The following is a 55,351-nucleotide window of genomic DNA, read 5'->3' as shown; positions in this document are numbered from 1 at the left end:
GGCTGCCGGGAATCAGCTCCATGTTGCCCATGCCGGGCACGGTCTGATCGGTGAGCAGATACGACACGCGGAGCTGAAGCAGGGGAACCGGGAATCCCAGGTCCTTGAAGTCGAAGGCGGACGATCCGTCCTGGTGCCAACGGCCGTTCCCCGCGTGCGCCGGCTGCATGGTGTTCCAGCCGGCCTGCAGCACGAATCGGTCGCCGAGCAGACCCTGCACCTTCGGAAGGACGTCAGGATGATCTATGAGCCGCTCGAGAACCGGCTCGCTCTCGTAGGTCCGGCCGATCTGCCCGAACTCGCGGTCGCGTGTCTGGTGCAGACGCCGCGAAACGTCGTACGCCTCCGCGGCCTCCTCCTTGGTCAAGACGTTGGGAATCATGAAGTAGCCCCACGACTCGAAGATGAAGCGGTCAGTCTCGGTCAGCTGACCTTTGTCGACGACGGGATCGAGCATCACTGTGTCCTCTTCTTCATGTTGTTGGAACGGCTTCTCGGATCTGGCATCGCAGCGACCAGGGAGCTGGACGGATCACCAAATCGGGTGGTGGTCAGCGCAGCAGCCACCATCTCCAGGCAACCCACGGATGGTGGCTGTCAGTGTTCACTGAGGTGCTCAGATCCTCAGGGCACGCGACCATCGCCGGAAACGGGGCAAGGCGATGGGGTCCTGAGGTTCCGCCTGAACCTCGTGCAGGTGCGAGCGGAGCTCATGGCAGTCCGCCGGCATGCGGCTCGCCAGGCCGTGCACGAGGTGGATGGTTGCGGTCACGATCCAATTCTGACGCCAGTCGTATACCGATAAACATCCAACTCACTCAGATTGGCACCAACTCAGAACTCGTTGACGAAACCGCGCCGGACTTTGCGGATCACGACCTGTCCGCGGATCTGGGGCGCGATCCGCGTCAGCTCCAGAGTCCGGCGCGTTCACAAGGCGACGCTAGCCCTTTGCCGGGAAGGAGGGTAGCCAGGCCACCCAGCTAGCAGGGATGCGGACCCCCTCTTGGCCAGCACTCCGAATTGCCGCTGGCGGCGATGCCGGCGGCCCACCCGAAGGCCAATCCTGGTCACCGTGGACAAGCGGACCGAAACTTCGCGCCGGGTTGGCCTTCAGCTCGGCACTTCATCAGATTGCCGTCGCCCGAGGGGCGGTCAGGGATGACGTCTGAGGCAACGACACGGCCGGTCTGGCTGAAGATCTGGCAGTCCGAGCGCCAGAGGTCCGTGATGCCGTCCGCCATAGCGATCCACCGGTCGGTCGAGATGCACGTGGCGTCCAAGGCGGGCGTCGCGCTGACCATCCAGCAACTCCGCCGGGCCGCGGTCTACACAGTGCGGTACGACGAGGAGAGCGACCGCCTGCTGCACGAGGTGTTCGCGCCGTACGGCATCCCCTATCGGCAGCCGACCGCATGAGGGCCGTGGACGCGATGGCCGCATAGCCGCCGACCGGCCATCCGCTGCGCTGGCGGACGTTGGCGGTCACTCAACTCGCCGCGTTCATGGCACTGCTCTTCGCGGCTGTGGTCACACCGGACGTCGTCCCCCGTCCGAGGTGATCGTGGGGATCACCGCCGAATAGTCGAGGTCGGCCGCGCCGGCCACGGCCGCCTCCTCGAGCCAGTCACGGGACGCCGCCGCCACCTCCAGCCGCCGGCCGTTCTGCTCGGCGATCTCGACGACCAGGTTGAGATCCTTGAGAGCCAGGCTGAGCTTGAAGTTGGCAGGGTAGGTGCCGGATTCGACGTTGGCGCGTTTGGCCACGACGGTGCCCGCGATCGGGGTGTCACTCAGTACGTCGAGTACGACGGAACGCTCCAGCCCGAAGTCGTCGCCGAGGGCAAGGGCTTCGCCGAAGGCGGCGATGGCCGCGCCGAGCGTGGAGTTCACGACGACCTTGGTGGCCGCGCCCGCTCCGAGCCCGCCGACGTGGTGCAGCGTGCCGAGTGGCGTGAGGATCGGCTCCACGCGCTGGAATTCGGAGGGATCCGCGCCGACGTAGATGGCCAGCCGACCGGTAGTGGCCTGGGGAACGCTGCCCCGCACGGGCGCGTCGACCATGGCGACGCCGGCTGGCAGGCGGGATGCGACCGAGCGCACCGCGTCCGGACCCACCGTCGACATGTCGATGAGCAACTGCCCTGGTGCCAGCGCCGCGGCCAGTCCGTTCTCGCCGAACACGACCTGCTCGAGCGCGTCCGCGTTGGTCACCATGGTGATCGCGGCATCGGCACCCGCGATCGCCTCCATCGGCGTCGATGCGGCCGTAGCGCCGTGGTCGGTCAGCGGTTTGGTCTTCGCAGCGGTCCTGTTCCATACGGTCACGTCATGACCGGCCTCGAGCAACCGAGTGGCCATGGGTGTGCCCATCAGGCCGAGACCGATGAATGCCAGCTTCGCCATTGTGTACTCCTCTCACATGGCTTCCGGGTTCTGTCGGGTACTGCCTCGGATCACGCTGCGGGAGTGATCACCGAGTAGACGTGGTGGAAGCCGATCAAGTCGAGCTTGCCATCGAGGAAGCTCTGCGCGCTGATCCGGTCCACCGTCGCGTAACCGGGCTGCCACGGAGAGCAGGAGCGTCGACACCACCATCGGCCCTTTCGACCATTGCCGGCGAGCCTTCCCTTCCGCCCGTCCCACGACGCCGCTGGAGCGACCGGATGTCGTCACGGTCAGCGGCCATTCGCCGTACCGGCTGGCGGCAAATCACGGTGTTCAACGGACCCGGTGCCTCTTTCGGATGCGGAGAAGGACGAAGACGGCGGCGGCCACAGCGATCAGCACGAGGGGCACAGAGGTGAGAGCGTGGTTCAGCGTCGTCAGCGAGGCGGAGAATACGTAGCCGAGCAGCACGCAGCCCGCACCCCAGACGACGGCGCCGGCCACATTCCACGGCAGGAACGTACGCAGGTACGGCATCCCTGCCATGCCGGCCATGCCCGGTGTCAGTGCTCGCAGGCCGGCGGTGAATCGGCCGAGCAGCACGGCCCGTCCGCCGTGCCGCCGAAGGAAGTCATCGGTTCGCCGCCATCGATCGTCGCCGACCCGGCGACCCAACCGGGACGATCGCAGCGTCGGTCCGAGGCGACGCCCGACCTCATAGCCCACGCTGTCGCCGAGGGCCGCCGAGCCGATCGCGACCGCCACCATCGGCCACAAGGAGATCCAGCCCTGGTGGGCGGCGAATCCGGCCACCACCAAGGCCGTCTCGCCGGGAAGAACCAGCCCGAGCATGACCGCGGCCTCGGCACAGGCGAGACCGCCGGCGATGACGTAGAACCACGCCCCGAGCTGTCCACCGAGCTGCTGCAGGTATCCGAGCATCGTCAGGTGGTCCTGAGCCGACGCCGGCTGATCGAGTGCCGCACACCAACCACGGTGCCAGCCCGTCCCGCCGTTCTCCTTACCGCCAGCGCGAAGACCGGGGTCATGACAGCAGGAACCCCGGCGCTACTGGTGGGTTCAGCTAGCCGGATTGTCCGTGAACCGGTCGGTTGGCATGCTGAACCCATGGAGTTGCGCTGCTTGATCGTTGATGACAGCCGTCATTTCCTGGCGGCTGCACGCGGTCTGCTGGAGCGCGAGGGCATGGTGGTCGCGGCCGTGGCGTCGAACGGGGACGACGCGGTACGGCGCGCCACGGAACTCGGACCGGACGTCACCTTGGTCGACATCGACCTCGGCGGGGAGAGCGGCTTCGACGTCGTACGGCGGCTGACCCGCGAGACCGACTTGGCGCCGGCGACGGTGATCCTGGTCTCCACCCACGCCGAGGAGGACTACGCGGAGCTGATCTCGGCCAGCCCGGTCGCCGGGTTCTTGCCCAAGACGAGGCTGTCCGCTCCCGCCATCCGCGATCTGCTCGGGCTGCCGGCTTGACTGTGGCCGGCCTGGTCAGCGGGATTCGAGGAAGGTGACCACCGCGAGCACCCGGCGGTGGTCGTCGTCGGCCTCCGGCAGGCTCAGCTTGGCCAGGATGTGCCGGACGTGCTTCTCCACGGTCCCCTCCGTCACCCACAACCGTCGCGCGATGCCGGCGTTCGAACGTCCCTCGGCCATCAGCGCGAGTACCTCGTGCTCCCGCTGGCTCAGCCCGGCCAGTGGGTCGTTACGCCGCCGCGCTCCTACCAGCTCCTGCACCAGCGCGGGATCCATCACCGAACCACCCCTGATGATCCGCTCCAGCGTCTCGACGAACTCGTCCACATCCGTCACCCGGCTCTTGAGCAGGTAGCCGATCCGCTGACCGGTGGCCAGCAACTCCATCGCATGCTCGACCTCGGCGTGGGCCGAGAGCAGCAGGATGCCGATCTCCGGGAGCTGCTTGCGGATCTCCCGCGCGGCGTCCAGTCCCTCGGTGGTGTTGGTCGGCGGCATCCGGATGTCCATCACGACCAGATCGGGCTTCAGGTCGCGCACGAGCGGAAGGATCCACGCGCTGTCGCCGGTCTGCCCGACCACGTCGAACCCCGACCGCTCCAGCAGGCCGGCCAGGCCGGCACGGAGGAGGACATCGTCCTCAGCCAGCAGCACGCGCGACACAGCTCTACCTTCGTCGCTCTGTGTGCGCTGGTCGGACGGCTCAGTCGGCATGTCAACGAGTATCCCCGGGGCCTGGCCGCTCCCGCTACCTGCCAGCCGGAGCCCTTGTGCGTCCTGACGAGAGGAAGCATCGCCCACGACCGCCGGCCTTACAGCGTACGAGTCCACGGCGCGACCCGCCGCCACGCAGCGTGGTCAATTCGATCACTCAGCGCTGACCTGCAGGTGTGCGAGTACGCGTGCCGCCATGAGCTCGATCTCCGCCAGCTCGGCGTGCAGCTTGCGAACCTCGTCGTCTCCCCAGATCTGCGAGGCGAACCGGTGATGCGTGATCGCCGTGATCATCAGAAATCGAGCCTGGGTGGGATCGAACGCACCGCCCAGCCAGTTTGCGCGCTCCATTGCCGGATCGTTGCCTCCAGCATCATCTCCACCACGCGGCTGGCACCGCCTCCGGTGCGCCTCATCGGGCAGGACGCGGTCGTTGTGAGCCCGCGCCGTCGGCTCGCCGCAACTCCTTGGCCCTGACAATGCCCGGATCCCGAGGATCGAGCGGCAGCGCGTCGGAATCCCGAGGGTTTGCTGCCGGGTACCGCCACTCCCGGCACGCCGGGACAGCGGCAGGGCGCGGCGCTCGTTCTCGACTGCCGCGGTCAGGGTACGACAACCACGACAGGTGCGTCCTTTCGGCAGATCAGGCGATGGCTGAGGGACCCGGCGACCTGGTGCCACCTCTTCGCGGACCGGCCGACCACGACGAGTTTGGCGTTGACGCTGCGCGCGACGTCAGCCAGGGTTTCGGTGGCGTTGCCGTACGCGCTGACAAAGCTGACCGAGATGCCGAGGTCGTGGACAAGGCGCTTTGCTTCGTCTTCGAGCTCGCCGGCGATCGCTTGTCTGGTGTTCTCGAGGCCGGCGTAGTCGTACGGCACAGCGAGAGCGGCCGCGGGTTCGGTGAAAGGCATGACGTAGACGACGATGAGTCTGCCGTTGGAGCGCAGCGCTTCCCCGGCTGCCCAGGAGAATGCGTCCCAACTGGTCGGCGAACCGTCGACTCCTGCGACGATGACTGGTGCCGCAGGATCTGCCTGGTACACCGGACTCTGCGTCCGCGCAACGGCGGGGTCATCGGTCATTGTGATCACCTCATCGGCAACGGATGTCAGTCTGTGCGGCTGTTCTGATTCTCGGCAGCAAGTTCGGCCAGGCGGAGAAGCGCCGGCAGTGCCGCCGTGAGCGCGCCGGTGTCCTGTTCGTCGAGCTCGTCGATCAACCCCGTGAGCATCGCCGCGCCGGCCCGGCGCAGACCGCGAAGGTGTTGTCGCCCCGCCCGGGTGATCGCGACCAGGACCACTCGGGCGTCGGCAGGATCACGGCGGCGTTCGGCGAGGCCGAGCTTTTCCAGTTGGGTCACCAGAGCGGTCATCGACGGCTGGGTCACATCCTCGTTCACGGCAAGGTCCGTCAATCGCCGCGCACCGGTGCGCTCCAGGGTGACCAACGTCGAGGCGGCGGTCAGCCCCAGCGTCCGGTCGCGGCGCCGGATCGCGATGCCGGCCAGCGCGAAAAGCGTCTCGACGAGCACTGGGCGAAGTCGATGGCTGTTCCGAAAATATAGCATCTGTCGGATGATTCTCATTATGGCATAAAATCGATTTATTCGATATGATCGGTTCTTCCGGCAACATCGTGTCTGCGATCTGTGATGGAGGTTCTATGCGCACGGCGAACCTGGACGGCCGCCTTGTCCTGATGACCGACTCGGGTGCCGTCGACGTGAGCGTCACATCGTCCGGCCGATTCGGTTCGGACCCCCAATCGGCACTGGAGCAGTGGGACGAGCTGCGGGAGTGGGCGGCGACTGTCGACCTGCCAGGCGAGCCCGTCAAGGAATCGCTGCTCGGCCCGCCAGTACCCCGGCCGCGCCAGGTCTTCGGTATCGGCATGAACTATGCGAGTCACGCGGCCGAGTCCGGTATGGAAATTCCGCTTCACCCTGCGACGTTCACCAAGTTTCCTACCTGCATCACCGGCCCCAACGCCACTGTCGTCCTGCCCAGCGAGAAGGTCGACTGGGAGGTCGAGCTGGTCGCCGTGATCGGGCGCCGTGCGTGGGCCGTCGACGAAGCAGATGCGATGGACCACATCGCCGGGTTCACCGTGGGGCAGGATCTGTCCGAGCGCGGCGTCCAGTGGCGCAAACCGCACCCACAGTTCTCGCTCGGCAAGTCGTTCCCCGGATTCGGCCCGATCGGGCCATCCCTCGTGACCATCGACGAGCTCTCCGACCCCCACGATCTCGCGATCACCGCGACGCTCAACGGGGAGACGATCCAGACCGGCAGGACCAGTGACCTGATCTTCTCCGTACCACGCCTGGTCGCCGAGTTGTCGTCGATCGTCGCGCTACTTCCCGGAGATCTGATCTTCACCGGTACACCGTCGGGAGTGGGCGCGACGCGCTCGCCTCAGCGGTTTCTCCAGCCAGGGGACGAACTGATCTCGACGATCGAGGGAATCGGTTCCATCCTGACGACGTTCGGCCGTGGGCAGCACCGCAGGGATACCCGGATGCCTCCGACTTCCCGCACAGTCGACCTTCCTGCCGAACCTGCCAACTCAGGAGCAGCCTGATGTCCAACCGTGCCCTCGTGGCCGATCCCGACCACCCGGTGACGATGCGTCCGGCCGAGGTGGCCGACCCATCACCTTCGGACGCACAAGTCGTCATCGAGGTGCGCCACGCGTCACTCAATCATGGCGATCTCAACGACGCGGTTTCCGGACGCCTGGCGCCGGGTGACGTGCTCGGATCGGACATCGCCGGAATCGTGGTGCAAGCCGCAGCCGACGGCAGCGGGCCCGCGCTCGGTGCCCGGGTCGTAGCGCTCGCCGTCGGAGGGTTCGCACAGCGGGTCGCAGTGGACTCGGACTCGGTGGCCGTCGTACCGGATGATCTCGACCTCGTCCTGGCGGCTGGGCTCCCGGTGGCGGGCCTTGCCGCGCTGAGGACACTTCGAGCCGGCGGGTCGTCGTTGGGCAAGAGGGTGCTGGTCACCGGGGCCTCCGGCGGGGTCGGGACCTTCGCCGTGCAGCTCGCGGCGGCCTCAGGTGCCCACGTCATCGCCGCCGTCGGTAGTCCGGAGAGAGGGCAAGGGCTGAGCGAACTCGGTGCCGACGAAGTGGTTGTCGGACTCGATGGCCTCGACCCGGTCGACCTCGTGATCGAAAGCGTCGGTGGGCCGCTGATGACACAGGCGTGGACCCTGCTGGCGCCTGGCGGGAGTCTGCAGAGTGTCGGCTGGACCTCAGGAGAACCTGCCGTACTACCTCCGTACGCAACGGTGGGACCGGTCAAGTCGCTGTCGTCGTACCTCACGCTCGGGCCGGTCGGGAAGGATCTGGCCGATCTGGTCGGGCTCGCGGTGGCGGGCCGGCTGACTGTCCGTGTCGGGTGGCGCGGGGACTGGGCCCGGATCGAGGAAGCGACCAAGGCATTGCGCGACCGTAAGGTGCACGGCAAGGCGATCCTCGACCTGACCGACCAGCTCACATGACTGCCCGAGACGAGGGTGCGTTCGTTCGAGGCAGGCTGGGTTGATGAAGCTCTTCGAGCCGATGACCGTCGGGGCCTGGCAACTGCCGAACCGCATCGTCATGGCTGCGATGACTCGGGCCAGAGCCACCTCGCGCGGGATTCCGACCCAGCTCACCGTGGAGTACTACGCTCAACGCGCGACGGCCGGCCTCATCGTCACCGAAGGAATCCAGCCCAGTTCCACCGGGCAGGGCTACCTGAACACGCCCGGCCTCTACACGACCGACCAGGTTCGTGGATGGCGTCGAGTGACGGACGCCGTCCATGACCGTGACGGGCGAATCATCGCCCAGTTGATGCATGCCGGGCGCGTAGGGCATCCCAGTAATCGCGAGGGCCAGCAGTCGATCGCTCCCTCCGCACTCTGTGCACCCGGGACGGTCCGGACCTCCGAAGGACTGCTTCCACATGCACTTCCGCATGCCCTCGGCACGGAGGAAGTCAGCCGAGTAGCGGACGAGTTCGCCCTGGCCGCCCGATTCGCGATCGCGGCCGGCTTCGACGGCGTCGAAATCCATGCAGCGAACGGCTATCTCGTCCACCAGTTCCTCTCACCGGCGTCGAACGTCAGAACCGACCGGTACGGCGGGAGCCCCCAGTTCCGCGCACGGTTCGCGATCGAGGTCGCATCGAAGGTCGCCGGTGCTATCGGCGGGAATCGCGTCGGAATGCGATTGTCCCCGGGCAACCAGGCCAAAGGGGTCCTCGAGTGCGACTCGGCGGCGACCGCGGCCACCTACACGCACCTGGTGGGTGCGCTGCGAGGGCTGAAGCTCGCCTATCTGAGCGTGATCGGCGATCCGGCCGCAGCACTGATTCAACGTCTGCGCACACAGTTCGGTGGACCGGTCATGATCAACAGCGGATCCGACTGGGCCACCGACCGAGACCGAGCGACCTGGCTCGTGTCGCAGAACCGGGCTGACATGGTCGCCGTGGGGCGCGCATTCATCGCAAATCCGGACTTGGTCGAGCGCTGGAGGACCAGCGCCGATGTCAACGAGCATGACCCTGAGACCTTCTACGGCGGCGGATCCAGCGGATACACCGACTACTCCACCCTGTAGGCAGATCATCCTTGAGGAGTACCTGTGTTCGAGATGTCCGAGAAGGCCAGGGACTACCAGGATCGGCTACACGCTTTCATGGATGAGCGGATCTATCCCGCCGAGTCCGTGTACGCGTCGCAGATGGAGCAGTCGGGCGATCCGCACTTCCATCCGCCGGTCCTGGAGGAGTTGAAGGCCGAGGCGCGCAGGCGCGGACTGTGGAATCTGTTCCACCCGCACGCCGAGTGGGGCCCGGGCCTCACCAACCTGGAGTACGCGCCGCTCGCCGAGATCATGGGTCGCAGTGCCCAGTTGGCGCCGGAGGCAACCAATTGCAACGCCCCCGACACGGGCAACATGGAAGTACTGACGTTGTTCGGTACCGACGAGCACAAGGAGCGGTGGCTGATGCCACTGCTCGCCGGTGAGATCGCGTCGGCGTTCGCGATGACCGAGCCGGCGGTGGCGAGCTCGGATGCGACGAACGTGCAGTTGCGCATCGAGCGCGATGGCGACGAGTACGTGCTCGATGGACGCAAGTGGTGGACGTCGAACGCGCTGCACAAGAACTGCCGGGTGCTGATCGTGATGGGTAAGACCGATGTCGCCGCTCCGCCGCATCGACAGCAGAGCATGCTGGTCGTGCCGATGGACACGCCAGGTGTCACGGTCGTGCGGAATCTGCCGGTGTTCGGCTACCAGGATCGCGAAGGGCACGGCGAGGTGCACTTCGACGCGGTTCGCGTACCCAGAGCAGCACTACTCGCCGGCGAAGGCGATGGGTTCATGATCAGCCAGGCGAGACTCGGCCCGGGCAGGATCCACCATTGCATGCGCTCGATCGGGATGGCCGAGCGTGCCCTGGACCTGATGATCGACAGAGCTCAGCAGCGCACGACCTTCGGTGAGCCGCTGGCGAATCGGTCCAACATCCAGGACTGGATCGCCGAGGCCCGGATCGAGATCGACATGGCACGGCTCCTGACGTTGAACGCCGCGTACCTGATGGACACGGTCGGCAACCAGGTCGCGCGGACCGAGATCGCCGCTATCAAGGTCGCGGCTCCGCAGATCGCGCTGAAGGTCATCGACCGGGCGATCCAGGTCCACGGCGGCGGCGGGCTTTCCGATGACTTTCCGCTGGCCAACATGTATGCACATCAACGGGCACTGCGGCTCGTCGACGGTCCGGACGAGGTCCACAAGCGGACCATCGCCAGGATGGAACTGCGGCGACGGGACCCGAACTGGGGCAAGCGGCCATGACGGGCAGGCAGACTGAAGCCGGTGCCCTGCCAGGCGTCGACCTCGAAGTCGTCGTTGGGTGGCTCGGCGATGCCGGCCTGGAGGTCAGCGCTCCACTGACCGGCCAACGGGTTGGTGTCGGCCAGTCCAATCTGACCTATCTGCTGATGGATGCGGCTGGGCGGCAGTGGATCCTGCGGCGGCCACCGCTCGGCTCTCTCTTGCAGTCGGCGCACGATGTCGCCCGAGAGCATCGGATCATGGCCGCACTGAACCGGTCTGCGGTACCGGTTCCCAAGGTGATCGGCCTCTGGCACGACCAGACCGACCAGCTCCTGATGGATTATGTCGATGGACTCGTCATCGACCGGATGGAGGTTGCAGCCGGTCAGTCGGAGCTTGTCCGGGCAGCGGCCGGACGGTCCATCGCCCGAACGCTCGCCGAGATCCACGCGGTTGATCTCGAGCGGGCAGGTCTGCTCGATCTCGCGAGCCACCGCCCCTATGCCGAGCGACAGCTCAAGCGCTGGGAACGGCAACTGGAAGCAAGCAAGACCCGCGAACGTCCGGACTTGGATCGGCTCACGGCGCGTCTTCGGGCAAGCGTTCCCGCACAACGGGAACTGGTACTCGTCCATGGGGACCTGCACATTCGGAACGTCATCTGCGCGGCGGGAACCGGGGAGGTGCTGGCTGCTCTCGACTGGGAACTGTCGACGCTCGGCGACCCCATCGCCGATCTCGGCACTCTCCTCGCGTACTGGCCGGAGAAGGCGGACAGCTCGGACTGGCGTTTCGCCGCCTCGACGCTGCCAGGTTTCCCGAGTCAGCCCGAACTGGTCGACGAGTACGTGCTTGCCACCGGGCGAGACATCGCTGCTCTGGGTTTCTGGCACGTGCTGGGAGTGTGGAAGGTCGCCATCATCGCCGAAGGAATTCGGCAACGCTTCCAAGGCGATGCGCGCAATGCGCCGACGGGCGGACCGCCATCTCCGGCGTCGATCGACTATCTGGTCGACGAAGCCTGGGAGCTCGTCGATCGCTACAGAATCTGAGGTGTTCACCCGAGGTTGATGTGGGCGAACGGTCGAGGTGACAAGGAGGTGCGATGAAGGCGTGGCAGGTCCAGGAACTGGGCGAGCCCCGCGATGTGCTGCGGATGGTTGACCTATCGATTCCCGAGCCGGCGGCTGGTCAGGTCGTGGTACGAGTGCTCGCAGCGGCGGCAAACTTCCCAGATGTTCTGATGAGCCGCGGTTTGTACCAGAACCGCCCACCGTTACCGTTCACGCCGGGGGTGGAGCTCTGCGGAGTAGTCGTCACCGTTGGTGCCGGAGTAGAGGGTCTAGCGACAGGCGACAGGGTGCTCGGCCTGAGCGTGTTGCCCAGTGGGGGGTTCGCGGAGTTCGCCGTCATGGACAGCGACGTGACCTTCCATGCCCCAGCCGGTCTCGATGACGCGGAAGCCGCGTCCTTGCTGATGGCTTACCAGACCGGATGGTTCGGACTGCACCGGCGTGCATCGATCGGGCTAGATGACGTGCTACTGGTCCACGCTGCAGCCGGCGGAGTAGGCAGTGCCGCTGTGCAGTTGGGGAAGGCGGCCGGCGCACTGGTGATCGGTGTCGTGGGCAGTGCCGAGAAGGTGGTGCACGCGTCAAGGCTGGGTGCTGATCTCGTCATCAACCGATCCGAGCGGGACTTCGTGGACGTGGTCAACGCCGAGACCGGCGGCCGCGGTGCCGATGTGATCTACGACCCGATCGGCGGCGATGTCTACCACCGCTCGACAAAGTGCATCGCGTTCGAGGGCAGGCTCGTCACGGTCGGATTCGCCGGCGGACAGATCCAGACAGCGGCGCTCAATCACCCACTGGTCAAGAACTACTCCATCGTCGGCCTCCACTGGGGCCTCTACCTGACCCGGGATCCGGCTGGGGTTGCTGATTGTCAGCGCGCGCTGGAGGACCTTGTCCGTACTGGCGCAATACTGCCACTGATCAGCAAACGCCTGGCGCTTGACGAGCTTCCGAACGGCCTGCAGCAACTGGCTGAAGGTGCCACGATCGGCCGCATCGTTTGTGAAGTGTCCAACAGCGGGTAGCGCGGACGGCGCCGGGACGTGCCCCTATTCTCCGCGGCCTGCGAGGAGAAGGTCGGTTGTGTGCTGGATGTGGTCGCTCATGAGACGGACGCCGGTGTCGGCGTCGTGGCCGATGGCGGCGCTCATGAGAGCTCGGTGCTCTCTGCGGATGTTGCGTTTGCGTTTGGTCTTCGCGAGGCTCACAGACCAGTAGCGGTACAGTTCGCCGGCGTCGAAGAGCTGCTGGCGTAGGCGCTTCAGAAGTGGGCTGGTAGAGGCCGAGGCCAGGGCCGCGTGGAACTCGGAGTGGGCTTTCATCCAGGCGTAGTTCGGTTCGTCGGCGGGCGCGTCGGGTGGCCGGACGGCGCCTTCGAGTCGATGGTGGGCGGCGACGACTTCGGCTTCCCAGGCCACATCGCCGGTCTGGATCGATTCCCGCAAGGTCATGGTCTCGATCTCGATGCGTACCCGGGTGAGATCGAGCAGGTCGGGCACCGACAGGGGACGAACAACAAAGCCTTGTTGTGGTCGCGCCTCGACCAGGCCTTCGGAGGCCAACCGGGTCACCGCTTCTCGGACCACGGACAAGCTCACGCCGTGGTCCTTGCCGATCTCCGCCAGACGGACCTTCTCGCCGGGCTGCATCCTGCCCATGCAGATGTCGTTCTTGACCTCGTAATAGACGGTGGTCACCAGTGTCGCCATCATTCGCCACCTTAACAGATCAACGACAAATGCCCAAGAAATCGGTTTCGCGTCCAGTATCGGGTACTGAGCACTGAATCGATAATGGGCAACTTGTCAGAGGCCGGCAAGAAACCCGACGAGAGCATCGCTGACAGCACCTGGCACCTCCTGCTGAATCCAGTGGCCGGCCTGCGGAATCGTGATGATCCCGCGCAGGTCGTCGCAGAGTTCTTCGAGCGCCGCGCCGGACATGACCGAGCCGACGATGTCTTCGGATCCGGTCAGGAACAAGCTCGGCTGGTGGATCCTGGCGCCGTCGAAGGCCGCGGTCAGACGCCAGTTCCGGTCGATGTTCCGGTAGTAGTTGAGCCCCGGGGTGAAGGTCGACCGCCGGAACGACTCGACGTACACGTCAAGGTCGGACTCCGACAGCCAGGGCGGCCGCACCGGCCGGCCGGGATTCGCAGCCCAGTCGGCAGTGAGCTGACCAGTAGCCGTGAGAGTCCGCTCGATGTCGACCATGAGAGCACGATCGGCAGGCCCCACGAGCTGGAACCACGACAGGTAGTAGTCCTCGCCCATCCGGCGCCGGATGATCTCCAGCGGCGCCACCGGAGCCCGGCGCATGAGCGGGACGCTCAGGCCGGCCACCGCCCGGACGGATCCAGGATGAGCCAGCGCGGTGTGCCATACGACGGATGCTCCCCAGTCATGGCCGACGAGCACAGCCTTCTGCTCGCCCAGCGCCCGCACGAGCCCGACGATGTCCTCCCCGAGCGTCACGATGTCGTACGCGTCGACCGCAGCAGGCCGAGAGCTCCCGCCGTACCCGCGCATGTCGGGAACCGCCACCCGGTATCCCGCCTCGACGAGCGGCCCGAGCTGATGACGCCACGAATAGGCCAGCTCCGGGAAACCATGACAGAGAACGACCAGCGGGCCATCGCCGATGACCCAGGTGTTGAGGGTGATGCCATTGGTCTCGATGGATCGCGCTTCAGTCTCCGGCCAAGCGGTCATGGCGTTCCAGCGTCGGCGACTCCGACGTAGTGCGCGAACAGGTCGGCCCCGAGCAGATCCTGCGCCGTACCGGAGAATGCGATCTCGCCTTTACGCATGATGTACGCCGACGTGGCCAGCGCGAGCACCTGCTCGGCGAACTGGTCGACGAGGAGGATCGAAGCACCTTCGGCAGCCCGCGCACGGAGGAATTCGAAGATTTCGTCGACGATGATCGGCGCCAGCCCCAAGGAAGGTTCGTCGACCAGGATCAGTGACGGCTCCCGGACGTACGCCGCGGCGAGCGCGAGCATCTGCTGCTGACCGCCACTCATCGTGCCGGCGCGCTGCTTGCGGCGTTGTCCCAGAATGGGGAAGGCGGCAACAGCCTTCTCCAGGGCGTCACCCTCTGACCCGAGACTCGCCTGGATGCGGAGATTCTCCTCGACGGTCAGACCGCGGAAGATACCGCGCCCCTCCGGGACGTGAACCAGCCCCGATGCGGCGCGAAGATTCGGCCTGGCGTCCGTGACATCGTGACCGGCCAGCCGCACGTGCCCGGCGGTCGCCTTGACGAGGCCGGAGATCGTCCTCAGCAACGTCGTTTTACCAGCACCGTTCGGTCCGAGCAGGGCGACGACCGCACCGGCGGGAACGGTCAGGGACACACCGCGGAGCACCTCGGTAGCTTCGTATCCCGCGTGAAGCCCAGTGACCTCCAGCGCGGGAGGTGGCTCGGCCGCGGACAGCGCGGGTTCCCGGTTCACGACCCACCCTCCGATACCTCTGTCAGCTGCCGCTGGTCGGCCACGAGTCCCGAAGACCCCAGGTACGCGACCCGTACGACCTCGCTGTCCGCGACAGCGGATGGCATCCCCTCGAAGATGAGCTTCCCGGAGTCCATCACGTAGATCCGGGAGCAAACTCGCATCACCAAAGACATGTCGTGCTCGATCAGCAGAATGCCCAGTCCCGTCTCACGGACGATCTCCAGCAGGATGGAGCCGAACTTCTCGGTTTCGTCCGCGTCGAGACCCGCGGAAGGTTCGTCCAGCAGCAGGAACTCGAAATCACCGGCCAGGCATCGCGCCAGCTCGACCAGACGGCGCTGACCGGTCGACAGGTCAGAGGCGTTCACCGTGGCCAGGTCGGCGAGTCCACAGAGGTGAAGTGCCCAGAGCGCGCGATCACGCGTCATCTTCGCGGTGTCCGGCTTGGCCAGCAACTGGCGGAGGGGATTGATTCCCCCGCGACCCGCTTCGTAGCCCATGGCAATGTTCTCGAGCACCGTCAGACTGTCGCAGAGCTCCGAGGTCTGGAATGTACGGCCCAACCGCCGCCGGGCGCGCGCGGCCGGCCCGTAACGGGTCACATCCTCGCCGAACAGGCGGATGCGTCCCGTGATCTTGCGGTTGAACCCGCTGCACGCATCGAATGTCGAGGTCTTGCCGGCTCCGTTGGGGCCGATCACTCCGGTGATCTTCCCGGCCGGTGCGTCCAGGCTCAGCGCCTCCACGGCGATCAGCCCGCCGAAGCGGATTCCGACGTTCACCACCTCGATGCCCGGATCACCCGGCTGAGAACGCGCCGCGCGCCGCGCGTTCGAGAACTTGCCGGTCTCCGGCGGTTTCCTGGTGAGCCTCAGCCGGTCGAACCTGGCCCGCAGCCAGGCCGGCATCGTCGGGTTGCCACCTGACATCGACACGAAGATGGCGGACAGGCCGAACACGACGTTGAGCCAGAACGTCGTGTCCGACCCCACCACGTACGCCGGGATCACGGTGGCCACCACCGCAACGATGGCGTACCAAGGCTCGGCGAACGGTGCCAGCGCAAGCATCGCCAGCAGGAGCAGAGAGTTGAACGACCCGAAGAAGGGGTCTCCGCCGGTGGCGAAATTACGCTCCACGCCGAGCAGGATTCCCGCCAGTCCGGCGAAGAACGCGGACAGACAGAACACCGTGACCCGTACGACCTGAGTCGTCAGCCCCAGGGCTTCCGCACTTCTGGGCGAGTCCGCGAGAACCCGGAGCAGGCGTCCCAGCCTGCTGCGCTGAATCGCGACGACCGAGATCGCCGTCAGCACCAGGGCACCGAGCACGACGTAGTAGTAGCTTGCCGGGTCCTCCGCGAAGCTCGGATGCGGCATCTCGCGGCCTTGCGAGAACGTCGTGAACATCCATTTCTGAGGATAGAAGAGCTGTTGAACCAGGATGCCGAAGCCAAAGGTCGCCAGGGCGAGAAACAGTCCCGACAGCCGGATGGCGGGGATCGCGACGACAGCTCCGACCGGAACTGCCACGAGACTCCCCAGCAACACCGCAACTAGCCACGGGAGCTGAAAATGGAGGGCGAACTGCGAGAACGCGACGGCGCCGACCGCTGCGAACGCCGCGTGACACAGCGAGACCTGTCCGGACATCCGGACCAGGAGACCCAACGACAACAACAGGATCCCGGTCGCCAGGCCAGTCGTGAAGAACGTCAGGTTGTCACCGGCGAAGGCGGGAAGGAGAAGGAGCGGAACGAACAGAACCAACGCCGTGCCGATCCGCACCGGCCCGGGAGCTCGATAGGGCTCCGGCAGCCTCCCTGTCGAGCGGGTGGGAGAGACCAGGCGTCGCCCTCTGACCAGCAGCACGACGAAGAGGATGAGGAACGGCACCGACGCGGGAAGGCCGGTGAGCCAGGTGTGCCCCAGCGCAAACTGGTTCGCGACCGCCGACAGGACCCCGACGACGATGCCGCCGGCCAACGTCAGCGGAATGTTGGCAAAGCCACCGATCGCGGCGCCCGCGAATGCCTGCACGACCATGAAGGTGAGCAAGATGGCATCGAGACCGACCAGCGGAGTGATGAGCACACCCGACAGGGAGGCGAACGTCGCGCCGATGATCCAGGCGATACGACGAACCTTGCGGGGGTCGACCGCCTGCATGGCGAGGAGATCCGGGTCGTCGACGACCGCCCTCATCGCCAAACCGGTTCTCGACGAGCGGAAGAACAGGTACAGAACGCCGACCGCCAGCACCGCCACCGCGGTGATGATCACCTTGTCGAGAGTGATCACGACGCCGGCCAACTGGAAGGACTTGTCCGCGCCAGGCAGGAACTGCTGCATCGGGATGGTCATCGTGCCGAACTTGAGAGCGGCCAGCCCCTGGACCAGCAGAATGAGGCCGACCGTGCCGACGATCTTCAGTGCCGTCGGACGCGGGGCGAGCTTGCGTGCGAACGCCTCCATGGCCAGCCCCAGGCCGGGACCGACCACCAGAACGCTGACGATCAGAGCAAGTCCGGTGCCCAGGCCGACGGACTTGGTCAGCCAGTAGAAGACGAAGGCCGCCGCCGTGGCCACAGCACCGTGACCGAAGTTGAAGATTCCAGAGGTCTTGTACGTCAGAACCAGCCCGGTCGCTGCCAGCCCGTAGACCGCTCCGAGAGCGATTCCGCTCACGACGAAGGGAAGAAGATCACCCATGGTGACCCACCCGATGCGGCGAACGCGCCGCGCCCGGCCGGTACATCAGGACCCCTTCTGTGCCGCGACGAGCGTCGCAGGGTCGCAAGCCGGCTTCGTCAGAGCCGCGTCGGTGAACGCGCCCTTTTCGAAGGTGCCGAACCAGTAGCACGTGATGAGAGAAGCGGGCCGGTCTGCGGTGAAGGTCACAGGTTGCGGAAGCAGACCGCCGAGCGTCTCACCCTTCACGTGGGCGCCGTACGCCGCGATCACGTCCTTCCGCCGCGGCTTCGCGGGCAGGTCGGAGGCGCCGGCGTTCAGCGCTTTGCGGAACAGCTCCATCGTCACGTAGCCGGCGGTGCCATGTGGGTCTCCCCAGGCATCCTCGGGCACCCCCTGAGCTTTCATCATTCCGCGGTACTGCACGACCGGAGCCTCCTTTGCGAACCATGGGAACGAATTGAGAGCGAGTGACAGTCGTACTCCCGGATCGGCTGCCCGCATCGTCTTCGGGACGATCACTCCGCCGAACAGACCCCACTTGCCTGCGTACTTCTGCTTGGTGCAGTCGGCGGCCAGACGTAACGCCGCTGTCGCGGTTGCGGCACCCAGCATCACGTAGTCCGTCTTCCCGTCGATCAGCTTGAGGCATTGCGCGGTGTAGTCAGGCGCAGCGGAGGAGACCTTGAACGTGCCGGAGTAGTTCAGACCCAGCACGGAGCTGGCAGTCTTGACGACGGGTTCGGCAGCCTCACAACCCGCGATCTCGGCGCAGATGGTCATGGCGACGTTCTGTGCGCCGAGATGAGCACCCAGCGCAATACCCATGTTGAAGATCGAGGGAATCGAGGTGGTCAGGGGGAGCCAGTTCGGCATCGCTCCCCAGACGTTCGGCGCGTAGCCCATTCCGCCCACAACCGGCAGCCCGGCCTTCGTGATGTCCTCGGCGACCAGCCCTTCGGTCGCGGCATCGAACATGACCGCCGCCACAACCGAGTCGTCACGAACGATCCGGCGTACGGCTGTGGTCGCGGTCGGCGCATCCCCCTTCGTGTCGGCGACGACGATCTCCACGGGATGTCCTGCTACCCCGCCGGTGGCGTTCACCGATTTGGCCCAGGCCTGCACGACCGGGCCGGCATTCTCTTCGCCACTCGGAAGCGGGCCTGTCGCGTTGACGAAGAGTGCGACCTTCAGTGGTGACGCACCAGAACCACCCTCCGCCTCAGGCTGGGCTGTGGAGGCGCACCCGCTCATTGCCAGCGCCGCAGCCGCGACCATGAACCCCAGAGCTCTACTTCCGGTTGCTCGCACAGTGACCTCCTACTGTCCGCGACCAGGGACGGCCTTCCGGCTGGGTGCCTTCGCGCTGCTCCACGTCTGATCATCCGACGATAGAACGGGTAAATCGATTCGTCTATAGAAAATCGATCTTATTCCTTCAGAACCCGGGCCCGTAGTGAACTCTTCAGGGTCTTGCCCACCGAGTTCTGTGGAAGCGCCTCCACGATCCAGACGTCGCGCGGAGCCTTGAATCGAGCGATCCGCGACTCGCAGAACTCGATGAGTTCCGACGGACTCACCGGCGGGCCGGGCGACACGACCACGAACGCGACCGGTTCCTCACCGAAGCGCTCGTTCGGCCGGCCGACCACGCCGGCACTCAGCACCCGGGGGTGAGCGGTCAGCGCCCGCTCCACCTCGGTGGACGAGATGTTCTCACCGCCCCAGATCACCATGTCTTTGAGGCGATCCGAGATCACCAGATACCCGTCCGGATCGAAGTAGCCGATGTCGCCTGTGTGCAGCCAGCCATCGCGCAGTACCTTCGCAGTCTCGTCGGGCCGGCCGAGGTAGCCGCGCATCACCGTCTCTCCGCGGATCACCAACTCGCCCGCCGGCCCGTCGATGAAGTTGCCGTCCTCGTCGACGAGGGCTACGTCGATCCCCGGGAGCGGTACGCCGACAGTCCCCGGCTTGGCTGGTCCGTGCAGGGGCATAATCGTTGCCGCGACGGTGCACTCGGTGAGTCCGTAGCCCTCGACGACAGGAACGCCGTACCGTCCTTCGAAGGAGGCGAGCAGCTCGGCCGACGCCGGGGCTGCGCCACAACCGGCGAAGCGGAGCGACGAAGCGTCCGCACCAGTGTCCGCGGGAAGCGCGGTCAAGGCCGACAGAATGGCGGGCACCGCCGAGAAATAAGTCGGACGTTCCCGTGCCACGACGTCCCAGAACGTGTTCACGTCGAACCTTGGTTCGATCGCAACTGAGGCCCCGGCCCACAGCGGGCCGACGACACTGACCATGATCCCGTTGACATGGAACAACGGCAGGACGAGCAGACAGCGATCAGCCGGGGTGATCTCCAACCAGTCCATCCACACGTTCGCCATTGCGGAGATGTTCGCGTGGGACAGTTGAACGCCTTTGGGTCTTGCCGTGGTGCCGCTGGTGTAGACGAGCAACGCCAGGTCGTGAAGCTCGCCCGTATCGGTCGTCGTGCGGTGGGGAGCGACTGACTGGAACATCGCCGTCGTCAATGACGTGATCGACAATTGCAGCACCTTGCCGGCCGAGACCTCGTCCGTGACGACGATCTTGGCCGCTGAGTCGCTGAGTTGATAGCCGACCTCGTCGGGCGTGAGGACGGGATTGACGGGTGTCAGGATCGCCCGGCGGCTCCAGACCGCGAACATCAGAATCACGAGTTCGGTGCCGTTGGGCAGGATCGCGGCGACAACGTCGCCGGCACCGATGCCGAGCGTGGCCAGCCGACCGCTCGCGAGCCGAACCTGATCGGCGAACTCGGCGTTCGTCCAACTGGCGGAAGCGCCGGAGATGCAGCGGCCGCCCGGATCGCTCGCTGCTCGGGATTCGGGGATCTCGGCGGCATGTCCGATCATTCGGCCCGCTCCTCTCGAGTCCATGCCAGTACCGGGACGCGGTCGGCATCTCGAGGACCGGCGAGCACGAGGAGGTCTCCCTCGAGGCTCGCGGTGCGGTGCAATGTGCTGCCGGACCAGTCCGGGAAGCTGCTCACATCGACCTGGTGGTGGACACCTGCCGCGTCCACCACGTAACGGCCGGCGTACCCGAAATAGGTGTCGAAGGCAGCGATCTTGGCCGTGTCCGGGCAGGTGACCAGTCGTTCGCTCCCACACAGGGGGCGCCCAGCCGCCATCGCGTGGACCAGGACTCTTCCATCGGGCGTATAGACGAGCGTTCCGAGCGGATGGTCACCGAAAGGTACGCCGATGACCTGCCCGGCCCGGTTCTCCACCACGTAGGACACCAGGGTCCATGCTCCGACCAGAGCCGCCGCGCTGCGAGGCGCCTCAGCCATGACTGGCCAGACTGTCCTCGACCGCCTTCGCCACCCGTAGCAGTCGCGCCTCATCGAAGAATCGGCCCACGAGTTGAACGCTGATCGGCAGTCCGTCGACGTCGCCGCACGGTACCGCGACCGCGGGGTGACCGGTGTAGTTGAAGGGCGCGGTGTTGCGGGTCATCGCGTCGAATCCTTGGCGCAGTACGCCGACGGCACGTGCCCAGCCCTCGGCATACGGGACACTCTCGAACACTGCGGGAGCCACCCCCAGGCAGGTCGGCATGGCAAGGACGTCGACCCTGCTCAGCGCGTCGTCGTAGGCGCGCGTGAAGGTCGGGCGCACGTTGTGTGCCTTCGCATAGACACGACCGTGAAAGTTGCGACGCGAGTACTCGCCGAGCAACAGCAGCGACTTCGTGTACGTCGCGAGCGCATCGGCCTCGTGCAGCCAGACCTTGTCGATGGCGGCGAGCAGGTTCGCCGGTAGGAAGGTGCGATCGCCCGAGCCGAACGCTGTCGACCCGCGAAGAGAACGGAACCCGTCCCCGTCCAGGGCGAACGAAGCCTGGTGCACACGCCGGTGCTCGGGAATCGAGATCTCGACAACCTTCGCGCCGAGCGCGGTCAGTTTGCCGACGGCCTGTTGTGTCCGCTCCTTGACCGCCGGCTCGACGGGTTCGTCGAATCCTTGGCGCAGCAAGCCGATGGTCAAACCATCGACCCCGTCTTCCAGCCCCGTGAGGACGTCCACCCGTTCTGGGACGTATCGGCTCTGACGCGGATCGTAGTCGTCGTAGCCCGCCACCGCCTGCAAGGCGACGGCGACGTCGTTGACGTTGCCGGCCAACGGACCGACATGGTCGATGCTCGGATCGGAGCCGCTGGCGATGCTCATCGTGGTCCCCATCGCGGAGACGAGACCGTACGTCGGCTTCAGGCCGACCACACCGCAGTACGCAGCAGGAATGCGAACCGAGCCGTGCTGATCACCACCGAAGGCGATGTCCACCTCGCCCGCGGCAACGGCGACCGCCGAACCGGACGACGATCCGCCGGTCATACGCTCAGCGTCGTGCGGGTTGATGGCCTGCCAGTAGTCGTGCAGGTACCCCACACCGATCAGCGTGTTCTTCCCGGTGACGGTCCCACCTGCGGCGAGTACCCGGGTGACAACGGTCGCGTCGAAGTCCGGAACGAACCCGTCCATCGTTCGCGACATCGAAGTCATCGGGATGCCCGCCACCGCGATGTGGTCCTTGAAGCTGACGGTTCGGCCGGCCAGCAGTCCGGTATCCGCACCACCGATCGACGACTTCCACAACCAGGCGTTGTGCGGATCCTCCTGCGCGTCCGGCCGGTGGCCCGGGGCGCGCTCGGGAAACAGCAGAGGAGGCTTGTGCTCCTCGATCCTGGCCTGGTCGAACGCGTCGAGAGCTGCCAGCTGGTCGACCAGGAGCTCGCAGAATTTCTGCGCGTCCTCCTCATCGAGGGTGAAGCCGAGAGCGGCAGCTGTACGCCGAACATCGTCGGCAGCAGGTGGCAGAAACATCAGCCGACTCCCAGCGTCGTACGGAGTGGAGGACCGACGACCGTCATACCGAACGTCTCGGCGAGGCCGCGCAGCTCCTCACGGGAAGCGCCGTCACCCACCTCGGCACGCTTCTCGAAGAAGGCATGCAGTCCGCCCGGCACCATGACGTTGACTGCGAGCACTTGTTCGCCACCGTCCTGAACGTTGTCGAAGGTGTGCGGAACGCCGGGCGGGACCGTCGCGAAGTCTCCAGGCCCGAGCTCGTGCATCTCATCGACGATCTGGATCGTCAGATGTCCTTCCAGCACGAGGAAGGTGTCGGACTGCTCGGCGTGCACATGCAGAGGCGGCCCGGTGAAGCGCTCCACCGGGCCGACCATGAAGTCGAACAGCCCGCCCGTGTTGCTCGCCACTGCCTTGAACAGCCAGTGCTCCCCCGGGACGACGTCACCGTCGCCCCTCCGGACAATTCGAGGTGCGGTCATGTCGGATCTTCCCTTCATCGGTGCCTCAGCTGGACGCTGCTTGCCGTTCGAGGCGCAGCGGTCGCAGCGATGACTCGACTCGCGCCAGCTCCTTCAGCATCCTGACTGCAGCTTGATCCATCAGCTCGGTGGGCTCCAGCCGGCCATCGACGACAAGTTCGCTGACGAACGGAATGTGGACGTTGTCGGCAACCGGGCTGAGCCGAAGGCCGTCCAGGACGAGCTTGAGCATCTGGGCCGAGCGCGTGCCGGCCGAGACACCGCCGTAGCTCACGATTCCGATCGGCTTGTAGTTCCACTCGAAGAAGAGGTAGTCGAGTGCGTTCTTCAAGGGAGCGCTGAACCCGTAGTTGTACTCCGGACTCACCACCACGAACGCGTCCAAGCTTTCGATCAGGGCGCTCCAGTCGCGAGTGTGCTGGTGAGCGTACTGCTGCCGGCTGGGATGGAACGCCTCGTCCAGGAACGGCAGCCTGATCTCCGCCAGGTCCACGACCTGCACGTCGAAGTCGCCCTCGGACCTGGCGACGTTTTCGATCCACTCGCTCACCGGCGAGGCAACCCGTCCGGGCCGGACGCTGCCGACGATGATCCCCAGGCGAGGCTTGGACAGTTCTTCAGTCATGTCGTTCCTTCGTCAGGTGTGATGGTGACGCGCTTGACGTCGAGGTGATCGCCTTGGCGACGCGCAACAAGGTGGCCTCGTCCAGGGCCTTGCCGACGAGCTGGACCGAGATCGGCGTACCGTCCACCTCGCCGCACGGCACGGCGAGCGCCGGATGGCCGGTGTAGTTGAACGGCTGGACATTGCGATAGTGCGGAAACACCTCGGCGAGGACATCGATTTCTCGCCGCCAGGCCTGCCGGAACTCGCCTGGTCCGTCGACCACAGGCGCCAGGGCCAGACAGGTGGGCATGGCCAGTACGTCGACCTCTCGCAGGGCTCGGTCATAGGCCCGGACGAAGCTACGGCGAACGTTGTGCGCTTTGGCGTACACGGTCCCCCGGAACGTCCGATGCGCGAACTCACCGAGCATCCAGCTCAGCTTCAGGTAGGCCGCCATCTGGTCGGCGTGGTCGGTCCATGCGCGATTCATCGCCGCAACGAGCGCAAGCGGCACATGGTCATCTCGTTCGAGAACAAAGGGCCCGGCGCCGCGCACAGCCCGGAATCCGGCGAGCTGCAAAGCCCCAGCGGGGGCCAGGACGCTGTGATGCTCGGGAACCGACACCGTCGAGACGATGGCACCGGCGTCGCGAAGTGCCTCGACAGTCTCGACGACTGCTTGCGTAATGCGCTCGTCATGGGGCGCGGAGAACCCCTCGTCGAGCAGCCCGACCCGCAGTCCGCGGACGCCTGTGTGCAAAGGGCTAAGGACATCGATCGAATCCGGAATGTCCCTGCCCTGACGCGAGTCGCGCCCGTCGTAGCCGGCGACAGCTTGCAGGGCGAGCGCGATGTCTTCGACAGTCCTGGCCATCGGCCCGAGATGGTCGATGCTCGGCTCGCCACCGTAGAAGGCCCCGGCATGGGAGACGAGTCCGAACGTCGGTTTCAGCCCCAGGATCCCGCAGTGCGCGGCCGGCTGCCGTATCGAGCCACCTTGGTCCCCGCCGATCGCGATGTCGACATCGCCGGCGGCAACGGCCGCCGCCGGACCTGATGACGATCCGCCGGCCTGGCGGACCGGGTTGCGTGGATTGACGGCGTCCCAGTAGTCCCCCAATCCACCCCCGATGGAGCGCAGGCCGGAAAAGCCGTGGTGAGTGTTCTTCCCGACCACTCGACCACCTTCGGCCAATACACGCTCCACGACACTTGCGTCAACGGATGCGATGACGTCGTCGAGCACCTTGCTGCCCCAGGAAACGGGCAACCCGGCCACCTCGATGTGGTCCTTGAAGCTCACGGTCTTGCCCGCGAGCAGGCCCTCGGTGGATCCCCCGATGTCGCAGCGCCAGACCCAGGCGTTGTAGGGGTCGCTCTCCTCGCTCGGGCGCTCCCCCGGGCCGCGCACGGGGTACCGCAGCTCAGGGGGCGACTCGTCGAGGCGCTCGTTGAGGAACGCCTCCATGGCACCCAACTGCTCGGTCAGGGCCCGACGGTAGACGAGTATGTCCTCTGGACTGAGCGTGAGGCCTAAATGTCGCGCTAGAGCGTGGATCTGGTCCGTGGTCGGCGCTGCGAACACCCTCTCTCCTTTCTGGACGCCCCCGCCGGCCGAGAAGGTCCTCCCCCGGGCCGGACTGACACTGCACAGCTGCTATGGCTTGATGTTGTCGCAGGTCGGCTTGCTCAGCTCGGTTCCAGAGAACTCGCCGCGCTCGTAGCTGGCGAGCCAGAAGCAGTTGACCAGTGCCTGCGGCTGTCCGGGCTTGAAGGTGATGGGTTGCGGGAGAAGTCCGCCGAGAGTCTCGCCCCGGACCGAGCCATAGGCCTTGACCACATCCGCGCGAGTGGCCTTGTCGGGCAGGCCGCTGGCCGTGACGGCCTTCTTGAACAGCTCCATCGTCGCGTAGGCCGCGGTCCCTTGCGGAGAAGCCCAGCTGTCCGCAGGAACGCCGGCCTGGTCCATCTGGTTGCGGTAGTCCACAACCGGCTTGTCGTCCACATACCAGGGGAAGGCACTGAGCGCGATCCCGATCTTCACGCCAGGATCGTTCTGTTTCATCACCTTCGGCCAGACAGAACCGTCGAAGAGTCCCCACTGGCCCGCATATCCCTGCGTCTTGCAGGTCTGGACCAGCCGCAGCGACGCGGCCGTGGTCAGGCCGAGCATGACGAAGTCGACGCCATCGTTCTTGATCTTCAAGCATTCAGCGGTGTAGTCCGGCGCAGAGACAGAGACTGGAAGGACACCGTCGAACGTCATCCCGAGCGCCCTGCTTGCCGATTCGGCCAGCGGGCCTGCTGCGGCGCAGGAGGAGTTCTCAGCACAGACCGGGAAGACGGTCTTGGTCGCGCCGCCTTCCTTTCCGATCCGCATGCCCATGTTGATGACTGCGGGGAACGTGGTTGCGATGGGGAGCCAGTTGGGGAGCTTGCCCCAGGCGGTGGGGTTGTACCCGATCCCGCCGATCACCGGCAGACCCGCGGCGGTCACTGCCTCAGCGACCGCACCCTCGGTGCTCGCGTCGTACAGCACGACGGCCACGATCGACTTGTCGCTCGACCATCGGCTCACCGCGGCGGTTGCCTTCGGCGCGTCTCCCTTGGTGTCAACGATGTCGAACGCCACCTGGCGACCGTTCAGGCCGCCGGACTTGTTGATGTTCTTCGCCCAGCCCTTGAGGACATCCGGAGCATTCTCCTCGCCGGTCGTGGTCGGGCCACTGATGTTGATCAGCGCCCCGATGACCAGCGACCCCTCGGCCGGGGTCTCGCTGTCGCCGGCGCTACAGGCCGAGAACAGGAGGGCCGCCGCAGCCACGCCCGCCCCGATTCTGCCGAATCTTGCCGAGACAATCCCCACTCCACGCATGATCATCGCTCTCGCCGTCCAGTCCTGGGGGGTCGGTCCTCTCCGGTCGTCTTCAACGTACCCTGCATCGATACTTGCTGTACAGATCGATTTTTTGGGAATAATCTGGTGGCGCCGTCACGACCTCAGGAGGAGCTTTTCCATGACGCCCATCCGGCATGACCTCGGCGGCTACGCCTACGATCCGGGCCTGCGGTTCGCCGGCAACGGAGTCGTCTCCCTGCCGGACCGGGTCATCGACCAAGCCATCCTTCGCGAGCCGCTCCCCTTCAAGGAGGGCTGCATCGCCCTGGAGCGGCACTTCGACGCCGCAGGCATTCCGCTCGGGTCCCTGTGCGGCCTCGAAGTGCGCCTTCCAGCGACGCTCTCCCTCAGCGACTTCGTCAGCTTCAACGACGTCTACATGGGCCAGTTGGACACCTGGGGACTCCTTCGGCACGGGGTGTCACCCTTGACGAGAACCAACGTCTCGCCAGTACACGAAGCCCCATCGGAGCCGACGCTCGCCGCCATCTCCTACGTCAGCGAGCGACCGGCCAGGCAACCGACGTACGTGATCTCGGGGATTGCGGAACTGCCGTCTGGTGGTTCGTATCCGCAGGAGGTACTCCGAACCGGTGAGACCACTCCGGACGCGCTGCACGAGAAGGCGAGCCTGATTGTCGACGTTCTCGAACGGCACCTCGAGACCCTCGGCCTGCAGTGGGCGCCCTCCGACACCGTCAACCTCTATTCGGCGCACGATCTGACCCACATGGTCTCCGACCTACTGGCGACTCGCCGGCACTCACCGTCCTACGGCCTGCTGTGGCACAACGCGGCACCCCCTGTGGTCGATCTGGAACTCGAGATCGACCTCCGCCGGTACGGGCACGTCGGCTGGATTGATTGAGCGTGGCCGACGAGGCCTCTTGGTCAGACCCGTTCTCGCTGACCGGTCGCGCTGCCTGGATCACCGGCGCCAGCCGTGGACTCGGTAGAGAGATCGCTCTGCGCTTGGCCGCCGCCGGAGCCGAGCTCCTTCTCACTGCTCGCGACGCCGACGCTCTCGCTGAGGTCGTCGCCGAGGTCCGGGCAAGGGGCGGGTTCGCCTACGCGTTGGCCGGCTCGGTCACCGACGAAGCAAGCGTCGCCGCGGCGGTCCGACAGGCTGACCAGCGGTGGGGCCGGCTGGACATCCTTGTCAACAACGCCGGCATCAGCCCCAGCTTCGAACGGGTCGAGCATCTCGACATCGGGACCGTGACGGAGATCCTCGACGTCAACCTGGTCGGGCCCTTCAGGTGTTCGACGGCTGCATATGAGCTGCTCACGCAGTCCGCCGACGCCAGCGTGGTCAACGTGTCGTCGATCCACGGTCGAGCAGCCATGGCGAGGACCGCCGGATATGCCGCCAGCAAGGGCGGTCTGGAGATGTTCACGAAGACTCTCGCCCTGGATTGGGCGCGCGATCAGATTCGGGTGAACGCCGTGGCGCCCGGATATCTCGTCACCGATATGACGCACGATCTACGGCACAGTGACAATGCAGCGGAACGCCTGCTGTCGAACATTCCCCTGCGACGCTTCGGCACACCGAACGAGGTCGCTACCGCGGTCCAGTTCCTCGCGTCCGCGGCATCAAGCTACATGACCGGCGCATCGCTGGTCGTCGACGGCGGATGGACGGCACGCTGATGCACACGATCCCCCTCGAACGCCCGTCGGCAAGGCCCCCGGTTGGCGAGTGAGAGGTTGGCGTCGAACAGGCACAACGTGGCTGTCCAGCGGTGGACGGCCACCGATGGGCGAGCGAAGGCTTGTCCTATGAGCGCAGAAGATCAGCTGAGAACTTTTGTCCTAGTGCCTGGAGCTTGGCATGGGGCGTGGGCGTGGGACGGCATCGTGGCCAGGCTTCGAGAAGCCGGCCATCAGGCCGTTGCCGTCACGCTGGACGGCCTCGAGCCGGACCCGTCGCCGGCCAGTGCTGGGGCGAACCTCGATACCCACATCGATCGAGTGCTCACCGTGTTGGACGCCTGTGGCCCGGGGCCGATCACGCTGTGCGCCCATAGCTATGCGGGGCTGGTGGTTGGCGGTGCTGCGGACCGATCCACTCGCCCCATCGATCGGCTGGTGTTCTGCGACGCGATCGTGCCGGCTGACGGCGACTCCTGGTGGGACCGGGTCAACGACCACTACCGGAACCGGGCCATCGCCGGGGTAAGGGCGGACGGCCGTACGGTGGCTCCCGGAGCCGGGAAGGACCCGAGGAGGCGACCGCATCCTGTCGCCTCGTTCCTCCAGCGGCTTCGCCTCGGAGACGGCATCGATCGAGTCGCGCGACGAACGTTCATCTACGCATCCGGGTGGGCAGCAACCCCATTCCACGAACAGTACGAGCGGCTACGCACCGCCCCCGGGTGGGAGGTCCACGAACTGGCGGTGGCTCATGCCGTGTACGACGAAGCCCCGGACGACCTCTTCGCCATCCTGACCGACAACGCTCGCTGAGTCGAAGGCACAGGCGAGTTTCGCCGCTTGTCATCGCCCAGCAGCCTGCCGGGCGGAACCTGAGCCCGTCCAGTCGTGTTCCGATGCCATGAGGAAGAAGTCCCGGACGTCCTCGGCGAGCAGGTCCGGCACCTCCATCGCGGCGAAGTGGCCGCCGCGCTCGAACTCCGACCAGTGCCTGATGTCGTACAGCCGCTCGGCCAGCGGTCGTACCGACTGGGTGATGTCATGGGCGAACACCGCCACGCCGAGCGGCACCCGGCACGACAGCTGGCTCCCCCGCGGGGCGTCGTGATGGAACCGGCCCGAGGACGCCGCGGTGCCGGTCAGCCAGTACAGCGAGATGTCGGTGAGCATCTGATCGTCGCTGACCGGCGTGGCGGGGTCGGTCCACTGTGCGAAGCGCTCGGCGATCCAGACCAGCTGGCCGACCGGCGAGTCGGTCAGCGCGTAGCCGATGGTCTGCGGGGTGAGCGCCAGTAAGGCCTGGAAAGGCGGACGGTTCGCCATCAGCTGCCTGACCTTGTCCAGCCTGGCCTCATCCGCCTCGGACACCTCGACGTCGGGGACCGGCCGGGTCGGCAGGTAGTTGACGTGCACTCCGACGACCTGCTCGGGCGCCACCGCGCCGAGCGCGATCGAGATGCCTGCGCCGAAGTCGCCGCCCTGCGCGCCATAGCGCTCGTACCCCAGGCGGCGCATCAACTCGGCCCAGGCCCGGGCGACCCGGACGGCGTCCCAGCCGCGCTCGTGGGTCGGCCCGGAGAACCCGAAGCCGGGGATGGACGGAATCACCAGGTGGAAGTCGCGCGACAGCGGCTCGATCACGTCGAGGAACTCCAGGAACGAACCTGGCCAGCCGTGGGTGAGGATCAGCGCGAGTGCGTCCGGTTTCGAGGACCGGACATGGACGAAATGGATATTCTGCCCGTCGATCTCGGTGGTGAAGTGCGGAAGCTCGTTGAGCCTGGCCTCGTGCTCGCGCCAGTCGTAACCGGTGCGCCAGTATTCGGCCAGCTGCCTGAGCCGCGCCAGCGGGAACCCGTAGTCCCATCCGGCGTCGGCGACCTCGTTGGGCCAACGGGTGCGGGAGAGGCGGTCGGTCAGGTCGTCGAGGTCGGCCTGGGGGATGTCGATGCGGAACGGCTTGATCATGGTGTCAACTCCGGCGGATTCATTCGGCGCCCAAATGTTCGGGCGACTAACGTTTATCGCCCAAACGATACCATCATCGTTGGTCCGTCTAACGATTCGTTAGACTGGTCACATGGAGAACCCATCCGACGAGGAGACGCCCACCCGCTGGGAGGGCCTGCCCAGCTGGCTGCTCGGCCAGACCGCCCAGCACGCGCACCGTCTGGTGGGCGATGGGTTCTCGTCCGTCGGCGCCCGCGGCTACCACTACCGCCTGCTGGCGACGCTGGAGGATTTCGGCCCGGCCAGCCAGGCCGCACTGGGCCGCCGTAGTGGCATCCACCTGAGCGACATGGTCGCGACGATCAACGAGCTCGCCGATCGCGGACTGGTCGAGCGCGCCCCGGACCCCTTCGATGGGCGGCGCAACATCATCTCGCTGACCGCCGCCGGCAAGCGACAGCTACGGCGGCTGGACAAGCGGCTGGCCGAGTCCCAGGACGAACTGCTGGCTCCGCTGTCACCCGAGGAGCGCCGGCGGCTGATCGAGCTGCTGTCCAAGCTGTCGGACCACCACAACCGACGAACCGATATCCCCGAAGAGCCAATGCGCTGACCGGGACCGCGCAGCCGCAAACAGCCACGTGGTGTTAGCGGATGCGGTCGACCCAGCGGAGCCAGACCAACGAAGTCGCCGTGACCGCACCAGCAACAAGGAAAGCCACCTGCGAGCTGTGAAAGCGGGCGACCAGGACACCGGCGATCCATGAACCCACCGCCTGCGCAGCCGCGGGAATCGCGACCAGCCAGGTGTTCGCCTCACCGCGGACGTCGGCGGGAACGGCTGAGTTGGCCAGTGTGGTGTAGGCAGCGACGGCGGGTGCGACCGCGAGTCCCCCGAGTCCAAGGACCACGCCCATCGGTATCGGTCCTGACGTTGCGGCCAGCAACAACGTCGAGACGGCGATCAGAGAGAGCAGAACCGCGAGCACGGTCTGGAGCGCACGCCTCGGTGGGCGCCGTGCGTACAAGCCGCCTCCGATGATCGAGCCCAGGCCCCAGAGAGCCAGCAGGAAGCCCGCAGTCTCCGAGTTGGCTGAGACTCGGTCGGCGAACGCGGTGACTGCCACTGTGACGGCACCAAACGTGATACCGAGGGCGCCGGATGTCGCGACCAGTGGGACGAATCCGGGGAGCCGCAACGGGCCTAGCGGATGAGTCCTCTGGCTCGAACGTGTGGTGCGCGAACTCAGCAGGGGACTGACAGCGACGAGCAGGCTTCCTGCACCCGTGACGAAGGCGACGAAGACCAAGGCTGCTCCGGGTGGAGCGAACGAGACGATCGCTGATACCAGTGCCGGACCGAGGAGGAAGACCAACTCGAACGTCACGGCGTCCAGCGCCTGCGCCGATGCCCGGAGCCGGGCAAGGGCTCGCACACCACGATGGTCACCGGCGCCACCAGCATGATCGTGGTGACGTTGTCCAGGAACGGCGAGGCGATCGCGGTGATGATCATCAGCATCACCATCAGCCGGTACGGCTCGCCGCGGGACCGTTTCGCCGCCCAGATCCCGAGGTAGTCGAACACCCCGGTCTGCTTGATGATCCCGATCACGATCATCATCCCGAGCAACAAGAAGATGACGTTCCAGTCGATGCCCTCGTGCTCGGAGAAGAACACCTCCGTTCCCGGTGCAAGGCCGAGCAACAACATGCCGGCGGCACCGATCAGGACCACCTTGACCTTGTTGGCCTTCTCGGTCGCGATGTAGAAGAACGCCAAGCCGAAGATCCCCAGCGCGACGAGCGGCCGCACGACTCAGCCCGAGGATGGGTCGCCGAGCCCGGTGACCGCGAGGCTGGTGAGCAACCGCTCCAACGTGATCGCACCGGTCAACTCACCGTTGGCACCGGTCACGGCGACCAGCGGACTCCGCGCCCGCGCCATCAACGCCGCGATCTCCAGCAGGGTCGCCTCCTCCGTCACTGCGGCCGGTCGCGACAACGGTTGCGGTAGGCAATCACCGACGGTCAGCTCCCCGAGCTGCCGCCAGAACAGGTCCGCCGACGACTCGTCGACAGTGCGGGCCAGCATCGGGTCGTCCCGGTACGCCGCCGGGATGCTCAGCCTGAGAACCTGAGAGCCCGGCAACACCGCCAACGGCCGGCCGCGCGGATCGACGACCACCAGACCCGGCATCCTGCCCACCGCCATCAAGCGGACGGCCTTCACCACCGGATCCAGCACCGTCACCGTGGGCAGGCCGACAGCTATGTCGCGCGCCCGCATCGCTTCGCCTTGACCGACCTGACCGACCGCCTCGACACTGCTCACCCTGACCTCCCTGACCGCCCACAACCGGACGGCCATCCAGGACATCAGTCTTGCTGTGCAACCACCCCTCCTCCATGGGGTCCACCACCCAACTTCAGCCGGCCCAGGCGATCCATCCAGCGGGCGATCGGGCGCGCTCTGTCGTCAGGTGATTGGTCTGCGTTACTTGACCGCGATGACGTCGATTGTCCGGATGTCCGGGTCGGCGGCCAGCAGGTCGGGGCCGACCTGGCCGAGGGCGGCCGGGATCTCGCCGTTGAGGTGGGCCTGCCGGCCGTCCTCGTCGGCGAACGTGTCGAAGATCCCGACGTCGCCGGCCCGAGGCGGAACGCGTACCAGGTGACCGTCCCCTCCTCGGCGGCCGCGAGCTCGCGCCCCGCCTCGAGGAACGCGCGCAGTTCCTCCTCCTTGCCCGGCTTGGCCTCCAACGTCGCCAGCAGTCCCCGGTCGATGCTCATCTCAGTGTCCTCTCGTGAGTTCCTTCCACCGACCGTACTGCGCCCGGCGTCCCTCGACGTCGATCACCGGAACAGCAGTCGCTGGCGGTAGCTGGGAGTGGTCTTGTCGAAGTACCGGTCGACCCAGCTGTCGTCCGGCGTCAGGTACGCCGTCGCTGCCGCGTCGTCCGCCCCTCGCAGCTTCTGCACGAGGTACCGGAAGTAGTAGTGGTTGAAGATCCGCATGAACTCGCCGAGGTAGATGTCGGCCACCCGCTGGTCGCCCTGGATCACCAGCATGTTCTCGTCGTTCTCGTTCACCGACGGGTTGCTGAAGTTCCCCGATCCGCTGATGACGAGCGGGGTGTCGCCGAGCGGATCGATCAGCATGAATTTGGTGTGGCTGTACCGGACCCGCGGGTTGAGGCCCGTGAGTTGCTCCCGGACCCAGCGGTCCAGGATCGCGGTCCGGAGGAACGAGCCGACCGCGACCTTGACGTCATGGTCGGTCTCGAAGGTCACCTCGTCGTCGCCGGGTGCGCGTTCGAGCACGAGATACCGCATGACATCGGACTCGGGCGCGATCGCCCCGGCGATCTTGTCGTGCAGACCGAAGGCCGCCGTCATGAAGAACGACTTCTTGGCCTTGGCAGCCTCCCCTGCGTACCAGTCGATCAGATCCAGATTGGTCCGCGGGCTGAAGATCGGGGCGATCCCGGCGGGCGGTGGGGTGGCCGGCGTGGGAGTCGCGTCGGTGTCGGCCGGCCGGAGCCGGTTGTATGCCGGATCGACCGCGAGCCGTTGCCAGTAGTCGAAGTACTGCGTGGCTACCGCAGGGTCGCGGACCAGATGACCGACGTTCGACTGACCGAAGAGTCCGCCCCAGGTGATGTTGGTGGATCCGGTCCACACCCGCTGGGGCACGTCGTCGTGCAGCAGGACGAAGAACTTGTTGTGCGCGATCGCGCTGTTCGTCGTCCGCGGGATCATGTACGGCGTGAGCCCGGCGGCCGTGATCTGCGGTTCGCTCTGCTGCCAGACCCGCGGGCTGTCCGGATCGGTACTCGCCTTACCACGCCGGTCGTACACGATCCGCAGGTCGACTCCACGCGCCGCGGCCTTCGCGAGGGCCTCCAGCACCCGCGGATACGCGAACTCGTACACCGCGCCGCGCAACGCGAATCCGGGCCCCGTGGCCGACTCGATGAACGCGATCAGGGCCTCCTCCAGCCCTCTCGACAGCCAGTCGTAGACCGAATCACTCCGATCGCCGGGTCGCGGCGCGCGACCGAACCGCTGGGCGTACGCCTGGCTGCCTGCGACACCGCGGTTGAAATGTACGGCGTGCGTGCCTTCGTCGACTCGCTCGGTCGTGACGGCCACGGTCACGTCATGGCGGATCACGAGGTTCTTCGGCTTGCCGTAGAGCCCGACCACCCGGTACTCGTACTGCCGGCCGGGCTTCGCGGTGTAGTCACCCCAGAGGAACGACTGCACCGGGTGCTCGCGCAGACTGACGGAGGTGCCTGGTGGAATCCCCGTCGACGTCTCTTTGAACACCTTCATGCCGCGCAGCCAGTAGCGCTCCTGCTCAGTCGGATCCCACCGCTCGATGGCGAAACCGAGAAGCCCTTTGGTGCGTGCCTTCGGCAGATCGACTCCCAGCAGTACGACGTGCGTGCCGGCGATCGCGTGAACTCGCAGGGATCCCGCCGTACCGCTTCTACCTCGCATTGCTCCCCCAGTGCATCGTGTTGGTCATCGCTCGGCGAGCAGACTGTCGACCTGGCGCCGCAACGCCTGTCCTCGGCCGGTCAGACCGAGTGTGCCTCCCGACAGCGCGAGCAGACAGCGGAATCGCATGTCCAGCCTCCACAGCAGGTCGACGACCTCGGACTCGTTCGCGGTGTTCGCCGGCCACGCGATCACCGCACAGCGAGCGTCTGCGACGAGTCGCCGCCGGATGGCCCGGACCGATCCCAGCAGGACTGCGAAAGGTACGACGTACAGCAGGAGCAGGCTGAACACCACAGCGGTAGCGAGCGCCGATCGCCAGACCCAGCTGGGCTGGACCGGCCACCACCAGATGATGCCAACGGCAACTATGACGTAGCAGGCTCCGTAGATCACCGACCAGGTGGCCGCGACGCCGCTGGAGTGAGTGACGCCGCTGACTTCGTTCTTCCACTGCACGGCGTTGGCGTCGATCCATTCGACCAGGCGGACCATACCGTAGACGGCCGCCGCGGCAACCGCCAGCGCGACGAGCACGATCCAGGCGACGGCGACCAGCAGCCGCAAGAGGATCCGCTGTGGCGTCTGGAGCTCCGAAACCGCGACACCGAGAAATCTCTGCGCCAGTCTGTCCAGCGCGCGATACAGGGTCGAGACCGGACTCCGGACCTGGGACGGCAGACTCCCCAGCAGCATCAACGCGAGCGCGAGCGCGACGATCGTGCCGGCGACAGCCAGCGCGTGGTTCCGCCCGGTGCTGTCTCCACTGCGCCACCCCTCGACCGCGAACGCGACCAGTGGAATCACCGGCGTCAGCACGCCGTCGGCCTCGGCGCGCCGGAAGGTGAAGGTGCCCTCGTGCAGCATCTGCGGCAACTGCTGACCGAGCGCGGCGACCGTGACGATCCTCGCTCCGTGCAGCAGGGTCGTGGTGATGATCAGCTCAATCGGATGGGCCGACAGCGAGGTGGGTGTCCACCCGGCGCACAGTTGCTTCATCGCTTCGGGTCCGCATGCGCGTTCGCCTGGCTCAGCGCGAGTGCCGCGCCGTTGATCCCGCCCGCCGACGTCCCGGCGATGACATCGGCCCGGGCCTTGACGTCGAGCAACTGCAGCAAGGGCCCGTACGGGCCCTTGCCGCGGGTGACGCGATCGATCTCGCGCACCACACCGCCCATCCAGACCGCGAGACTCACTCCACCGTTGAGCACGACGGCGAAGCGGATCTCCTCCGGCGCGTCCTGGACGTCGTTCAGCTGATCCATGACTCCCCCACGCCGGCCACCGCGCCCACCCCTGGATCGCCCACCGGTCCCCTCGAGTGGATGGTACGCCCGGCGTCACACTCCGTCACCCCCGAAGTGCGATTCACCGCCGGGCCGTCAACCTGTTCGCCGCGTCAGCTTGGTGCGGGCGAGTCCACGCCTGTCGGAGTGTTTTCTGGGCCGGGCTGTGCGGGCCTGCGCCTGCCCAGCCACAGTCCGAGCGCCACCAGAACCAGGCCGAGGACCAGCAGCACGATCGGACCCCACACCTCGATCCAGCTGAGCAACCGGTCGGAGTTCGCCACCCTGTCCGCCGCATCCTGCACCGACGCCTGGTCTTCGGCGACGTCGATCGTCAGTACCGGGAGCAGCGGAATCGATGCCGCCGCCGTCCCCACGTTGGCGACCACCGAGCGGTTGATCTTCGTATCCAGGGGAACACCCAACGCGGCGTCTGCCCAGACGTCGTAGGTGCTGGTGGCCGTGTAGCTGAGCGGCACCTGGTCCGGCAGCACCGACACGAGCGGGAGCAACCTCTGCTGAGTCTCGGCGGGCAGCAGAGCGAGCAGTTTCGGCGCGAGCGTCCTCGGAAGCGAGGCGGGCAACTGCTGCAGCAACGCGGGATTGGCCAATGCGCCGGACGCGGTGGCCCGATAGTGGTAAGTGTCGCGACCTGCACGCGTCTCGGTGCCGACGTACGTCACTGGTACGGCGGTCCGCGTCGGGGTGTCCCAATACGTGTAGACGCCGGACTTCGGTTCCGGGTCGACCGGCAGGCTGACCGTCAGCCCCTGGTGCTTCTCGACCTCGACACCGTTGATGGAGGCGGTTTCGGTGAGGTCCTTCCGGTCGACAGCGTACGTGTGGTTGTCCTTCGAGGACGTCGTTCCGGCCTTCAGTGTGAGGTCGTCGTGCACGATCGCCGTGTCGCTGTTCGCGTCGCTGACGTAGACGTGCCGGTCGAGAGTGACCGGGATGTCTCGCGCGAGCGCGTTGGCCACGTCGCCCGACTGCAGTGCCGCGGCGTTCAGCACAGTGCCCTTGCCGCTGTACGCCGTAGTGATGTCGGTGTCAGCCGGCAGTCTCGTCACGCTCGGCGCGACGACGAACCTGAGCAGGGCCGCACTGACGATCAGCAGTACTCCGACCCCGATGAGAAGCCACCCTGAGCGGCGCATCTCGGACCTCCAGAATCCGACGGATATGCCCGTCCTGAGTCCCATGGTGATCGTTCTGCGAGAAAGCCGGTTCATCCCTCGCGGGCGAGAACCTTCGGAGTTGACGGGGCACACTTGAGATATGGGCCGGGAGGGTGGGGTCCGCCGACGTGCCGGGCGCCGTACCAACGTCGCCCTGCTGATGCTGCTCGTTCTCGCGTTCGGCACCGGCTGGGTCACGTTCGGCACGGGCACCACGACGCCCGAGCGGATCGTCACCGTGCTGCACGGCGCAGCGGGCCTCGCGCTGGTGTTGCTTGTCCCGTGGAAGTCGCTGATCGTGCGGCGGAGCAGGGCGTTCCGGTCGGCTTCCTGGCGTGCGGCTGACGGCGTCGCCCTCGGGATTCTCGTCGCCGTATCGCTCTTCGCGGGCGTCGTACACGTCCTCGGCGGCTTCCGGACCTACGCAGGTCTCACCCCGATACAGGTGCACGTCGGCGCCGCGGTGCTCGCGGTGCCGTTTGCCGTCGTGCATGTGTTCCGGCACCCGCAACGGCCGCGGCGTACGGACCTGTCCAGGCGCACACTGCTCCGCGCGCTCGGTCTGGGAGGTGGTGCGGCTGCCGCCTACCTCGCCGTGGACGGTGTCGCCCGTGGGCTCTCCTTACCGGGACAAGACCGCAGGGCGACCGGCTCACACGAGGTCGGCTCGAATCGCCCGCAGGCGATGCCGGTCACTCAGTGGGCCCTGGACACTGTGCCGGAGATCGATCTCGCCACGTGGCGGCTGCGTGTCGAGGTGGCGGGTCTGCAGGTGGCCGAGCTCGACGCTGACGCGCTGGTGGCGATGGCCACCGACGAGATGGAGGTAGTGCTCGACTGCACGGGCGGTTGGTATGCCGACCAGCACTGGCGCGGGGTGCGGCTCGACCGGCTCCTGCCGGCATCGCTCCCGCCAGACGCACGCAGCGTCGTCGCGATCTCCTTCACCGGGTACGCGCGACGCCTGCCGTTGCGGGACTTACCACACCTGCTCGTCGCGACACATGTCGCCGACCAGCCCCTATCGATCGGCCACGGTGCGCCCGCACGCCTCGTCGCGCAGGGTCGCCGGGGCTTCTGGTGGGTCAAATGGCTCGACCGCGTAGTCGTCGACACCCAGCCGTGGTGGTGGCAGCCCCCCTTCCCGCTGCAGTGACATGCGCCCGTCCGCATCCATTCTGCCGTCGCGCCTAGCGCCGGATGAGGCCGAGGTCGGTGGCGGTGGCGACGGCGGCGGTGCGGGAGTCGACTCCGAGTTTGGTGTAGATGCGGGCCAGATGAGACTTCACGGTCCCCTCGGTCAGATGCAGACGCTGACCGATGGCCTGATTGGACAGTCCCTCGGCCACGAGCGCGAGGACCTCGGTCTCGCGCCGGGTCAGGGCGGTGCCCGGTGTGCGGAGGCGGGCCATCAGGCGATCCGCGACACTGGACGCCAGCGTGGTGCGGCCTGCGGCGGCAGTGCGCACGGCGGCGGCCAGATCCTCTGGTGGTGCGTCCTTGAGCAGGTAGCCGGTGGCGCCGGCTTCGATGGCGGGCAGGATGTCGGCATCGCTGTCGTACGTGGTGACGATCAGCACCCGGGGAGCGGGGGTATGGCCGGCGATGGCAGCCGTAGCCTCAGCGCCGTTCATGCCCTTGCCGAACTGGATGTCCATGAGCACGACGTCGATGTCGCCCTGTGCGGCGCGGGCGACGGCGTCCTCCGCGGTTGCTGTCTCGGCGACCACCTCGATGTCGGCTTCAGTCCCCAGCACGGCCCGCAGCCCGGCGCGGACGACCGGATGGTCGTCGGCCAGCAGCACACGGATCGGCGTATCGGTCACGGGCGAGCCTCGGTTGTGCGGTCGAGGGGCAGTTCGGCGGCCACGGTGGCGCCATGGCCGGGGACGGATCTGACCGTCAGGGTGCCGCCGAGCTCCTGCAGGCGGGACCGCATGGCGGGGAGCCCGAACCCACCGCCGTCCGGCGTCCGGTCCGGCAGTTGATTCGGGTCGAAGCCACGTCCGTCGTCGACGATGGTCACGACGACACGGTCCCCGGAGTAGCAGAGGGTGATCTCCGCCGAGGTCGCCTCGGCGTGGCGGACGACGTTCGCGAGGGCAGACTGGACGACGCGCAGCAGCGCAACCTCCAGTGCCGTCGGCAACGGCACGACGCTGCCTGTCAGACGGAACCGTGCGTCGAGCTGGTGCCGGGCGCCGGTAGTGGCGCACAACCGTTCCAACGCACCCGCCAGGGTGGCGCCCTCCAGGGAGGGCGGTGCCAGGGCCGCGACGAATCGCCGTGCCTCGGCGAGGTTGTCGGCAGCGCTCTGGCGGGCCTGCTCGACATACTCGGCGGTGTTCTGCGGGCTGTCCGGAAGGGAGCGGCCGGCGGCGTGCAGCAACAGCTGAATGCTGGACAACCCCTGGGCGAGCGTGTCGTGGATCTCGCGGGCCAGGCGTTCACGTTCGGCCGCCACGCCCGCCGCGTGCTCAGCGGTTGCCAGGTCGGCGCGGGTCGCGGTCAGTTCCTCGATCAGGCGTCGGCGTTGCTCGCTCTCGCGATACAAGGCCTGATAACCCCACACGACGGCCACGGCCACGGCGGCGCCGAGGGCCGGCCCGATAGCAATCGCGATGCTGAAGGTGCCCTGATGCGCGGAGAAGCCGATGATCGCCGCCACCGCTGTCGCCACGACCGCAACCAGACCGGCACGGCGAGGCGCCAGATGCAGTTCGACAAAGTACAGCGGAAACGCCAGCCACACTGCGTCGGCGGAGAGCACCAGGACGACCACCCACGCAGCAACCAGGACGCTCAGCCACACGAGGGCGTTGCGACGCGAACGCCGTACGCCGGGCAACACCGGGCCGGCGGCATAGACCACGGCGCAGATCGCGGCTGCGGCGACGACCAGTCCCGCCCGCGGGCTGTCGTCGGCCACGGCTCGGACGGCCGTCAGGGCCAGTAAGGCGAAGACCAGCAGATGCAGACACCACGCCAGTACTCGAGTGGTCGGGGTCAGGACAACAGCATTCACAGTGCTTCCAGGCTAGGGGCAGTCCGATCGCCAGACGTCTGTCGAAAGTTGGAACCTGCGCACCGGCTTTCGGCGCCCCAAGTGCCGTCCTAGGCCAGATGCCCGGCCGCGGTCCGGTTGTAACCCTGGAGATATCCCACTTCCACCTCATGAAAGCGCAGGGTTACCGCGTGTTCGTCGCCTGGAGAGACCTGAGATTCGCCAAGGGGCGCTTCGCCCTGATGGGGACCGTCATCGTGCTGATCACGCTGCTGGTCGGGTTGCTCTCGGGCCTGACCGCCGGACTCGGCCGGCAGAACATCTCCGCGATCACAGGTCTCCCGGTGAACAGGATCGCGTTCGACGCGCCCGGCGACCGGCAAGAGCCGTCGTACTCGAACTCGACGGTCACCGAGCAGCAATGGGAGCGATGGGCCGAGGCGCCGGGCGTCAGCAGCGCCGAGCCGCTCGGCATCACACTGACGAAGGCGAGCGCCGGAACCAAGAGCATCGGCGTATCCGCGTTCGGCGTTCGGCCCGGCTCGCCCCTCGCCCCGGACAGCTGGAAGATCGACGGCCGGGCAGTGGTACTGTCGTCCACCGCGGCGGATGACCTCGGTGTGATCAAGGGCGACGCCGTGACCATGGCCGGACAGGAGATGGTCGTCGCGGCGGTCAGCGGTGACGCTTCGTTCAGCCACACACCTGTCATCTGGACCAGCCTGAACACCTGGCAGCAGACCACACCTCCGACCGGCGGGCGGGACGAACTCACCGCCACCGTCATCGCCGTGAACGCCACGTCCGACGCCGATCTCGGAGCCGCGGACGAGGTTGCGGGCACCCTGTCTGTCTCCAAGGCCGACTCGCTGCCGGCCATCGGCTCCTACCGTTCCGAGAACGGATCACTGCAGCTGATGCGCGGCTTCCTGTTCGCGATCTCGGCCTTGGTCATCGGCGCGTTCTTCACTGTGTGGACGATCCAGCGAAGCGGCGACATCGCCGTACTCAAGGCTCTGGGCGCCTCGACCGCCAACCTGCTCAAGGACGCGCTCGGTCAGGCCCTCGTCCTGCTCGCCGGCGGGACCCTGATCGGCACCGCAGTCGCCGCGGGCCTGGGAGCCGTCGTCGGCGGTTCGGCGATTCCCTTCGTTCTCACACCCACCGTGGTGCTCCTGCCGGCCACCGTAATGATCGCCCTCGGAGCGCTCGGCGCTGCCCTGTCCATCCGCCGCATCACCTCCGTCGACCCGCTGACCGCGCTGGGGAGCACCCGATGAGCCTGCACCTGACCGACATCACCCTCACCTACCCCGACGGCGACTCCCGCCTGACAGCGCTGGACCGCGTCACACTCGACGTACCGCCGGGGAGCCTCACCGCCGTCGTCGGCCCCTCCGGCTCCGGCAAGTCCAGCCTGCTCGCGGTCGCCGCGACCCTCATCGCCCCTGACGCGGGCACCGTCACCATCGACGGCACTACGACCACCGGGCTCACCCGCGGCCAACTCGCCGACCTCCGCCGCCGCAAGATCGGCATGGTGTTCCAGCAGCCAAACCTGCTGCCGTCCCTGACAGCCTCCGAACAGCTCCAGGTCATGGCACAGATCGACGGTCGCAAGCCTCGCACCGCCGTCCGCAAGGCCGCGGAACTGCTCGCCGCAGTCGGCCTGTCCGACCACGCCGACAAACGGCCCCACCAGTTGTCCGGTGGCCAACGCCAGCGGGTCAACATCGCCCGCGCCCTCATGAACGACCCAAGGCTCCTCCTCGTCGACGAGCCCACGAGTGCTCTGGATCACGAACGCGGCGCCGCCGTCATCGACCTGATCACCCGCCTCACCCACGACCACTTCACCGCGACCGTCCTGGTCACCCACGACCGCACCCACCTCACCGCCGCCGACCAGATCACCGAGGTCATCGACGGCCGCCTCCACCTGCCCAGCATTCGATGATCAGGCGCCGACCGCCGGTCTGCGAGTATCGGTTGCCTCGGGCCACCTGACGGCTAGCGATTCACCGCCAGGACGACCTTGCCCAGTTGGGTGTTGGCTTCCAGATAGCGATGGGCCTCGACGACCTCGGTCAGGTCGAAGGCGCGGTCGACCACGGGCGCCAAGGCACCCGAACGAAGGCCCGCGGTGACGAATCGTTTCGCCCGCTCGAGCCGCGCATCGTCATCCATCGTGACTTCGGTGAAGGCATAGGTACGAACGTTGCGGGCCCGGAAGTCCGGATGCACCGGCAACGGCATCGGCGCCGGATCCAGCCAGCCGTAGACGACCAGGGACCCACCAGGAGCGACAGTCTGGATCAGCGTGTTCAGGCCGGCGCCACCGATCGCGTCGATCGCCAGCGCCACACCATCGCCATTCGTGACGGAGAGAACCTCCTTGACGACATCCTGGGTCTCGGTCACGACGACATGGGCGGCACCGGCGTCGAGGAGTCGCTGCCGCTTCGCATCGGTGCGGGTCGTCACGATCGGAACCGCACCGATGCTGTTGGCGATCTGAATCGCTGCGATCCCGACACTGCTCGACGCGCCAGTGATGAGAACTGGCATCGCGGGTACGAGTCCGCCGAACTCCAGCAGCATCCCGTAGCCGGTCGAGTAGGCCATCCAGGTGGCGGCGGCGTGCACGGCGTCGACGTTTCCGGGATGCCGCACAAGTGCCCGGGCCGGCAGGATCGCGGTCTCGGCGTACGTCGCGAACTCGGTCATCAGGAAGGTCGGCAACGCGCTGACCGCATCACCGGGCACGAAGTCGTGCACGCCTTCACCGACTGCCTCGACCACCCCGGCCGCCTCGTACCCGAGTCCCGATCCGGGCAGCGCCGGCTGGTAGACGTAGGTCCCGTTCCGGAAGTTGGCCTCCGCCCGGTTGACACCGATGGCGTCCACCCTGAGCCGTACCTCTCCCGGCCCGGGATCGCCGACCGCGACCTCCTCGATCCGAAGCACCTCCGGACCCCCGAGCCGATCGAACCGCACCACTCTCGCCATCTCGTCCTCCTGATGTGCCGATCGGTCGACCGGGCTTCAGGAGGAGGCTATGCAGCCGTCAGGTAGATGCTCAATTGGTATCCGTCCATGATGACCAATTCATCGTCTACACTTTCGGCCATGGATGTCCTGACCGACGCGATCACCGCGATGCGCGCGGGTCGTCCACATTCGAAGCGTCACGTCCTCACCTCTCCCTGGGGAATGCACTTCCGCGACGACTACGGTGCCGCCTTCCACGTCGTACTGCAGGGCTCGTGCTGGTTGCTGCCGCCGGGCGATGCCGCACCGGTCCAACTGGGTCCGGGCGACGTCGTCTTCCTGCAGAACGGCGCTCCTCACGGCCTGGCGGACCACCCTGACACCCCGACCCGCCCATTCGATCCAACCCGCCAGGACGGGCTCCCGGCCGGCGACGGCACGGCGACGATCCTCCTCTGCGGCGCCTACGTACTGGATGCAGCGCGGCCACATCCGCTGCTGACAGCCGTGCCGCCGATGATTCACCTGCCCGCCAGACTCGGGCAGCGCGACTCGCTCCGGACTGCCGTCGGCATGCTCGGCGATGAACTGTCGACTCCTCGCCCCGGATCGACGGGCGTCATCGCAGCCTTCATCGATACGCTGCTTCTCTACATCCTCCGCACTTGGTTCGAAGAGCAGGCGCAAGAGGTACCCCCAGCAGGATGGGCACTCGCACTCCAAGATCCCGCTGTCAGCGGTGCGCTGCAGGCCATTCACGACGCGCCAGAGCGCGGTTGGACTGTCGCTGACCTCGCCGCAACCGCCGGCCTGTCGCGCGCTGCCTTCGCCGGGCGATTCGCGACGCTGGTCGGATGCCCACCGATGAAATACCTGACCTGGTGGCGCCTGACCACCGGAGCCCGCCTGCTGCGTGAATCGAACCAACCGCTGGCGACCGTCGCCCGCCAAGTCGGCTACGGCTCCGACGTTGCCTTCGCCCTCGCCTTCAAGCGGGAGTACGGCGTCACCCCCGGCAGATACCGCCACGGGCGTCAGCCGACTGACCTCGAAGGTCCACAGACGCTCAACACAATGCCTTAGGCATCGAATCGCCGATCAGACGCCGAACCTGCGAAGGCGTTAGCGCAGTCGACCACTACCAGGCGATGACGACGCCACGTGGATCAACTCTCAAGCAAGACCGGGCAGGTGGAGAGCCGTCCGCGACAAACCGGCTGCGTTTGTCGTACGTCGCGAGCCTCGTGCGGACCTTGGTTCGATTGGGGACGGCGTCCCGATCGTCCCGGTGCGACTAGGGTCAAGGTGTGCTCGCTTTGACCACCACGGCAACCGCGCCGCACGTCGTGCTGACCACCGTGGCGGATCCGGTCCCGTCGCGGAACGAGGCTCTGGTTCGGGTCCGGGCGTTCTCGCTCAACCGCGGCGAGGTTTTGGATCTTCCGGGATTACCTGAAGGGTCAGTCCCGGGTTGGGACGTGGCCGGTGTCGTCGAGCGGGCCGCCGCGAATGGGGCAGGGCCGCCCAGCGGGACACGAGTGGTCGGATTGGTGCGGGCTGGAGCATGGGCGGAGTTGGTGTCGGTCCCCACCACCATGCTGTCGCCGGTTCCCGACAATGTCGCTGACGTGCAGGCCGCCACGCTACCCACGGCCGGTGTGACGGCATTGCGGAGCTTGGAACTCGGCGGGCTGGTGCTCGCGAAGCGGGTTCTCATCAGCGGCGCGACGGGTGGCGTGGGGCGGATCGCCGTGCAGCTGGCCCGCGCGGCAGGTGCGCACGTGACTGCTCTGGTGCGCAACGCAACTGTGTCTGCTCCATTGCTTCACGAACTGGGTGCTCGCGAGGTCATCGAGCGGCTCGAGGGAGACTTCGACCTGGTCATCGACTGCGTCGGGGGCGCCGTCTTCGGGCAGGCCGCGGAGCACCTTGCGCAGCGCGGCATTCTGGTCAATATCGCCACTCAGAGTCCGGACCAGACGGTGTCCTTCCGCGCAGGCCGGTTCGATCGGTCCCCAGGCGCCAAGATCTACACCCTGAATCAGTGGGACGAAAGCGCCGCGCAGGGCGGCGCTGCCAACGACCTCGCTCGCCTTTGTGCCCTGGTCGCCGATGGGCGCCTCGACGGGAAGGCCGAATACGAAGGCTCCTGGCGCGAACCGGAGATCGCTGTCGAGGCTCTCCTGAAGCGCACGATCGGTGGCAAGGCAGTGTTGCACGTCGGCTGAAACCCGTCTCAGCGCGACTGCACGCAGCGTGACCTGGCGACGTAGGCGCCGCTTGAGACGGTGGATGGCGCGTCTGGGCCGGGTACGGCAGGCTGCTGGCATGGCGCGTGAGGACTCTGACTCGACGCGCTCCAGCGGGCTGACGTCACCCCGAAAGGACAGCATGAACGCTCTGCAGAAGTTCTCGCTCGAGGGCAAGGTTGCTCTCGTGACCGGTGGGAGCCGGGGTCTTGGACGTGCGATGGCCGAAGCGCTCGGCGATGCGGGTGCTGCGGTAGCGGTCACCGCGCGAACGCTGGCTTCGGCCCAAGCGGCCGCCGAGGAGCTGAGTGCGCTCGGCATTCGCGCGTACGGCGTACAGCTCGAGGTGTCCGATGTCGAGGACGTCGAACGTGCGGTCGAGCAGGTGAGCACCGAGTTCGGTGAGATCGATGTGCTGCTCAACAACGCCGGCATCGGCGTCGCGGGCCGGGCCTTCGAGACGCCCGACGAAGCATGGCATGAGGTGTTCTCCGTCAACGTCGACGGCGTCTGGTACTGCAGTCGTGCGGTCGGACGCCGGATGGCGGAGCGGGGTGGCGGCACGATCGTCAACGTCGGTTCCATGTCGGCCGAGATCGTCAACCAGCCCCGGTGGCAGGCGTCGTACCTCTCGTCCAAGGCCGCGGTCCATCAATTGACCAAGGCGCTGGCGGCTGAGTGGGCGCCGCACGGGATCCGCGTGAACGCGATGGCGCCGGGATACTTCCTCACCGAGATGTCGCCGGTCGACCAGCCGGAGTTCAAGGAGTGGTGCGTCGATCCCGCTGCCATGAAGCGCTATGGGTTGCCGCCGGAGCTGGGGCCGGTGGCGATCTTCCTGGCCAGCGAGGCGTCCAGCTTCATGACCGGCTCGATCGTCAAGGTCGACGGCGGCTTCACCCTGTTCTGAGGCCGGCTTCCCATCTCCTGAAAGGTCTTTCATGGTCACCATTGGCATCGTCGGCGCCGGACTGCGCGGGAGGCTGTTTGCCGAGGCTCTCCAGGCGCAGCCGGACGTCACGGTCGTCGGTCTCGCGGAGCCCTCGGCCAAGGTGGCCGAGGAGGCGAGGGACGCCACGGGCCTGCCCGTCACCGCGTCGCACACCGAGTTGCTCGAGGCATTCGATCCGGACGCTGTGATTGTGGCGACCCCTGACTTCGCCCACCGCCAGATTGCCGTCGACGTGGCCGAGGCCGGTAAGCATCTGCTGATCGAGAAGCCGGTCGCCACCAACCTGGACGACGCCGATGCGATTGCCGAGGCGGTTCACCGCTCGGGCGTTCGATGCCTCGTCGGCTTCGAGAACCGTTGGAACCCGCACGTGGTGCAAGCCAAAGCGGCGATGGAGTCCGGGAGTCTCGGCGAGCCGATCACGGCATCAGCCACCCTGAGCAACTCCTTCTTCGTGCCGAGCACCATGCTGTCGTGGGCGGCCCAGTCGTCGCCGGCCTGGTTTCTGATGCCGCACACCGTCGACCTTGTCCTGTGGCTCACCGCCAGGTTGCCCGTGTCGGTGAGCGCGGTGGGGTCTCGTGGTGTCCTCGCGAAGCGCGGCATCGACACCTGGGACGTGGTGCATGCGTTGGTCACCTTCGACGACGGATCGACGGCGACGCTCTCATCGGCGTGGACACTGCCGGATGCCGGTGACGGCATAGTCGACTTCCGGTTCCAGGTGATCGGCACCGAAGGGTCGGTGACCGCGGATCTGTCCCATCAGGGCCTCACCGTGGTGAGCGACAAGTACCGGTCGGCGTGGCCGGTCTCCGGCCGGATCGGGCGATCACAGGTCGGTCCTGCCGTGTGGATGGTCCAAGACTTCGCGGCGGGTCTCGTGGACGGCGGCGAGCTCGGTCCGGGCATCGACCACGGCGTACTGGTCACGCAGATCATCTGCGCGATCGAGGACTCGATCACCACCGGACAGCCCGTGGACCTGAGCGATCCGAGCACCCAGGCCACGCGCCGCGCCTGACAATCCGCCAACCGACGCGGACTTGAACTCGCGGTGTCCTGCTTGATCGCGCGGGTGGTGGGTACCGGGCTCGCACCATGCTCGAGACACCGGGTGCCGGTCTCGGGCTGGCGCGCGCGTGTCACGGGTTCCCTTGCTGGGCCAACGCCCACCTGTACGAAAGGCGAACCGCCATGTCGATGAATGCATTCGACCCTTGGAACTACCGAACGACGGCCGGCTACACCCAGGGCACCGACCTGACCGGGTACAAGATCGCCGCCCTTGACGGTGATATCGGCAAGGTCGACGAAGCCAATGACCAGACCGGCACCTCCAGCTTGGTGGTCGACACCGGACCGTGGATCTTCGGGCGTAAGGTGCTGCTGCCGGCCGGCGTGGTCGAGAAGGTCGACCATGACGACAAGAAGGTCTATGTCGACCGGACCAAGGACCAGATCAAGGACGCCCCTGAGTACAACTCCGACGCCGGCGTCGACGACGACTACCGGACCCGGCTCAGCGGCTACTACGACGACACCTACCGCTCCGGCATGTAGCCACCCCTGACCCGAGCGTTCGGCGGCCGCCGCGCCGCGGAACCACCGGCCCCCGGCCGCCGAACGCACGGACCGCTCACGATCACGCCTCAGTAGTTGTCCGGAGCAACGGTCATGGACAGCGGAGGGCCGGCGCGTCGCTCAGACGACCAGGAACCCCGGTGCGGCCCTCACGACGCGGTGCACTAGCGCGTGCCGATTTCATCGAAGAATGCTGCGATGTCGCGGCTGAGCGACTCGGGCTGTTCGGCAGCCGGGAAGTGCCCGCCTCGAGGCATTGGTGTCCAGCGGCGGATGTTGTACAGGCGCTCCGCCCACTCGCGCGGCGGGCTGCCGTCATCGATGAACTGGTTGGCGAACAATGCGACCGCAGTGGGGACGGTGACGACATCGATTGACCGGAGCTGGGCAGCCAGATCGCGGTTGTCGACGTAATCTCGCATCGACGTGGTGATTGTCTGCGTCGCCCAGTAAATGGTGACGATCGACAGCAGCAGGTCGCGGGAGAAGGTGGCGTCCAGGTCGCCCGCGGAGTCGGCCCAACCTCGCCACTTCTCGAGTATCCACGCCGCCAAGCCGGCGGGTGAATCGTTGAGCCCGTAGCCGACGGTCTGCGGTCGGGTCGACTGAATGGCACCGTAGCCACGGTCGTCGTCTCGCCACCGCCGGTACTGAGCCAGGTAGTTGCGTTCGGCCTCGGACAACGGCCGCGATCCCGGGCCGGTGTACGGAGGCAGGTCAAGATTGCCGAGATGGATGCCGAGCATGGGCGCGGGTTCGTCCAGCGCCATGAACGTTGTGACCGCCGAACCCCAGTCGGTGCCGTGCGCGCCGTACTGCGAGTAGCCGAGCCCGCGCATCAGCCGATGCCACTGCGCCGCTACGTATCGGCTGGTCACACCGGTGCGGGCGGGTCGCTCGGAGAAGCCGTATCCGGGAAGTGAGGGGATCACGACATCAAAGCCGGGCCCGTCGAGGCCGTGAGCGGCTGGGTCGGTCAGCCACGGCACAAGGGGCAGGAACTCGACGAAGCAGCTTGGCCACCCGTTCGTCAAGACCAGCGGGATGCCGCGGCCGGTCCGGGCCCTCTCGTGCACGAAATGAATCCGGACACCGTCCACATCGGCCACGAAGTGAGCGAAGCTGTTCAGCCAGCGTTCCTGAGCATGCCAATCGAAGCCGTCCGCCCAGTACGTCAGCAACCCTCGCAAGTAGGCGAGATCCGTGCCCTGCCGCCACGGTGCGTCCGGCGAGTCAGGCGGCCATCGTGTGCTCCGGATCCGGGCCGCCAGGTCGCCCAAGACCTCTTCGCTCACCGAGATCGTGAACGGCCTCGGGTCGAACGTCGACGCCGCGTCAGTCGACTCCATCCCTCCACCCTGCCATGGATCCGGCCAGCCACAAGGCCGCCACTGTCGCGACGACGAGGGTGATGGTGAGAGCGTGTAGGGCCGTCCAGTCGAAGCGTGTGTGGGAGATCGTCAGCAGGTACGGCACTGCGAATCCGAGATAGCACAGCGCCTGGTACGCAGCGGTCGCTGATCCGAGTCGTGCCGGATGAGCCACGCGCTGGACGTCGGAGAGACCGGCGAACTGGGTGATGCCGTATGCCGCACCGAGTGCGATGCACGCGATCAGCACTGGCAGGACGGTTGCAGTCGCGGCGGCCCACACTGCCACCGCGAGCGCGACCACGACACTTGCCATTGCGACGAGGAGCAGGCGTCGTCCCGCCACGCGGGCGGCGGCGGGCTGTACGACGACGGCGGCAAACGCCGGCACCGCAGTCGCAACTGCGGCGAACGCCACTGGCGAGGCCCCGGCGCCGGACGCCACCAGACCCGGGAGGAAGGCCAGAGCGATCGCCGCGGTGCCGAATACCCATGGTGCGAATGGCAGCAGCACGAACAACAGGTACCGGGCAGGCAAGGTCCGGCGCGGCGCAGGGGGCGAATCGGCCGGCCGGCTGTCCGTAACGACAGCGCGTGCTCGACGCAGGAGGAGCAGCGCCGAAGCCGCGAGTACCAGATGAGGTAGATAGGCACTGACTTCGGGTATCGGAGCCCACTGCGCGACGACTCCCGCGACCAGCGGCCCGATCCCAAATCCAGCGGACATCGCGACAGTTGTCCTCCTCGGTCCCGCGCTCGCGGCTCCTTCGGTGACGGACAACTCACGGATCCAGGCTGCGCCCGCGCCGAAGCCCAAGCCGCTACTGGCCCCGGCCAGCAGCCGACCTGGGTACAGGCACCACAGATGAACTGCTCCCAGAATCAGGGTCAGGCTCCCTGCCAGCGAGAGCAGCACGGCTGCTTGCACGACCTTGCGTCGCCCGATGCGGTCGGACCACCGCCCGCCGGTCACCAGTGCCGGGACGAGACTGACGGCGTACAGCGCGAAGAGCAGACCCGTTGCCGAGGCCGAGACCCCGTGCTGCTGATACAGCACGATCAATGGGGAGAACTGGTTCGCACCCCACCCGATCGCCGCGATCGCGACTCCTGGCCACACCCAGTCGCGGGCAGCAGTTGTCGAACGGTCAGCTACAAGCGCGGGATCTCTGCCGGTCATGGATACCAGCATTACGGTCGCCGTACGCCGCAAACAGTGTCCGATCAGACGTCTGAGATACGATTTCGGACATGGCTCACGTCATCGCCCTCGCGCTCAGCGACGGCGTACCCATCTTCGAACTGGCTGCGCCCGCCGCCATTTTCGGCACGAACCGGTCAGAGCTGACAACCACGGACTGGTACGACCTGCGGGTCTGCAGCCCCGCGAACGCCCGCGTCGACGCGTGGTTCACCACGACAACGCCCTATAGGTACGACGACCTCATCGCGGCCGACACCGTGATCGTGCCGGCGTGCCACGACGAGGCACTCGACCCGCCCCTGGACCTCGTCGACGCGGTACGGAGTGCCGCCGAACGCGGAGCACGCGTCGTCTCCCTTTGCACGGGTGCGTTCGTCCTTGCCGCCGCCGGGCTTCTGGACGGGCGTCGCGCCACCACACACTGGTTGCACGCAGCAACCCTGGCCGACCGCTATCCCCACATCGAGGTCGACCCCGCCGCACTCTACGTCGACGAGGGACGCGTGCTCACCTCCGCCGGCAAGTCCGCAGGCATGGACCTGTGCCTGCACATCGTCAGATGCGACTACGGAGCTGACGTGGCCAATCAGGTCGCCCGTCGACTCGTGACACCTCCCCATCGCGAAGGTGACCAGAGCCAATACATCGACCCGACCCAACCGCGTGCCACCCACGACACACTCGGAAACGTCATGGACTGGGCGATCACGCACCTGGGCGAACCGATCACGGTCGAACAGCTCGCCAGGCATGGCCGCGTGAGCGTCCGCACCCTCCATCGGCACTTCAATTCCCACGCGGGCACCAACCCCCTCGACTGGCTCAACAGCCAACGCGTACGCCGGGCTCAGCAACTCCTCGAGACCACTGGCCTGCCCATCGAACACATCGCCTCGCACTGTGGATTCGGAACCGCAACTGCTTTCCGACGGCAGTTTCGCCGGCTCCTCGACACCACCCCTGACAACTATCGCCGCACCTTCACGACCGAAGTCGTCACACCGACGCGCGGTGACACGGCGCCCTCCTGACCACCTGGTTCTCATTCACGGTGATGGCGCTGGGCGCGGCCGAGTCGGGGTGGGCTCATCCGCGCCGGGGGAAGCGCCTGGCAACGGGACTGCCTTACGGTCTGCGGGTTGGGGGGTGGTGCGCACGTGATCGGTCATGCGCTGGTTTCTGTTCCGAGGCCGGCCACCCGGCGGGGCTGGGACGTCGCGATCGCCGCAGGGTTCGCGATCGGGTCGGCGTGTTTCTTCATCGGGCCGTTCCCCGGGTTCGTCCAGCTCGTGGGTTCCGCGACGGACGGCGTGGTCTTCTTCGTCGGCTCCATCTTCTTCACCCTCGCCGCTGCCATGGAACTGCGGGAGGGGACCGTACGGCGCGGCCACCGGTGGGGCCGTGATCCGTCCTGGTGGAGTGCCGCGGTCCAGTTCGCCGGCACACTGCTGTTCAACGTCAGCACGTTCTCCGCGATGCAGGAAAGCCTGTCGACCCAGCAGGAGAACCGGCTGATCTGGGCGCCCGATGTGTTCGGCTCGGCGTGCTTCCTCGTGTCCGGCGCGCTGGCCTACCGTATGACGGCCGGACCGGGGCTCCGCCCGCGGCGTGTGGACCGGACGTGGACGACGGTCGCAGTGAACCTGCTCGGATGCATCCTGTTCGGGATCTCGGCCATCGCCTCGTTCATCGTGCCGTCCACCGGTTCGATACTCCACCTTGCCGCCGCGAACTGGTGCACCGCGCTCGGCGCCCTCTGCTTCTTCATCGGCGCCCTCCTACCCCTGCCCCGTCTCACCAGTTCGTGACGGATCCGTCTGGGCGGTGGAGGCGGGGAATGGCGGTCGTTGCGGGGGGCACGGCCTGCGACAGATCGGCGGTGATGCCGAGGCCTGGCGCATCGGATGCGGTCAAGCGGCCTGGCTCGGCGATGATCGTCGAGGTGAAGGCACCCAGCGGGGCGGTGGCGCGGTGGGCCTGTTCCTGCACGCTCACGTTCGGCAGGGCGGTGTTGAACTGGGTGGACGCCGCCGTACAGAGCGCACCGATCGAGTTGTGTAGCGCCAACTGCACGTGGTGCGTCTCGCACAACGCCGCGATCTTGCGCCCCTCGGTAATCCCGGTGTGACCGAGATCGATCCGGGCGTGGTCGATCAACTCGTCCTCGACCAACTGCAGGAACTCCCACTTCGTGCAGAGCTGCTCCCCCGCCGCGATCGGTACGCCGACCCGCCCCCGGAGCGACTTGTACGCCGAGAGGTGCTCACTGCGCAACGGGTCCTCGACGAAGAACGGCCGCATCGGCTCCAGCTCGCGACACAGCTGCACCGCCTCCGCCAGGTCGAGCCGGGTGTGGACGTCGATCAGCAACTCGATCTCGTCGCCGAGTCCGGCCCGCAGCTCCCGCATCAGTTCGACCGACCATCGGACCGCACGACGCGCCTCGTACTCCGGCTCCTGCGGATCCCAAGCCGTCAGCCGCAGGTGCCGCCATCCCTGACCGGCCAGCTCGGAGGCATGGTTGAGCACGTCGTCCATCGACCCACCACGCACATGTGCGTACGCCGGGACGTAGTCGCGCGACCGGCCGCCGAGCAGCTCGTGCACGGGGACACCCAGTGACTGCCCGCGGATGTCCCACAGCGCGATGTCGATCCCGGCCAGCACCGAGGCGTGATGGCGATCCGAGGGGAAGAAGACCGACCGGAAGCCCAGCTGCCAGATGTGTTCGATCCTGGTCGCGTCGACCCCGACGAGCAGTGGTCGCAGGTCCTCGACCAGCCCCGCCGCGGCCCGTTCGCGACCACGCATCCCCACCTCGCCGAGACCGGTCAAACCGTCGTCGGTCCTGACCACTGCCACCAGCGCCGGCCAGTCGTCGGCGGCCGGCAACATCACCAGGTCGATCTCCTCGATCTTCATGGCTTCACCCCATCACAGCACCGCGCGAGTACGCCTGCAGGCCGCGTTCACGCGGTCCGCTCGGCGAGGTGAGCGGCCAGGCGGCGTACGCCGCGCTCCGGACTGGTCAGGACCGGCACGGGCACCTGGAGACCCGCGGCCGCCGACGCCATCGATGCCTGGGCCAGGACCACGACGTCACTCGCTGCCGCCCGGTCCTCGATGGCCGCCGCCACCAAGGCGTCGTGACGAGCGCGATCCCCATTGACCGCCGCCTCGAACGCGTCCGGTACGACGGTCTCCTCGATCCTTACGTCGCGACCGAGCAACTCAGCCCGCTCACGCAGGAGCGCGGCCGTCGGCCGCACAGTCGTCCGCAGTGTGGCGACGACACTCACCCGGTCCCCCGCCTGCACGGCTTCGTCCGCCATCGCCTCGTCGACCCGGTAGACCGGGACCCCGAGACGATCGGCGAGTGGCCCGGCGTACTGCGAGATGGACGAGCAGGTGAACAGCACGGCGTCGGCACCGGCGGCGACCGCGGCGTGACCGAGGTCGGCCAGTCGCTGCTCGATCTGCTCGGGCGCCACGCCGTGGCCGAGATCGCCGACGATCTTGTCGTCGAGCAGGTTCTGCACCTCGACGTCCGGGAGCAGTTCGGCGGCGAGACTGGCGAACGCGGGGATGACGACAGCCCCCGTGTGCAGGAAGGCGATGCGCTTCATACGGCGCTCCTCTCGAGGGTGCGGATCAGGGGCAACCAGACGGTCATCCCGCCGTGTCCGCGGTTGGCCCACAGGGCGTACGGGACGAACTGCAGGTCGATGGCACGTGCCGGTGTGCGGTCGAGCTCGGCGTACAGAGGACTTTGCGAGCTGGGGAGGACGGCGGCGGCGACGTGCAGCAGCGCGTGACCCGCGAACATCCCGCCGCCCGGCGTGACCGTGATGTTCGCGTCCTGCGGGATGGCCACGTCCTCGATGCCGGTTCCTTCGGGCAGGTCGGCGCTTTCCAGGCAGTAGACGACCGGGCCACGGACGACGCACACCTGGTTGGTCGCCTCCTCGACGAAATGGTGAGCGGTCAGCAGGCGCGGCCGCAGCGGAATCCGAACGGTGACCGCATCGCGATGCCACTCGCGGTCGAGGACGACATAGCCGCGGTCCATCGCGGCCGGCTCGATCGGAGAGCCGTCGATCTCAACGCGGTCGGCCCAACCCGGCACACGGATGCGTAGTTGCCCGCGAACCGGACGCTCCGCCTCGACGGCCAGCTCGATGTCACCGGAGACCGGGAAGTCCGTCCGTTGCCGCACCGTCACGGGCACGCCGCCGAAGCTCGTGCGGACCTCGCCGCTCACGAACTGATGGACCCACAACTCGTCACGGCCTTGCCCGTAGACGTAGTACGGCAACTCCGCCATGACCCGCGCGATGTTCGGCGGGCAGCAGAAGCAGGCCTGCATGTACTCCTGGCGTTCCCGTCGGTCCGACGGCGGTGGGGCGACGTCCTTGGGATCGCCCGGCCTGCGCAACGGGTAGGTGAGGCCGCGAACCTGCCGGAGTGGGTTGACGTAGAAGTACGTCGACCCCTCGTACCCGACCATCGCCGGCAGCGCGTTGAACAGCACTCGCTCGATCTCGTCGGCGTACTTCGCGTCCCCCGTGCGGATCAGCATCCGCCAGGCCCAGAACACCAGACCGAGCGACGCACAGGACTCGTTGTAGGCCGTTGTGTGCGGCAACTGATAGGGCCGGCCGTACGACTGGTGCACCTTGGTCACCGAGTAGTAGTCCTGGCCGGCGTCGGGCGAGGCTCCGTCGTACAGCGCGCCGCAGCCGCCGGTGACGTACAGCTTGCTCGACACCAGGTCGTCCCAGATGCTGTCCAGCGCCGCGACGACCGCTGTGTCTCCGGTCTCCACCGCGTAGTCCGCCATCCCGGCATAGAGGTAGTTGGCGCGGACCGAGTGACCCACGGCCCGGCGCTGGCCTCGTACCG

At 66.9% G+C, this 55,351-nt stretch carries 57 protein-coding genes and 1 pseudogene (2 of these 58 only partly in view); 23 read left to right on the top strand and 35 right to left on the bottom strand.

Translation table 11 applies throughout. The features are described from left to right. A protein-coding gene (locus OG555_RS24170) for a phytanoyl-CoA dioxygenase family protein (RefSeq protein WP_329474814.1) crosses the window boundary here: on the bottom strand, positions 1 to 457 show its 5' portion. 320 nt of this gene lie to the left of the window's left edge; 457 of the gene's 777 nt are visible here — the first part of the coding sequence; it begins with the start codon at positions 455 to 457; the stop codon falls past the left edge of the window. A gap of 704 nt (positions 458 to 1,161) precedes the next feature. Between OG555_RS24170 and OG555_RS24165 the strand changes: the two genes are divergently transcribed. Continuing rightward, positions 1,162 to 1,419, top strand: a complete 258-nt coding sequence (locus tag OG555_RS24165) for a hypothetical protein (RefSeq protein WP_329474813.1) — start codon at positions 1,162 to 1,164, stop codon at positions 1,417 to 1,419. A gap of 111 nt (positions 1,420 to 1,530) precedes the next feature. Here the strand turns inward: OG555_RS24165 and OG555_RS24160 are convergent, their stop codons facing one another. After that, positions 1,531 to 2,406, bottom strand: a complete 876-nt coding sequence (locus OG555_RS24160; RefSeq protein WP_329474812.1) for an NAD(P)-dependent oxidoreductase — start codon at positions 2,404 to 2,406, stop codon at positions 1,531 to 1,533. Positions 2,407 to 2,721: 315 nt separating this feature from the next. Then, a complete protein-coding gene (locus OG555_RS24155) occupies positions 2,722 to 3,330 on the bottom strand; it encodes a DedA family protein (protein WP_329474811.1) in 609 nt (202 codons plus the stop codon). Between the two features lie 186 nt (positions 3,331 to 3,516). On the opposite strand from OG555_RS24155, the gene OG555_RS24150 reads away from it, so the two are divergent. Continuing rightward, the gene (locus OG555_RS24150; RefSeq protein ID WP_329474810.1) at positions 3,517 to 3,885 is read left to right on the top strand and encodes a response regulator transcription factor; all 369 of its coding nucleotides are present in this window, start codon (positions 3,517 to 3,519) and stop codon (positions 3,883 to 3,885) included. A gap of 15 nt (positions 3,886 to 3,900) precedes the next feature. Here the strand turns inward: OG555_RS24150 and OG555_RS24145 are convergent, their stop codons facing one another. The 4 genes from OG555_RS24145 to OG555_RS24130 form a co-directional block, all read right to left on the bottom strand. Beyond that, complete coding sequence (locus OG555_RS24145) at positions 3,901 to 4,599, bottom strand: response regulator transcription factor (protein WP_329474809.1); 699 nt, start codon at positions 4,597 to 4,599, stop codon at positions 3,901 to 3,903. A 153-nt stretch (positions 4,600 to 4,752) separates the two neighbouring features. Then, positions 4,753 to 4,950, bottom strand: coding sequence for a hypothetical protein (locus OG555_RS24140; protein ID WP_329474808.1), 198 nt, complete (start codon positions 4,948 to 4,950; stop codon positions 4,753 to 4,755). 251 nt (positions 4,951 to 5,201) lie between these two features. Continuing rightward, the gene (locus tag OG555_RS24135; protein ID WP_329474807.1) at positions 5,202 to 5,684 is read right to left on the bottom strand and encodes a universal stress protein; all 483 of its coding nucleotides are present in this window, start codon (positions 5,682 to 5,684) and stop codon (positions 5,202 to 5,204) included. Positions 5,685 to 5,710: 26 nt separating this feature from the next. Next, the gene (locus tag OG555_RS24130; protein ID WP_329474806.1) at positions 5,711 to 6,187 is read right to left on the bottom strand and encodes a MarR family winged helix-turn-helix transcriptional regulator; all 477 of its coding nucleotides are present in this window, start codon (positions 6,185 to 6,187) and stop codon (positions 5,711 to 5,713) included. A 77-nt stretch (positions 6,188 to 6,264) separates the two neighbouring features. On the opposite strand from OG555_RS24130, the gene OG555_RS24125 reads away from it, so the two are divergent. Genes OG555_RS24125 through OG555_RS24100 form a run of 6 tightly spaced genes read left to right on the top strand, consistent with a single transcriptional unit; the run spans position 6,265 to position 12,544 of the window. After that, positions 6,265 to 7,182: a fumarylacetoacetate hydrolase family protein gene (locus OG555_RS24125; protein WP_329474805.1), complete on the top strand. Its 918-nt coding sequence runs from the start codon at positions 6,265 to 6,267 to the stop codon at positions 7,180 to 7,182. Continuing rightward, on the top strand, positions 7,182 to 8,105 hold the full coding sequence (locus OG555_RS24120; protein WP_329474804.1) for a zinc-binding dehydrogenase: 924 nt from the start codon (positions 7,182 to 7,184) through the stop codon (positions 8,103 to 8,105). Before OG555_RS24125 ends, OG555_RS24120 begins: the two co-directional genes overlap by 1 nt. A gap of 43 nt (positions 8,106 to 8,148) precedes the next feature. Continuing rightward, positions 8,149 to 9,213, top strand: a complete 1,065-nt coding sequence (locus tag OG555_RS24115; RefSeq protein ID WP_329474803.1) for an alkene reductase — start codon at positions 8,149 to 8,151, stop codon at positions 9,211 to 9,213. A 33-nt stretch (positions 9,214 to 9,246) separates the two neighbouring features. Further along, the gene (locus OG555_RS24110) at positions 9,247 to 10,461 is read left to right on the top strand and encodes an acyl-CoA dehydrogenase family protein (RefSeq protein ID WP_329484861.1); all 1,215 of its coding nucleotides are present in this window, start codon (positions 9,247 to 9,249) and stop codon (positions 10,459 to 10,461) included. After that, positions 10,458 to 11,495, top strand: a complete 1,038-nt coding sequence (locus OG555_RS24105) for a phosphotransferase family protein (protein ID WP_329474802.1) — start codon at positions 10,458 to 10,460, stop codon at positions 11,493 to 11,495. Before OG555_RS24110 ends, OG555_RS24105 begins: the two co-directional genes overlap by 4 nt. A gap of 53 nt (positions 11,496 to 11,548) precedes the next feature. Then, positions 11,549 to 12,544 (top strand): NADPH:quinone oxidoreductase family protein, encoded by a 996-nt coding sequence (locus OG555_RS24100; RefSeq protein ID WP_329474801.1) that lies wholly within the window; start codon positions 11,549 to 11,551, stop codon positions 12,542 to 12,544. Positions 12,545 to 12,568: 24 nt separating this feature from the next. On the opposite strand, the gene OG555_RS24095 is transcribed toward OG555_RS24100, so the two are convergent. The 12 genes from OG555_RS24095 to OG555_RS24040 form a co-directional block, all read right to left on the bottom strand. After that, positions 12,569 to 13,231, bottom strand: a complete 663-nt coding sequence (locus tag OG555_RS24095) for a GntR family transcriptional regulator (protein WP_329474800.1) — start codon at positions 13,229 to 13,231, stop codon at positions 12,569 to 12,571. A gap of 93 nt (positions 13,232 to 13,324) precedes the next feature. Beyond that, positions 13,325 to 14,230, bottom strand: coding sequence for an alpha/beta fold hydrolase (locus OG555_RS24090; protein ID WP_329474799.1), 906 nt, complete (start codon positions 14,228 to 14,230; stop codon positions 13,325 to 13,327). Further along, entirely contained in the window at positions 14,227 to 14,976 is a 750-nt protein-coding gene (locus OG555_RS24085) for an ABC transporter ATP-binding protein (RefSeq protein ID WP_329474798.1), read from the bottom strand. The genes OG555_RS24090 and OG555_RS24085 overlap by 4 nt, the downstream gene beginning before the upstream one ends. Next, positions 14,973 to 17,690: an ABC transporter permease subunit gene (locus OG555_RS24080; protein ID WP_329474796.1), complete on the bottom strand. Its 2,718-nt coding sequence runs from the start codon at positions 17,688 to 17,690 to the stop codon at positions 14,973 to 14,975. The genes OG555_RS24085 and OG555_RS24080 overlap by 4 nt, the downstream gene beginning before the upstream one ends. A 45-nt stretch (positions 17,691 to 17,735) precedes the next feature. Further along, complete coding sequence (locus OG555_RS24075; RefSeq protein ID WP_329474795.1) at positions 17,736 to 18,983, bottom strand: ABC transporter substrate-binding protein; 1,248 nt, start codon at positions 18,981 to 18,983, stop codon at positions 17,736 to 17,738. A 119-nt stretch (positions 18,984 to 19,102) separates the two neighbouring features. After that, positions 19,103 to 20,572, bottom strand: a complete 1,470-nt coding sequence (locus OG555_RS24070; protein WP_329474794.1) for a class I adenylate-forming enzyme family protein — start codon at positions 20,570 to 20,572, stop codon at positions 19,103 to 19,105. After that, complete coding sequence (locus tag OG555_RS24065) at positions 20,569 to 21,012, bottom strand: lipocalin-like domain-containing protein (RefSeq protein ID WP_329474793.1); 444 nt, start codon at positions 21,010 to 21,012, stop codon at positions 20,569 to 20,571. The genes OG555_RS24070 and OG555_RS24065 overlap by 4 nt, the downstream gene beginning before the upstream one ends. Next, positions 21,005 to 22,546, bottom strand: coding sequence for an amidase family protein (locus tag OG555_RS24060; RefSeq protein ID WP_329474792.1), 1,542 nt, complete (start codon positions 22,544 to 22,546; stop codon positions 21,005 to 21,007). The genes OG555_RS24065 and OG555_RS24060 overlap by 8 nt, the downstream gene beginning before the upstream one ends. Continuing rightward, entirely contained in the window at positions 22,546 to 23,013 is a 468-nt protein-coding gene (locus tag OG555_RS24055; protein ID WP_329474791.1) for a cupin domain-containing protein, read from the bottom strand. Before OG555_RS24055 ends, OG555_RS24060 begins: the two co-directional genes overlap by 1 nt. Before the next feature lie 25 nt (positions 23,014 to 23,038). Then, positions 23,039 to 23,638 carry an NAD(P)H-dependent oxidoreductase gene (locus tag OG555_RS24050; protein ID WP_329474790.1) on the bottom strand — a complete coding sequence of 200 codons (600 nt, stop codon included), beginning with the start codon at positions 23,636 to 23,638 and terminating at the stop codon, positions 23,039 to 23,041. Continuing rightward, a complete protein-coding gene (locus OG555_RS24045) occupies positions 23,631 to 25,205 on the bottom strand; it encodes an amidase family protein (RefSeq protein WP_329474789.1) in 1,575 nt (524 codons plus the stop codon). Before OG555_RS24045 ends, OG555_RS24050 begins: the two co-directional genes overlap by 8 nt. Positions 25,206 to 25,277: 72 nt before the next feature. Beyond that, complete coding sequence (locus tag OG555_RS24040) at positions 25,278 to 26,444, bottom strand: ABC transporter substrate-binding protein (protein ID WP_329474788.1); 1,167 nt, start codon at positions 26,442 to 26,444, stop codon at positions 25,278 to 25,280. A 193-nt stretch (positions 26,445 to 26,637) separates the two neighbouring features. On the opposite strand from OG555_RS24040, the gene OG555_RS24035 reads away from it, so the two are divergent. The 3 genes from OG555_RS24035 (at position 26,638) to OG555_RS24025 (ending at position 28,988) form a co-directional block, all read left to right on the top strand. After that, positions 26,638 to 27,387 carry a hypothetical protein gene (locus OG555_RS24035; protein WP_329474787.1) on the top strand — a complete coding sequence of 250 codons (750 nt, stop codon included), beginning with the start codon at positions 26,638 to 26,640 and terminating at the stop codon, positions 27,385 to 27,387. 2 nt (positions 27,388 to 27,389) lie between these two features. Next, positions 27,390 to 28,172, top strand: coding sequence for an SDR family NAD(P)-dependent oxidoreductase (locus OG555_RS24030; RefSeq protein ID WP_329474786.1), 783 nt, complete (start codon positions 27,390 to 27,392; stop codon positions 28,170 to 28,172). 207 nt (positions 28,173 to 28,379) lie between these two features. After that, positions 28,380 to 28,988 carry an alpha/beta fold hydrolase gene (locus tag OG555_RS24025; protein WP_329474785.1) on the top strand — a complete coding sequence of 203 codons (609 nt, stop codon included), beginning with the start codon at positions 28,380 to 28,382 and terminating at the stop codon, positions 28,986 to 28,988. A 30-nt stretch (positions 28,989 to 29,018) separates the two neighbouring features. Here OG555_RS24025 and OG555_RS24020 read toward each other — a convergent pair whose 3' ends face one another. Then, entirely contained in the window at positions 29,019 to 30,143 is a 1,125-nt protein-coding gene (locus OG555_RS24020; RefSeq protein ID WP_329474784.1) for an epoxide hydrolase family protein, read from the bottom strand. Positions 30,144 to 30,255: 112 nt separating this feature from the next. Between OG555_RS24020 and OG555_RS24015 the strand changes: the two genes are divergently transcribed. After that, complete coding sequence (locus OG555_RS24015) at positions 30,256 to 30,738, top strand: MarR family winged helix-turn-helix transcriptional regulator (RefSeq protein ID WP_329474783.1); 483 nt, start codon at positions 30,256 to 30,258, stop codon at positions 30,736 to 30,738. Positions 30,739 to 30,772: 34 nt separating this feature from the next. Here OG555_RS24015 and OG555_RS24010 read toward each other — a convergent pair whose 3' ends face one another. The 7 genes from OG555_RS24010 to OG555_RS23980 all read right to left on the bottom strand — a co-directional run bounded on the left by OG555_RS24010 (position 30,773) and on the right by OG555_RS23980 (position 37,074). Next, complete coding sequence (locus OG555_RS24010; protein WP_329474782.1) at positions 30,773 to 31,561, bottom strand: MFS transporter; 789 nt, start codon at positions 31,559 to 31,561, stop codon at positions 30,773 to 30,775. Further along, positions 31,510 to 31,941 carry an SLC13 family permease gene (locus OG555_RS24005; protein WP_329474781.1) on the bottom strand — a complete coding sequence of 144 codons (432 nt, stop codon included), beginning with the start codon at positions 31,939 to 31,941 and terminating at the stop codon, positions 31,510 to 31,512. Before OG555_RS24005 ends, OG555_RS24010 begins: the two co-directional genes overlap by 52 nt. 3 nt (positions 31,942 to 31,944) lie before the next feature. Further along, positions 31,945 to 32,460 carry a CBS domain-containing protein gene (locus tag OG555_RS24000; protein ID WP_329474780.1) on the bottom strand — a complete coding sequence of 172 codons (516 nt, stop codon included), beginning with the start codon at positions 32,458 to 32,460 and terminating at the stop codon, positions 31,945 to 31,947. 521 nt (positions 32,461 to 32,981) lie between these two features. Then, positions 32,982 to 34,631, bottom strand: a complete 1,650-nt coding sequence (locus OG555_RS23995; protein WP_329474779.1) for a phospholipase D-like domain-containing protein — start codon at positions 34,629 to 34,631, stop codon at positions 32,982 to 32,984. 24 nt (positions 34,632 to 34,655) lie between these two features. Further along, on the bottom strand, positions 34,656 to 35,630 hold the full coding sequence (locus tag OG555_RS23990; protein ID WP_329474778.1) for a hypothetical protein: 975 nt from the start codon (positions 35,628 to 35,630) through the stop codon (positions 34,656 to 34,658). Then, positions 35,627 to 35,896 carry a patatin-like phospholipase family protein gene (locus OG555_RS23985; protein WP_329474777.1) on the bottom strand — a complete coding sequence of 90 codons (270 nt, stop codon included), beginning with the start codon at positions 35,894 to 35,896 and terminating at the stop codon, positions 35,627 to 35,629. Before OG555_RS23985 ends, OG555_RS23990 begins: the two co-directional genes overlap by 4 nt. 134 nt (positions 35,897 to 36,030) lie before the next feature. Beyond that, positions 36,031 to 37,074 carry a porin PorA family protein gene (locus tag OG555_RS23980; protein ID WP_329474776.1) on the bottom strand — a complete coding sequence of 348 codons (1,044 nt, stop codon included), beginning with the start codon at positions 37,072 to 37,074 and terminating at the stop codon, positions 36,031 to 36,033. Positions 37,075 to 37,195: 121 nt separating this feature from the next. Here OG555_RS23980 and OG555_RS23975 point away from each other — a divergent pair, with 121 nt between their 5' ends. After that, positions 37,196 to 38,251 (top strand): molybdopterin-dependent oxidoreductase, encoded by a 1,056-nt coding sequence (locus OG555_RS23975; protein ID WP_329474775.1) that lies wholly within the window; start codon positions 37,196 to 37,198, stop codon positions 38,249 to 38,251. A gap of 34 nt (positions 38,252 to 38,285) precedes the next feature. Here the strand turns inward: OG555_RS23975 and OG555_RS23970 are convergent, their stop codons facing one another. Together OG555_RS23970 and OG555_RS23965 are read right to left on the bottom strand one after the other, a co-directional pair. Next, positions 38,286 to 38,921 carry a response regulator transcription factor gene (locus OG555_RS23970; protein WP_329474774.1) on the bottom strand — a complete coding sequence of 212 codons (636 nt, stop codon included), beginning with the start codon at positions 38,919 to 38,921 and terminating at the stop codon, positions 38,286 to 38,288. Then, positions 38,918 to 40,120 (bottom strand): sensor histidine kinase, encoded by a 1,203-nt coding sequence (locus tag OG555_RS23965; RefSeq protein ID WP_329474773.1) that lies wholly within the window; start codon positions 40,118 to 40,120, stop codon positions 38,918 to 38,920. The genes OG555_RS23970 and OG555_RS23965 overlap by 4 nt, the downstream gene beginning before the upstream one ends. A 98-nt stretch (positions 40,121 to 40,218) precedes the next feature. Here OG555_RS23965 and OG555_RS23960 point away from each other — a divergent pair, with 98 nt between their 5' ends. Both OG555_RS23960 and OG555_RS23955 read left to right on the top strand, forming a co-directional pair. Next, positions 40,219 to 41,379 (top strand): ABC transporter permease, encoded by a 1,161-nt coding sequence (locus OG555_RS23960; protein ID WP_329474772.1) that lies wholly within the window; start codon positions 40,219 to 40,221, stop codon positions 41,377 to 41,379. Then, entirely contained in the window at positions 41,376 to 42,056 is a 681-nt protein-coding gene (locus tag OG555_RS23955) for an ABC transporter ATP-binding protein (RefSeq protein ID WP_329474771.1), read from the top strand. Before OG555_RS23960 ends, OG555_RS23955 begins: the two co-directional genes overlap by 4 nt. 53 nt (positions 42,057 to 42,109) lie before the next feature. Here the strand turns inward: OG555_RS23955 and OG555_RS23950 are convergent, their stop codons facing one another. Next, the gene (locus OG555_RS23950; protein WP_329474770.1) at positions 42,110 to 43,108 is read right to left on the bottom strand and encodes a zinc-dependent alcohol dehydrogenase family protein; all 999 of its coding nucleotides are present in this window, start codon (positions 43,106 to 43,108) and stop codon (positions 42,110 to 42,112) included. Positions 43,109 to 43,174: 66 nt separating this feature from the next. On the opposite strand from OG555_RS23950, the gene OG555_RS23945 reads away from it, so the two are divergent. From OG555_RS23945 to OG555_RS23925, 6 genes and pseudogenes are all read left to right on the top strand, one after another. Further along, positions 43,175 to 44,173 carry an AraC family transcriptional regulator gene (locus OG555_RS23945; RefSeq protein ID WP_329474769.1) on the top strand — a complete coding sequence of 333 codons (999 nt, stop codon included), beginning with the start codon at positions 43,175 to 43,177 and terminating at the stop codon, positions 44,171 to 44,173. 224 nt (positions 44,174 to 44,397) lie between these two features. Then, positions 44,398 to 44,646: pseudogene (locus OG555_RS42905) on the top strand (alcohol dehydrogenase catalytic domain-containing protein); the annotation flags it as partial. 21 nt (positions 44,647 to 44,667) lie between these two features. After that, positions 44,668 to 45,318, top strand: a complete 651-nt coding sequence (locus OG555_RS23940; RefSeq protein ID WP_329474768.1) for a zinc-binding dehydrogenase — start codon at positions 44,668 to 44,670, stop codon at positions 45,316 to 45,318. 163 nt (positions 45,319 to 45,481) lie between these two features. Then, positions 45,482 to 46,249, top strand: coding sequence for an SDR family NAD(P)-dependent oxidoreductase (locus OG555_RS23935; protein ID WP_329474767.1), 768 nt, complete (start codon positions 45,482 to 45,484; stop codon positions 46,247 to 46,249). A 31-nt stretch (positions 46,250 to 46,280) separates the two neighbouring features. After that, entirely contained in the window at positions 46,281 to 47,315 is a 1,035-nt protein-coding gene (locus tag OG555_RS23930) for a Gfo/Idh/MocA family protein (RefSeq protein ID WP_329474766.1), read from the top strand. 173 nt (positions 47,316 to 47,488) lie between these two features. Continuing rightward, entirely contained in the window at positions 47,489 to 47,854 is a 366-nt protein-coding gene (locus OG555_RS23925; protein ID WP_329474765.1) for a PRC-barrel domain-containing protein, read from the top strand. A 185-nt stretch (positions 47,855 to 48,039) separates the two neighbouring features. Here the strand turns inward: OG555_RS23925 and OG555_RS23920 are convergent, their stop codons facing one another. Both OG555_RS23920 and OG555_RS23915 read right to left on the bottom strand, forming a co-directional pair. Further along, positions 48,040 to 49,224 (bottom strand): epoxide hydrolase family protein, encoded by a 1,185-nt coding sequence (locus OG555_RS23920; RefSeq protein ID WP_329474764.1) that lies wholly within the window; start codon positions 49,222 to 49,224, stop codon positions 48,040 to 48,042. After that, positions 49,211 to 50,425, bottom strand: coding sequence for an MFS transporter (locus OG555_RS23915; RefSeq protein ID WP_329474763.1), 1,215 nt, complete (start codon positions 50,423 to 50,425; stop codon positions 49,211 to 49,213). The genes OG555_RS23920 and OG555_RS23915 overlap by 14 nt, the downstream gene beginning before the upstream one ends. A gap of 71 nt (positions 50,426 to 50,496) precedes the next feature. On the opposite strand from OG555_RS23915, the gene OG555_RS23910 reads away from it, so the two are divergent. Together OG555_RS23910 and OG555_RS23905 are read left to right on the top strand one after the other, a co-directional pair. Beyond that, positions 50,497 to 51,480, top strand: coding sequence for a GlxA family transcriptional regulator (locus OG555_RS23910; protein ID WP_329474762.1), 984 nt, complete (start codon positions 50,497 to 50,499; stop codon positions 51,478 to 51,480). A 126-nt stretch (positions 51,481 to 51,606) separates the two neighbouring features. Then, positions 51,607 to 52,257 (top strand): hypothetical protein, encoded by a 651-nt coding sequence (locus tag OG555_RS23905; RefSeq protein ID WP_329474761.1) that lies wholly within the window; start codon positions 51,607 to 51,609, stop codon positions 52,255 to 52,257. On the opposite strand, the gene OG555_RS23900 is transcribed toward OG555_RS23905, so the two are convergent. The 3 genes in view from OG555_RS23900 to OG555_RS23890 are tightly spaced (at most 47 nt apart) and all read right to left on the bottom strand, a layout consistent with a single transcriptional unit that may run on beyond the window. Continuing rightward, positions 52,244 to 53,371 carry a mandelate racemase/muconate lactonizing enzyme family protein gene (locus OG555_RS23900; protein WP_329474760.1) on the bottom strand — a complete coding sequence of 376 codons (1,128 nt, stop codon included), beginning with the start codon at positions 53,369 to 53,371 and terminating at the stop codon, positions 52,244 to 52,246. The two genes, OG555_RS23905 and OG555_RS23900, sit on opposite strands and share 14 nt — an antisense overlap. 47 nt (positions 53,372 to 53,418) lie before the next feature. Continuing rightward, positions 53,419 to 54,075, bottom strand: coding sequence for an aspartate/glutamate racemase family protein (locus OG555_RS23895; RefSeq protein ID WP_329474759.1), 657 nt, complete (start codon positions 54,073 to 54,075; stop codon positions 53,419 to 53,421). Next, positions 54,072 to 55,351, bottom strand: the 3' portion of a protein-coding gene (locus OG555_RS23890; RefSeq protein WP_329474758.1) for a glycoside hydrolase family 127 protein. Its footprint extends 709 nt past the window's final position; 1,280 of the gene's 1,989 nt are visible here — the last part of the coding sequence; its start codon lies beyond the right edge, outside the window; the stop codon is at positions 54,072 to 54,074. The genes OG555_RS23895 and OG555_RS23890 overlap by 4 nt, the downstream gene beginning before the upstream one ends.

The sequence above is a fragment of the Kribbella sp. NBC_01484 genome, assembly GCF_036227145.1.
Taxonomy (GTDB): Bacteria; Actinomycetota; Actinomycetes; order Propionibacteriales; family Kribbellaceae; genus Kribbella.
The sequence above is the reverse complement of the archived record's forward strand: the minus strand, read 5'-3'. Positions and strand labels throughout refer to the sequence as shown.

What these genes read in the sequence shown, in the direction of transcription:
- OG555_RS24165 (WP_329474813.1), top strand. Translation starts at nt 1,162, where the DNA reads ATGACGTCTGAGGCAACGACACGGCCGGTCTGGCTGAAGATCTGGCAG.
- OG555_RS24160 (WP_329474812.1), bottom strand. Translation starts at nt 2,406, where the DNA reads ATGGCGAAGCTGGCATTCATCGGTCTCGGCCTGATGGGCACACCCATG.
- OG555_RS24155 (WP_329474811.1), bottom strand. Translation starts at nt 3,330, where the DNA reads ATGCTCGGATACCTGCAGCAGCTCGGTGGACAGCTCGGGGCGTGGTTC.
- OG555_RS24150 (WP_329474810.1), top strand. Translation starts at nt 3,517, where the DNA reads ATGGAGTTGCGCTGCTTGATCGTTGATGACAGCCGTCATTTCCTGGCG.
- OG555_RS24145 (WP_329474809.1), bottom strand. Translation starts at nt 4,599, where the DNA reads ATGCCGACTGAGCCGTCCGACCAGCGCACACAGAGCGACGAAGGTAGA.
- OG555_RS24140 (WP_329474808.1), bottom strand. Translation starts at nt 4,950, where the DNA reads ATGGAGCGCGCAAACTGGCTGGGCGGTGCGTTCGATCCCACCCAGGCT.
- OG555_RS24135 (WP_329474807.1), bottom strand. Translation starts at nt 5,684, where the DNA reads ATGACCGATGACCCCGCCGTTGCGCGGACGCAGAGTCCGGTGTACCAG.
- OG555_RS24130 (WP_329474806.1), bottom strand. Translation starts at nt 6,187, where the DNA reads ATGAGAATCATCCGACAGATGCTATATTTTCGGAACAGCCATCGACTT.
- OG555_RS24125 (WP_329474805.1), top strand. Translation starts at nt 6,265, where the DNA reads ATGCGCACGGCGAACCTGGACGGCCGCCTTGTCCTGATGACCGACTCG.
- OG555_RS24120 (WP_329474804.1), top strand. Translation starts at nt 7,182, where the DNA reads ATGTCCAACCGTGCCCTCGTGGCCGATCCCGACCACCCGGTGACGATG.
- OG555_RS24115 (WP_329474803.1), top strand. Translation starts at nt 8,149, where the DNA reads ATGAAGCTCTTCGAGCCGATGACCGTCGGGGCCTGGCAACTGCCGAAC.
- OG555_RS24110 (WP_329484861.1), top strand. Translation starts at nt 9,247, where the DNA reads ATGTCCGAGAAGGCCAGGGACTACCAGGATCGGCTACACGCTTTCATG.
- OG555_RS24105 (WP_329474802.1), top strand. Translation starts at nt 10,458, where the DNA reads ATGACGGGCAGGCAGACTGAAGCCGGTGCCCTGCCAGGCGTCGACCTC.
- OG555_RS24100 (WP_329474801.1), top strand. Translation starts at nt 11,549, where the DNA reads ATGAAGGCGTGGCAGGTCCAGGAACTGGGCGAGCCCCGCGATGTGCTG.
- OG555_RS24095 (WP_329474800.1), bottom strand. Translation starts at nt 13,231, where the DNA reads ATGATGGCGACACTGGTGACCACCGTCTATTACGAGGTCAAGAACGAC.
- OG555_RS24090 (WP_329474799.1), bottom strand. Translation starts at nt 14,230, where the DNA reads ATGACCGCTTGGCCGGAGACTGAAGCGCGATCCATCGAGACCAATGGC.
- OG555_RS24080 (WP_329474796.1), bottom strand. Translation starts at nt 17,690, where the DNA reads ATGGGTGATCTTCTTCCCTTCGTCGTGAGCGGAATCGCTCTCGGAGCG.
- OG555_RS24070 (WP_329474794.1), bottom strand. Translation starts at nt 20,572, where the DNA reads ATGATCGGACATGCCGCCGAGATCCCCGAATCCCGAGCAGCGAGCGAT.
- OG555_RS24065 (WP_329474793.1), bottom strand. Translation starts at nt 21,012, where the DNA reads ATGGCTGAGGCGCCTCGCAGCGCGGCGGCTCTGGTCGGAGCATGGACC.
- OG555_RS24060 (WP_329474792.1), bottom strand. Translation starts at nt 22,546, where the DNA reads ATGTTTCTGCCACCTGCTGCCGACGATGTTCGGCGTACAGCTGCCGCT.
- OG555_RS24055 (WP_329474791.1), bottom strand. Translation starts at nt 23,013, where the DNA reads ATGACCGCACCTCGAATTGTCCGGAGGGGCGACGGTGACGTCGTCCCG.
- OG555_RS24050 (WP_329474790.1), bottom strand. Translation starts at nt 23,638, where the DNA reads ATGACTGAAGAACTGTCCAAGCCTCGCCTGGGGATCATCGTCGGCAGC.
- OG555_RS24035 (WP_329474787.1), top strand. Translation starts at nt 26,638, where the DNA reads ATGACGCCCATCCGGCATGACCTCGGCGGCTACGCCTACGATCCGGGC.
- OG555_RS24020 (WP_329474784.1), bottom strand. Translation starts at nt 30,143, where the DNA reads ATGATCAAGCCGTTCCGCATCGACATCCCCCAGGCCGACCTCGACGAC.
- OG555_RS24015 (WP_329474783.1), top strand. Translation starts at nt 30,256, where the DNA reads ATGGAGAACCCATCCGACGAGGAGACGCCCACCCGCTGGGAGGGCCTG.
- OG555_RS23995 (WP_329474779.1), bottom strand. Translation starts at nt 34,631, where the DNA reads ATGCGAGGTAGAAGCGGTACGGCGGGATCCCTGCGAGTTCACGCGATC.
- OG555_RS23990 (WP_329474778.1), bottom strand. Translation starts at nt 35,630, where the DNA reads ATGAAGCAACTGTGCGCCGGGTGGACACCCACCTCGCTGTCGGCCCAT.
- OG555_RS23985 (WP_329474777.1), bottom strand. Translation starts at nt 35,896, where the DNA reads ATGGATCAGCTGAACGACGTCCAGGACGCGCCGGAGGAGATCCGCTTC.
- OG555_RS23980 (WP_329474776.1), bottom strand. Translation starts at nt 37,074, where the DNA reads ATGCGCCGCTCAGGGTGGCTTCTCATCGGGGTCGGAGTACTGCTGATC.
- OG555_RS23975 (WP_329474775.1), top strand. Translation starts at nt 37,196, where the DNA reads ATGGGCCGGGAGGGTGGGGTCCGCCGACGTGCCGGGCGCCGTACCAAC.
- OG555_RS23960 (WP_329474772.1), top strand. Translation starts at nt 40,219, where the DNA reads ATGCCCGGCCGCGGTCCGGTTGTAACCCTGGAGATATCCCACTTCCAC.
- OG555_RS23955 (WP_329474771.1), top strand. Translation starts at nt 41,376, where the DNA reads ATGAGCCTGCACCTGACCGACATCACCCTCACCTACCCCGACGGCGAC.
- OG555_RS23950 (WP_329474770.1), bottom strand. Translation starts at nt 43,108, where the DNA reads ATGGCGAGAGTGGTGCGGTTCGATCGGCTCGGGGGTCCGGAGGTGCTT.
- OG555_RS23945 (WP_329474769.1), top strand. Translation starts at nt 43,175, where the DNA reads ATGCTCAATTGGTATCCGTCCATGATGACCAATTCATCGTCTACACTT.
- OG555_RS23935 (WP_329474767.1), top strand. Translation starts at nt 45,482, where the DNA reads ATGAACGCTCTGCAGAAGTTCTCGCTCGAGGGCAAGGTTGCTCTCGTG.
- OG555_RS23930 (WP_329474766.1), top strand. Translation starts at nt 46,281, where the DNA reads ATGGTCACCATTGGCATCGTCGGCGCCGGACTGCGCGGGAGGCTGTTT.
- OG555_RS23925 (WP_329474765.1), top strand. Translation starts at nt 47,489, where the DNA reads ATGTCGATGAATGCATTCGACCCTTGGAACTACCGAACGACGGCCGGC.
- OG555_RS23920 (WP_329474764.1), bottom strand. Translation starts at nt 49,224, where the DNA reads ATGGAGTCGACTGACGCGGCGTCGACGTTCGACCCGAGGCCGTTCACG.
- OG555_RS23915 (WP_329474763.1), bottom strand. Translation starts at nt 50,425, where the DNA reads ATGACCGGCAGAGATCCCGCGCTTGTAGCTGACCGTTCGACAACTGCT.
- OG555_RS23910 (WP_329474762.1), top strand. Translation starts at nt 50,497, where the DNA reads ATGGCTCACGTCATCGCCCTCGCGCTCAGCGACGGCGTACCCATCTTC.
- OG555_RS23900 (WP_329474760.1), bottom strand. Translation starts at nt 53,371, where the DNA reads ATGAAGATCGAGGAGATCGACCTGGTGATGTTGCCGGCCGCCGACGAC.
- OG555_RS23895 (WP_329474759.1), bottom strand. Translation starts at nt 54,075, where the DNA reads ATGAAGCGCATCGCCTTCCTGCACACGGGGGCTGTCGTCATCCCCGCG.